Origin of the sequence: Limnohabitans sp. DM1 (assembly GCF_001269385.1) — a bacterium.
Lineage (GTDB): Bacteria > Pseudomonadota > Gammaproteobacteria > Burkholderiales > Burkholderiaceae_C > Limnohabitans_A.
The window spans coordinates 1-51,049 of sequence record NZ_CXOO01000044.1 but is presented as its reverse complement, the minus strand read 5'-3'; the positions used below and the strand labels follow the sequence as shown (position 1 = coordinate 51,049).

Sequence of the window (51,049 nt, the reverse complement as noted above, 5' to 3'; positions counted from 1 at the left end):
CTGTACGCCCAAGACCCTATGGGCTTGGATTTGGATGCCACCGTCTACGCCTTGGACTCCACCGCCATCGACCTGTGTCTGGGTTTGTTCGACTGGGCACCGTTTCGCTCCACCAAGGCCGCTGTGAAGATGCACACCTTGCTGGACTTGCGCGGTTCCATCCCCGCCTTCATCCACATCAGCGACGGCAAGATGCACGATGTGCATGTGCTGGACATACTGCCCATCGAGGCGGGCGCTTTCTACATCATGGACAGGGGCTATCTGGACTTCTCTCGCCTGTACACCATGCACCAGTGCGCCGCCTTCTTCGTGACCCGTGCCAGGAGCAATATGAACGCCCGGCGTGTGTACTCGGCCCCTGTAGACAGAACCACGGGCCTTGTCTGCGATCAGACCATTGCGCTCAATGGGCACTACGCCAGCAAGGACTACCCCGAGCACTTGCGGCGCATCAAGTTCAAGGACCCGCAAACGGGAAAGGTGCTGGTCTTTCTGACCAACAACATGACACTGCCAGCGTTGACCATCACAGCCCTGTACAAGAACCGTTGGCAGGTCGAGTTGTTCTTCAAATGGATCAAGCAGCATCTGCGCATCAAGAAGTTTTTGGGCGCCAGCGAGAACGCGGTCAAGACGCAAATTTGGTGCGCCGTGGCCACTTACGTGCTGATTGCCATTGTCAAGAAGGAGTTGCAATTGAAGGCCTCGCTCTACACTTTTCTACAGATTTTGTCGGTGTCTGTTTTCGAGAAAACACCGATTTCATGCGCCTTGCAGACCGATGCTTACACAACAGCACCACCTGAGTGCGCTAAGCAGTTGAATTTGTTCACTTTTTAACCGGACACTACTGCTCATCCATATGTTTTCACCTGATCAAGTTGAGCCGCGCCTGATGTGTACATTAACCACTGGCCTACAGCTTCGGGTAGCCCTCTGACATGACTGGGCCATGGCCCTTGTGCAAAGCCGACATGCCCGCCTTCTTTCGGTTGCCACAGGGTAACTTCATCAGATACGTCCACTGCTTGCGGCAAGCTGTCAACAGGAACAAAAGGATCATTGAGCGCATTCAGCGCTAAAGCAGGGATGCGTATATCTTTCATCAAGGGTTTTGCAGATGCTCTGCGCCAGTATTCGTCAGTATTCCTGAATCCATGCACAGGTGCTGTAAACACATTATCAAACTCATACAAGTCACGTGCAGACAGTAACTTACAGCGATCGAAAAGGCCTGGATGCTGAGACCATTTCGCCAATGCTTTTGGCTTCATGGTTCGTAAAAACATTCTTGTGTAGACCTGCCGGTTAAATCCCTGACCTATGGCATTGCCGCTCTTTACCAAATCCAATGGTGAGCAGATTGACGCTACAGCATCGGCAGTGATTTTTGCATGGTGGCCATGCTCTGCAGCCCAGCGCATCAATGCGTTGCCACCCAATGAGACCCCGGCAGCGATCAGTGTCCGCCCTCCATGGAGCTGATGCTCCCGTCGTAAACGCCGCAAAACCCAATCAACTTCTTCATGATCACCTGAATGGTAGGCGCGCGGTGCGATGTTGAGTTCGCCGCTGCATCCTCGGAAATGTGGAATGGCTAGATTCACATCAAAGGCAGCAGCCCAATCGGCAAACGACTGGGCGTAATGGCTTTTCGAAGAGCCCTCCAAACCATGAAAAAGCACTAACAAGGGTCGAACTCGATGGCTGGCAACTTGAAAATCAACATCAATAAAATCCTGATCAGGTGTCATCCATCTTTCACGATTCAAGACCTTGGGCGGCTTCAATCGGGTCTTGGCATAAAGCGCTGACCAGATGGTCTGTGCATGTCCTCCAGGTAACCACAATGGTGGGCTGTAATTCATGTTGATCAATGAAGCACTGCGGGTTTGAAGCCTACGTCTGCAGAATCATTGGCCGTACCCGAGCTGGCGTGGTGTGCGACCATGCGCCAACCCTGTGGGGTTTTATGATAAACATTGGTGGCAATCACATAAGCTTGCTTGGGTCCTTGTGGCGTCATGACTTCCACCCTCTCAACGAGGTGATGCACTGAACTGGCCAAGGACTCAACTTTGTGAACGCGCTGAGGATGAGCTTGTACGCTGCCGTTGACGAACATCGCCTCAAAAACAGCTCGAATCGCGCCAGCACCAATGTGACGCGGACCACCGGGATGGACGCAAACAATGTCATCCTCTTCTGCCCAGCAAGTCATGAGTTGTTGAATGTCGGCATGATGCAGCGCCTCATAAAAGGCTTGCTCGATGTCGTCAGGCGTTCCCCCCACGATAGCAGCTTGAATTTTGGCTTTTTTCATGCGTACTCGTTCAGAACTCAAATGTTCGGATATTTTGCCGTGTTTATTGATTCAATGACTGTGAACAGGCTTACGGTGGCTGTGTGCTTCAACGTTCATGGCTCGTACACACCATGCTGACCCAGCACTGCAATCCATGTCATTCATCCACCTTGCTTCTGAACGCGAATCCTATGGAGTTAACGTTCATTGATGTGTAAATCATCTAAACCAACCCATTTAAATAATTACCTGTTTTACCCTTGAGAAGAACAAAATAAAAAACCCGGTCACATGCTGTGCCGGGTTTTCATGATGGTGGACAAACTTCACCAACACCTGTCTTAAAGATGTTATTTTTTGCGGTAGCGACGCAAAGCTGACAACTGAGCCGCCAAGATGAGCAACTCATTTTGCGCAATGCTCATGTCAATTTCGCTCTTGGCTTTGTTCAAAGCCTCCTCAGCAGCGGCTTTGGCAGCGTTGGATTTTTCTTCGTCGAGGTCTTTGCCTCGGATCGCGGTGTCCGACATCACGGTCACGCAGTCGGGCTGCACTTCCAGAATGCCACCGGCCACGAAAACGAATTCCTCGCCGCCGTCAGCCTTTTCGATGCGAACCGACCCGGCCTTGATGCGGGTGATCAGCGGTGTGTGGCGTGGGTAAATGCCCAGTTCGCCAGACTCACCGGGCAAGGCCACGAATCGGGCTTCACCCGACCAGATGGACTCTTCGGCACTGACCACATCAACGTGGATGGTGTTCATGTTTACTCCTTAAAAAGGTGCTTTGAAGCGGGCGTCGGGGAGCAAATGCCACCCCGAGGCACAGCTTTAAGCGGCCTTTTTGGCCTTCTCGAAAGCTTCGTCGATGGTGCCGACCATGTAGAAGGCTTGCTCTGGCAGGTGATCGCACTCGCCAGCCACAATCATCTTGAAACCACGGATGGTTTCGGCCAAGGTGACGTACTTGCCTGGCGAACCGGTGAACACTTCCGCAACGTGGAAAGGCTGCGACAGGAAACGCTGGATCTTGCGGGCACGGGCAACGGCCAACTTGTCTTCAGGCGCCAAGTCGTCCATGCCCATGATGGCGATGATGTCACGCAGTTCGCGGTAACGCTGCAATGTGCCTTGCACAGCGCGGGCTGTTTCGTAGTGGTCTTGACCGACCACCAGAGGATCGAGCTGACGGCTGGTGGAATCCAAAGGATCCACAGCGGGGTAGATACCCAGCGAAGCGATGTCACGGGACAACACCACGGTGGAGTCCAAGTGCGCGAAGGTGGTTGCTGGTGAGGGGTCGGTCAAGTCATCCGCTGGCACGTAAACGGCCTGGATCGATGTGATGGAGCCCACTTTGGTGGAGGTGATACGCTCTTGCAAACGGCCCATTTCTTCGGCCAGTGTAGGCTGGTAACCCACAGCAGAAGGCATACGACCCAACAAGGCGGACACTTCGGTACCGGCCAGTGTGTAGCGGTAGATGTTGTCCACGAAGAACAACACGTCTTTGCCTTCGTCACGGAAGGATTCGGCGATGGTCAGACCGGTCAAGGCGACGCGCAAACGGTTGCCTGGTGGCTCGTTCATCTGACCGTACACCATGGCCACTTTGGACTCGGGCAGGTTCTCGAGGTTCACGACACCGGAGTCGGCCATCTCGTGGTAGAAGTCGTTACCTTCACGGGTACGCTCACCCACACCAGCGAACACGGACAAACCGCTGTGCGCCTTGGCGATGTTGTTGATGAGTTCCATCATGTTCACGGTCTTGCCCACACCGGCACCACCGAACAAGCCCACCTTACCGCCTTTGGCGAAGGGGCACACCAAGTCAATCACCTTGATGCCGGTTTCCAGCAGCTCTTGCGAAGGCGACAGTTCGTCGTACGCAGGGGCTTTGCGGTGAATGGAGGCGGTCAGTTCCTGGCTCACTGGACCGCGTTCGTCGATGGGTGCACCCAACACGTCCATGATGCGGCCCAGAGTGGCCTTGCCCACGGGGACGGTGATGGGGTTGCCGGTGTTGGACACCATCAAGCCACGACGCAAGCCGTCGGAAGAACCGAGCGCAATGGTGCGCACGATGCCGTCGCCGAGTTGCTGCTGCACTTCCAGGGTCAGCGCGGAGCCTTCCATTTTGAGCGCGTCATAAACTTTGGGCATCTGGTTGCGTGGAAATTCCACGTCGACCACAGCGCCAATACACTGAACAATTTTTCCTTGGGCTTGCATTTTTCGCTCCAAATAATTTGAATTTGCAGAACTGGGAATCAACCGCTGATCGCGGCTGCGCCAGAGACGATTTCCGACAGTTCTTTGGTGATGGCGGCTTGACGGGTCTTGTTGTAGACGAGCTTGAGCTCGCCGATCACATTGCCGGCGTTGTCGGTCGCTGCCTTCATGGCCACCATACGGGCGGCATGCTCGGAGGCCATGTTTTCAGCCACGGCCTGATAGGCCAAAGCTTCTGCATAGCGGACCAACAGCTCATCAATGACCGTCTGGGCATCGGGCTCGTAGATGTAATCCCAAGCGTGCGTGTGACCTGCTGCTTTGGTTTCGGCCTGCATGTCGGCCGCAGACAAAGGCAGCAGCATGTCGATGGTGGGCACTTGAGCCATGGTGCTGACAAACTTGTTGTAGCACAGGTACACCGCGCTCACTTCACCCGCAGCGTAAGCATCGAGCAGCACCTTGACGGGGCCAATGAGCTTGTCCAGGTGCGGCTTGTCGCCCAATTGCGTCACATGCGCCACCACCTTGGCATTGACCCGGTTCAGAAAACCGAGGCCTTTGCCGCCGATGGCCACCGCCATGGGCGTTTTGCCTTGGGCTTGTGTTTCACGCAGTTGAGCCGTCAACGCGCGCAACAAGTTGGTGTTCAAGCCACCGCACAAACCCTTGTCCGTGGTCACCACAATGAAGCCCACCGACTTGCCGTCGTTGCGCTGCATGAAGGGGTGCACGTACTCAGGGTTGGCCTGACCGAGATGGGTCGCAATGGTGCGAATCTTCTCGCTGTAAGGCCGGGCCGTGCGCATACGCTCCTGCGCTTTGCGCATTTTGGAGACGGAAATCATCTCCATGGCCTTGGTGATCTTCTTGGTGTTTTCCACCGATTTGATCTTGGTGCGTAGTTCCTTGCCCGATGCCATCAGAGGCTCCTTTTGATCAGGTAGAAATTAAGCAAAGCTTTTCTTGAAAGCGGCCACGGCGGTGTTCAATTCGGCTTCAGCCTCTTTGTCCAGTGCTTTGGAGCTTTCGATCTTGGCCAGCAATGCGGCGCACGAGTCCTTCAGGTAAGCGTGCAAGCCGTGCTCGAAGGCCAGGACTTTCTTGACATCGATGTCGTCCATGTAACCCTTGTTCACCGCAAACAGGCTGGCACCCATCAGGCTGATGGACAGCGGGCTGTACTGGGCTTGCTTGAGCAATTCGGTCACGCGGGCACCACGGTCAAGCTGCTTGCGTGTGGACTCGTCCAGATCGGAAGCGAACTGCGCAAACGCAGCCAATTCACGGTACTGGGCCAAGTCGGTACGGATACCGCCGGACTGGCCTTTGATGATCTTGGTCTGGGCCGAGCTACCCACGCGAGACACCGAAACACCGGCGTTGATCGCAGGGCGGATACCGGCGTTGAACAGGCTGGTTTCCAGGAAGATCTGACCGTCTGTGATCGAAATCACGTTGGTGGGCACGAAAGCAGACACGTCACCGGCTTGGGTTTCGATGATGGGCAGTGCCGTCAAGGAACCTGTTTTGCCTTTGACGGCGCCTTTGGTGAAAGCTTCGACGTAGTCGGCGTTCACGCGGGCTGCGCGCTCGAGCAAACGGCTGTGCAAATAGAACACGTCGCCAGGGTAGGCTTCGCGGCCTGGTGGGCGGCGCAAGAGCAGCGACACTTGACGGTAAGCCACGGCTTGCTTGGACAGATCGTCATACACGATCAAAGCGTCTTCGCCACGGTCACGGAAGTATTCGCCCATGGTGCAGCCGGAGTAGGCAGACACGTATTGCATCGCGGCAGATTCAGAGGCAGAAGCAGCCACCACGATGGTGTATTCCATTGCGCCAGCTTGTTCCAAAGCGCGCACCACGTTCTTGATCGACGAGGCTTTTTGACCAATCGCGACGTAAACGCAGGTCATGTTCTGACCCTTCTGGTTGATGATGGCGTCGATCGCGACGGCAGTCTTGCCGGTCTGACGGTCACCAATGATCAATTCGCGCTGGCCACGGCCCACGGGCACCATGGAGTCGATCGACTTCAGGCCGGTTTGCATGGGTTGGTCAACCGATTTACGAGCGATCACACCAGGAGCGACTTTTTCGATCACATCGGTCATCTTGGCGTTGATCGGGCCTTTGCCGTCGATCGGCTGACCCAAAGCGTTCACCACACGGCCAATCAGTTCGGGGCCGACGGGCACCTCCAGAATACGTCCGGTGCACTTGACCGTGTCGCCTTCGGAGATGTGCTCGTACTCGCCCAAGATCACGGCGCCCACCGAGTCACGCTCGAGGTTCAGGGCCAGACCGTAGGTGGCAGCACCATCAGCAGTGGCTGGGAATTCGAGCATTTCGCCCTGCATCACATCGGACAGGCCGTGCACGCGAACGATACCGTCGGTCACGGACACCACGGTGCCTTGGTTGCGGATATCGGCGCTGGCGGACAGCCCTTCAATGCGGCTCTTGATCAGTTCAGAAATTTCTGCGGGATTGAGTTGCATGACTCTTTCCTTCTTTCTTTAAATATGTCCGGTCTCCATCCGCATCAAGCGGTGAGGGCCGATTTCATTTGTTCCAGTCGGGCCTTGACCGAGGTATCGAGTACCTCGTCGCCCACCACCACACGGATGCCGCCGATCAAGGCAGCATCGAGCTCGACGCTCACATTGAGCTTGCGCGCAAAGCGTTTTTCGAGCGTGGACGACAAGTCGGCCAAAGCCGATGCGTCGATGGGGAATGCGCTGTAGACCACCGCGTCAGCGGTGCCACCTTGTGCATTCATGAGGGCTCGGTACTGCTGTGCAACCACAGGCAGCGCACTGAGACGGCGGTTTTCGATCACCAGGCGCAGGAAGTTCTTGCCAGCCTCGGGCAGTGCTGTGCGCACCACACCGGAGATCAGGTCAAACGCCTGCTCGTCGGACACTTTGGGGCTGTCGATGAACTGCTGCAGTTGCGCATTGTCGGCAACGACAGCGAGTTCATCCAGCCAAGCGGCCGTGCCAGCAAGATCGGATGCCTGCGCCTTGAACAGCGCTTCGGCATAAGGGCGGGCGATGGTAGCAAGTTCTGCCATGGTCTTCTCTGGCTGGAGCTTCTTACAGCTCGGTCTTGAGGCGGCTCAGCAGATCAGCGTGGACACCGGCGTTGACTTCCTTGCGGAGAATCTGCTCGGCGCCTTTGACGGCCAAGGCAGCGACTTGCTCACGCAGAGCTTCGCGGGCCTTGACTGCTTGCTGCTCGGCTTCGGCCTTGGCAGCGGCGATGATCTTGTTGCCTTCTTCGGTGGCACGTGCTTTGGCTTCGTCAACGATGCCATTTGCACGGCGCTCGGCGTCAGCCAGGCGCGAAGCCGTCTCGTTGCGCGACTTGGCCAACTCGGACTCAACACGCGCATTGGCGCTCGAGAGTTCGGCTTTGGCTTTGTCGGCGGCAGCGAGGCCGTCAGCGATTTTCTGTGCCCGTTCGTCGAGCGCTTTTGTGATCGGGGGCCACACGAATTTCATCGTGAACCACACCAGAATCGCAAAAACGATCATCTGAATGAACAGAGTAGCGTTAATGTTCACGGTTGTGTCCTTCTTCTGATGGAAGAGGTACGTGGATTACTTCAGAACGAAGGGGTTGGCGAACGCGAACAGCAAAGCGATGGCCACACCGATCAGGAACGCAGCGTCGATCAGACCCGCCAAGATGAACATCTTGGTTTGCAGTTCGTTCATCAACTCAGGTTGACGAGCCGAAGACTCGAGGAATTTACCGCCCATCAAAGCGATACCGATGGAGGCACCGATAGCGCCCAGACCAACGATCAAACCACATGCCAATGCCACCAGGCCGAGAATGTTTTCCATGAGAAGCTCCTAAAAGTGAAGAGAAAAAGAAACGAGAAACAAGGGAAAAAGAGTCATCAATGTGCGTCGTGCGCTTGACCTGTGTAGATCAGCGTCAACATCATAAAGATGAAGGCTTGCAAGGTGATGACCAGGATGTGGAACAAAGTCCACACTGTGCCAGCAAGGATGTGACCAATGGCCAAACCCACGCCAGTTGCAGACAATGCCCAGCCGCCACCCATCAGGGCAATCAACATGAACACCAACTCACCCGCAAACATGTTGCCAAACAGTCGCATGCCATGCGAAACCGTCTTGGCCAAATATTCAATCATCTGCATCAGGAAGTTGACTGGCCACAGGGCCCAGTGGTCACCGAATGGTGCAGCAATCAGTTCGTGCGCCCAGCCGCCCAAGCCTTTGATCTTGATGTTGTAGACCAAGCAAATGAAAAGCACAGAGCAAGACAGGCCCAATGTGGTGGACAAGTCGGCTGTGGGCACCACGCGCATGTAATCCTTGAAGCCCAAAGCTGGACCCGCTGCATGCCAAGCGGCAGGAATCAGGTCGACAGGCAACATGTCCATCGCGTTCATCAGGAAGATCCAGACGAAGACGGTCAAGGCCAATGGAGAGATGAGTTTGCGGCTTTTGGCGTTGTGGATCACGCCTTTGGCCTGGTTTTCCACCATTTCGGACAGGATCTCAACCGCTGCTTGGAAGCGGCCGGGCACGCCAGAAGTGGCTTTGCGGGCACCGGCCCACAACACGAAACAACCGATCACACCCAGAACGATCGAATAAAAGACCGAGTCAAGGTTGAACAAACTGAAGTCAACGATGCTCGTTTGCTTGACGCCTTCAAATGAAAAGTTCATTTGCAGATGTTGCAAGTGATGCTGGATGTACTCTCCAGCCGTTGGGGCGTGCGCGCCAGCGTTTTCAGCAGCCATAAATCACCAATCAGTTCAAAAAAGGGTCGGTTTCGATTTGCGTTGCATCCAGCCCAGCGCCATGGCCAGCCAGTACACCTTCATCGTCACCACGAAACCGGCCACCAAGGCAAGCCAGCTCAGATCAGAAATCACTTTGGGCGCCACCAAAAGCAACGCCACGGTCAAGACAATCTTGACCAACTCCCACACCATCAAGCCCATCAAAGCAGAGCCCGGCTGGGTGCGCCGCATTTGTCGGCTCAAGGCCCGCACAAACACCACGGCAGGAACCACCACCGCCACCGAACCCCAGGCTGACGACAGGGCAAGCTTCCACTCGCCCGTAAACAGCCCCGTCATGAGCGCCAGCAAAGCACCCACCCCCACCTGCAAGAGCAGCACGCGCCAAGGCGAAGCCTGAGGGTTGTGTTGCCGCCAGGCCTGCGCCTCTTGGGCGCTCAGGGGCTTGAATTCGGGCTCGAGACCTTCATCTGCAGCATCTGGCGTGTCTTGATGCAACCCTAGTTGAGCACCCGTTTTAGGGGTTGAGGCGATTTTGGTCATCTCAAATTACACCGGGGTTACGAACGCGGCAAATCCTGCAAAGCCTACGATTATACGTAGAAACCCGTGCGCCCTGACTTTTTTTGATCACACGTCAATGGACCCACAGTCGGTGCGTCCATGTGCAGCAGCGACAATCGGGTTTCGCCCCATAGGGCAGATCACTGTTTCACCCCTTTTTTATCGGCCCCAATATGTACGAATGGTTTAAATTTTTTCATCTGGCAGCGGGCATCGTCTGGCTGGGCGGCATGGCCCTGGTCATTCTGGCGCTGCGCCCAGTGGCCACTGCCCGGATGGCCCCTCCCGAGCGCCTCGCCCTGATGTCGGGCGTCCTGACCCGATTTTTCGCCATGGTCTGGATCTCGATTGCCCTGATCTTGGCCACAGGTTTCTGGATGCTGTCGATGTCCGACATGAAGCTCGCCCCCAAAGGCTGGCACGCCATGTCGGGCCTGGGGCTGCTGATGTGCCTGATTTTTGCGCACATCTGGTTTGCGCCCTTTCGCCGCCTCAAAGCTGCCGTGGCGAATTCGGATTGGCCTGCAGCGGGCAAGGCTTTGGGGCAAATTCACCCCTTGGTGCTGACCAATTTTGCTTTGGGCTGGCTGGCGGTTTTGGCGGTCATCGTCTGGCGTTAAGCTAGCGGGCCTAAGGGACTATTTCATGAGCGCATCCATCACACCACCGGCAGGCATCGACCCGCGCAAAGACACCCTGATCGAGTACCCCTCGATCTTTCCAATCAAGGTCATGGGTGCCATGGTCGACGGCTTTGCCGAAGCCATGTGCCAAGTGGCCCTGCAGTTCGACCCCGGCTTTGACCCCGCCACCATCGAATTGCGCCCCAGCAAAGGCGGGAACTACCTGGGTGTGACGCTCAGCATCACGGCCACCAGCCGCGAACAACTCGACGACCTTTACCGTGCCCTGACCTCGCACCCCATGGTCAAAATCGTGCTTTGAGCATGGACATCCGGCTTCTTGGGCAAGTGGACTACTTGCCAACCTACGAAGCGATGCAGACCTTCACGGCCAACCGCACCTTGGACACGCCCAACGAGCTGTGGCTGTGCGAACACCCGCCTGTGTTCACCCAAGGGCTGGCGGGCCAGGCCTCGCACCTCTTGACGCCCGGCGACATTCCGGTGGTCCAGACCAACCGGGGCGGACAAGTCACTTTTCACGGTCCCGGCCAAGTCATGGCTTACCCCTTGGTCAACCTGCAGCGCGCCGGGTACTACGTCAAGGAATACGTCTTCAAGCTGGAAGAGTCGGTCATCCGCACCCTGGCGCACTTTGGCGTGACGGGTCACCGGGTGGCGGGCGCCCCGGGTATTTACGTGCGCCTGAACGACCCCTTCAGCCACGCGGCCCTGGTCGGCCCGGCCCCAGCGGGCGATCCGTTCAAGGGCCTGGGCAAGATCAGCGCTTTGGGCATCAAAGTCAGCCGCCACTGCACTTACCACGGCGCGGCCCTGAACGTGGCCATGGACCTTCAACCCTTTGAGCGTATCAACCCCTGTGGTTATGCCGGCCTGAAAACCGTGGACCTTTTTACAATCGGTGTTGAAACCACCTGGGACGATGCTGCCCGTGTGCTGGCAGGCCAACTCGCCGCCCGACTCTGAAACGCCTCCTGACCTGCCGCCGAGCGGCCACCGAAAGAATCCGATGAGCAACATCCCGACCGAACGCCAAGTGGTACGCGAAGCGCAAAGCGTTGAAAACTACGACCCCATGGCCAAGCAAAAGGCCGCCGCCAAACTCTCGCGCCTTCCGGTCAAGGTCGAACAGGCCGAAGTGCTGAAAAAGCCCGAATGGATCCGCGTCAAAGCGGGCTCGCCCACCACCCGTTTTTACGAAATCAAGGACGTGCTGCGGGCCAACAAACTGGTGACCGTGTGCGAAGAGGCCAGTTGCCCCAACATCGGCGAATGCTTTGGCAAGGGCACGGCCACCTTCATGATCATGGGCGACAAGTGCACACGGCGCTGCCCGTTTTGCGACGTGGGCCACGGCCGCCCCGACCCGCTGGATGTGAACGAACCCGACAACCTGGCCAAGACCATTGCCCAGCTCCAACTGAAATATGTGGTCATCACCAGCGTGGACCGCGACGATTTGCGTGACGGCGGCGCCGGACATTTTGTGGAATGCATTCGCAAAACCCGTGAACTCTCGCCCATCACCCAAATCGAAGTGCTGGTGCCCGACTTCCGGGGCCGCGACGACCGCGCCCTGGAGATTTTGAAAGCCGCGCCGCCCGACGTGATGAACCACAACATGGAAACCGTGCCGCGCCTGTACAAAGAAGCGCGCCCTGGTTCGGACTACCAGTTCTCGCTGAACCTGCTGAAAAAATTCAAGGCGCTGTTCCCGAATGTGCCGACCAAGAGCGGCCTGATGGTCGGCCTGGGCGAAACCGACGAAGAAATCCTGGACGTCATGCGTGACATGCGTGCGCACAACATCGAGATGCTCACCATTGGCCAGTACCTCGCCCCCAGCAACAGCCACCTGCCGGTGCGTCGCTACGTGCACCCCGACACCTTCAAGATGTTCGAGGCCAAGGCCTACGAAATGGGGTTCAGCCACGCCGCAGTGGGGGCGATGGTCAGATCCAGCTACCACGCCGACCAGCAGGCACATTTGGCGCACCTGAACACCCCGGCCCGCTGACCCACCAGCGACCAAGCACCTGGGCAGGCCAGCCTACGTGCCCTCGGGTTTCAAGCAGCCCTCTTCTGCAGGCCTTTGAAGTCGCTAAAGGCGGTGCTGCCGAACAAAAGGCGCGGTGACAGGCTCACCGGCCTGCTTTGTCCTTGAATGCCATGGTGTCAGAAAAAAACTGAGCAAGGCCTTGGCACAAGTTTTTCCCGAACTCAGCAAGGTTCTCACAAGCATTCAAACACCCTGGAATAAATTTCCAAAGCATGAAATCACTGCCGACCAATACTGAAAATTCACTCACTTATCGCCTTCTGAAACACCCACTTGTCCGTTTGGTCCTGGGCATGGTCTTCGTATCACTTGGGACGATGGGCGCAAGAATTGTCATGCTCGAATGGATGGGGGCGGCAGAGATAGTTGGTGGCACCGCCGTGTTGTGCTGTGGCATCTTGAGCTACATCCTGTTTGTCCGACTGATCGAAAAACGACCCGTCAACGAATTGGCCTTGAACCAGGCCGTTCCCCACACACTCTATGGCCTGCTGATCGGCTGGTTGCTGATGAGCAGCGCCGTCGCCGTGCTCTACTGGCAAGGTTTTTACCAAATCACGGCCTACAACGGCCTGCACGCCATGGCCGGTTCACTGATGGTCGGCCTCGTGCCGGCCTTCTTGGAAGAAATCATGTTCCGCGCACTCATCTTCAGACTGCTCCAAGAATGGCTGGGCAGCTGGGTCGCGCTGTTGGCATCCGGCGTCCTTTTTGGTCTGGTGCACATCGTCAATCCTGGCGCCACGCTCTGGTCCAGTCTGGCCATTGGGCTCGAAGCCGGCGTGCTCCTTGGAGCTGCCTACCTTCTCACGCGCACACTCTGGCTGGCCATCGGCATCCACTTCGCCTGGAATTTCAGTCAAAGCGGACTTTATGGGTTGCCCACCTCTGGCATCCAGACCACCGGTCTCGTCAAAGCCCAAATGTCGGGGCCAGAAATCCTGACGGGCGGCAGCTTCGGGATCGAAAGCTCGATCCTGGCCGTTGTGTTCTGCCTCGGCGCTGCAGTCATCATGCTTTGGCGTGCCCCAAAACACCCATCTGCTCATTCGGCCCCATGAGCCTCACCGAAAAAGTCGAAGTGGGCAGGGCGGGCATGCGCACTGTGGGCCAACTGGTCTGAGAAGTACAGGACGACCTCACCCCCATTGGAGTCCCTCGTGACCTCGATGGGAACTGGCCGATTGGTTTCTGCTTCAATGAAAAAAAGGGCGATGTGCAGGCCAGATGGCGCCAACAAGGCATCGGTGCGGCTTTCGGCCTGTGCCCATTCGTCTTGTGGGTCGGCGCTAACCGCCTCTTGCTGCAAGGCTTGACAGGTCAGCCTTTGGCGGATGGTTTTGTCATGAGGGCAAAGGCGACTTGCTCGTCAATAGTCTTTTAAAAAATGAGTTTCAGTGATCACAAGGCCCGCACCATCACGCATGGAATCGGTCAACGCCTGGGCCGGGTGCCAGCGCTGCGAGGAACGGGCTTTTCCCCTAAACTTGCCCCACCCAAGGCGCTCACGCCCTCTACCTCAAAGCCCCCATGACCGACACCCCCCCTGACGCCACCGCCTACACCCCCCCCAAAGTCTGGACCTGGAACAAGGCCAACGGTGGGCGATTTGCCAACATCAACCGCCCCATTGCCGGCCCCACACACGAGCAGGAACTGCCACGCGGCAAACACCCGCTGCAGCTGTATTCGCTGGGAACCCCCAACGGCGTCAAGGTCACCGTCATGCTCGAAGAGTTGTTGGCCCTGGGGCATTCGGGTGCCGAATACGATGCCTGGTTGATCCGCATCCAGGAGGGCCAGCAATTCAGCAGCGGCTTTGTGAATGTCAACCCGAACTCCAAAATCCCGGCTCTGCTCGATTACAGCGGCGAAAAACCGGTGCGGGTGTTCGAGTCGGGGTCCATCTTGTTGTACTTGGCCGAAAAGTTTGGTGCCTTGGTGCCCACCGATCCAGCCCAACGTGCCGAATGCCTGTCATGGCTGTTCTGGCAAATGGGCAGCGCCCCTTATCTGGGCGGTGGCTTTGGGCATTTTTATGCCTATGCGCCGTTCAAGATCGAATACGCCATCGACCGATTTGCCATGGAAGTCAAGCGCGAGATGGATGTGCTGAACCGGCGTTTGGCCGAGAGCCGCTTCATTGCCGGCGACGACTACACCATCGCAGACATTGCCATCTGGCCTTGGTACGGCGGCATGGCCAAGGGCACCATGTACGAAGCAGGAGAATTTTTGCAGGTGCACGAGTACGAACACGTCAACCGCTGGGCTGATGAGTTGGCACAACGCCCTGCCGTGCAACGCGGACGTATGGTCAACCGGGTCATCGGGGCACCCGAGAGCCAGTTGCACGAACGCCATGACGCGAGCGATTTCGACACCCTCACGCAAGACAAAATCGCCAAGACCTGACGCTCAAGTGGTCATGCAGCTGGCGGGATCTTCCGAGTCCAGCACCTGGCCCGCCCATAGCGCCAGCTTGGCGGTGTCTGACCTCAGCACCTGGTGTTTGACCGACAGAATCTGAGACGGGTGCATAGAAAAACTGCGCAAACCCAAACCCAGCAGCAAACGGGTCATGGTCACATCACCCGCCATTTCTCCGCAGACCGACACGCCCTTGCCCTGTCTTTGACACTCGACAATGGTGTCGGCAATCAGGCGCAAGACAGCAGGGTGAAGTGGGTCGTACAAGTGCGCCACCGATTCATCGGCCCGGTCAATGGCCAAGGTGTACTGGATCAAGTCGTTGGTCCCGATGGAGAGGAAATCAAAGTACTTGAGAAAGAGCCGCAAGGACAAAGCGGCCGCCGGGATCTCGATCATGGCCCCCAGATGCACAGGTCCATAGGCCACGCCTCGTCGATCCAATTCGTGGCGGGCCTGGTCGATCAAGCCCATGGTTTGGCGAATTTCGCTGCCATGCGCCAACATGGGAATGAGCAAATTGACTTTACCGTGGGCAGCGGCACGCAAGATGGCCCGCAACTGCGTCAAGAACATGGCGGGGTCCGCCAGACTCCAACGGATAGCCCGCAAGCCCAAAGCAGGGTTCAGGTGCGCGGCATCGCGGCGCACCTCATCAATGGGTTTGTCCGCCCCCACGTCGACCGTACGGATGGTGACCGGTAAGCCATTCATGCCGTCTACGGCACGGCGGTAAGCCTGGTATTGCTCATCCTCGCCAGGCAAATCACCCTTGCGGCCCATGAAAAGGAATTCGCTGCGGAACAAGCCCACGCCCACAGCCCCCGCGGTGATCGCGGCAGCGGTGTCTTCAGGCATCTCGATGTTGGCCAGCAATTCGATTTTTTGGCCATCGAGCGTGACCGCCGGGGTGTGGCGCAATCGGGCCAGCCGCTCACGCTCCAGGTCGCCCTGTCGTTGCTTGAAACCATAGTCGGCCAAGATGATCGGTGACGGATCGACGATGACTACGCCCGCATCGCCGTCGATGATGACCCAGTCGTCTTGCTTGATCAGCTGACTGGCGGTGCGGGCACCCACAACAGCAGGAATGTCCAGACTGCGCGCGACGATGGCCGTATGGGAGGTTTTGCCGCCCACATCGGTCACAAACCCGGTGAACACACTTTGCTTGAACTGCAGCATGTCGGCGGGCGACAAATCGTGGGCAATCAAGACCAAGGGCACGTCGGTGTCACCCAGCTGCAACTCTTGTTGGGGCCGCGTGGGGCGGGTGACCTTGGTCACCAGCGAGCCCGTACCCTTGAGGCTGTGCAGCACACGCTCTGCGACCTGCTCCACATCGGCTTTTCTCTCGCGAAGATACGGATCGTCCATCTCGTCAAACTGACGCGCAATGATTTCGAGCTGGCTGCTCAACGCCCATTCGGCGTTGTACAAACGCTCCTTGATCCAATGCACCACACTGGTGTTGAGTTCTTCGTCCATCAGCAACATCAGGTGCACATCCAGCAACGCAGCCAACTCGTGTGGCGCATCTTTGGGCATGTCGAGTTGCAAGCGTTGTAGTTCGTCGATCACGGCATCGCGGGCTGAACGCATGCGGTCGATCTCGGTCGGCACTTGCTCTGGCTTGATGAAATAGTGCGCCACATCGACGCGGCTGGAAGCCATCAGTACAGCACGGCCAATCGCAATGCCCCGAGCTACTGCCAAACCATGAACGCTGAAGGTCATCGCAGTGACTCCATGGGTCGTCTTTTAGCGAGTAACACCTTCACTCGCCTTCACCAAACTTGTCGGCAATCAATGCCAGCAGCGCATCAAGTGCCTCGTGCTCACGCTCGCCTGCGGTTTCGAGTACAACCTCGCTGCCGATACCGGCAGCCAGCATCATCACCCCCATGATGCTTTTGGCATTAATGCGGCGTTCACCCTTGCTCAGCCAGACCTCACAGGGGAAACTGCCCGCCAGCTTGGTCAGCTTGGCCGAGGCCCGGGCATGCAACCCCAGTTTATTGCTGATGGTCGTGGTGGCTTGGGGCATGTCTCTTTCCTGTTTGGTTTTGGGGGGCCGTGCTGCCCACGGGCATCACGCCTTGTGTACCGCCAGCGTGCGCGCGGTTGGCCAAGGCCTCTAAGCTTTCATGGCGGTAGCAAACACTGCGCAACAACATGGGTAAATTGGCACCCGCCACCAGCCGCGTGTGCTGGTCGTCGTTGAGTTGCTGAGCCACGTTGCAAGGTGTCGCGCCAAAGACGTCGCTGAGCAGCAAGACTTCGGGCGTATCCAAAGCAGCAATGGCTTCACGCGCCCTGGTCAGACTGGTTTCTGGCGAGTCGTTGGGCAGCACGTCGATCGCCAGAACCCCGGCAGCGCAATCCGGAAACACGTGCAAAGCACAGTCGCGCAAAGCGCTGGCCAATGGGGCGTGAGCAATGATGAGGATGCCGATCATGAGGTTGGCATTATCAGGGCTGAACTGGCTTTTTCAGCATGAAGTAAAGCCAGGAGAGTACGGAACAAACGCCAAAACTGGCCAGTGCAGCTTGGTAAGCAGCCGGCTTGGTCAGCCCCATGCCAAGACCGGCATCGACCAGCAAGCCGATACCCCACTGCACCACAAAAATGCCTGCAAACACCACCAGGTTGTAGGCCGAAAGAGCGCGTCCGGCCAGATGTGAGGGAAAAGCCATGCCCACGGCAGGTTGAGCCAAAGCCACAAAGGTGCTGGTCACGCAGAACAAGGCCACTCCTATTGCGGCGCCAGAACCAACTGCCGGCCCCATCCAGACCAATGCGCCGATCATCAAAAAACTCAAGGGCACGCCCCAGGCAATCAGGCGCTCGACCGGGATGCCCCGGCGGGCCAAGCCCGGCGTGATCAAACCCCACAACCAAAAACTCACGAGCATGGCCAGATTGATGAGAAACAAGCCTTGGGCCGCTTCGCCCGCTGTCCAGCCCGCCACTTGGGTCATCCACGGACCTGCCCACAGGGTCTGAATGGCCACCATGCCGCCGTAGGTGAAAAAGCCGATGGGCGTCATCCGCCAAAAATAAGCGCTGCGCCAGATTTCGCGGTAACTGCCATTGTCGTCGGGCGGCGTCTGCGCGGCAGCTGCCGTCTGCGTGCCTGTTTTCCACACCGGCACCAACAGGGCGATCAAGAGCATGGCGATGGCGATCATCACGCCCAGCATCACAAACAGGGCACGCCAGCCCCAGATGGGCATGAGCCACTGCACCGGCAAGGTGGCCGCCAGCATGCCCAAAGAGCCGGTCATCAGCATCCAGGAGTTGGTGCGCAGTTGGGTGCTGGCATCAAACCAGCGCCGGTAGCCCGTCAGCGGTGCCATGAGGCAGGCGCTCACGCCCATGCCGCACAGCACGCGTGCGGCCAGCAGGCCATGAAAACTGTCGGCCCAGGAAAAGGCCAGGCAACCGAGCACCGCAAAACTCAAAAAAGCCAGGATTACTTTTTTCGGGCCGTGCTGATCCAGCCAGCGCCCCAAGGGCAGCTGAGTCAGCGAAAAGCCCAGGAAGTATCCCCCTGCCAGCAGCCCGAGGTCTTGCGCGCTCAGGCTGAATTCGGTGGTCAAGGTGGGCGACAAGGTGGCGGTAATCGCCCGCACCAAAGCCGAGAAAAAGTAGGCCAGCGCGAAGGCCAAAAACACCACCACCGCCATGCGGCGCGGCAAGTGGTCAGGATGCGCCAAAGTGTTGTCGCTCATGGCTGGATGCTTTCAAACAAAGTGTTGGCCAATTCCGCCGGGATTTTGCGGTCGTAGACCACGGCATGGACCAGCCTCACCCGCTCACCTTCGGCCACCGCCCCCCACACGGCGTCCATGTTCACCGGCTCGCCATTGGCCCGCTGGCCCTGGGCTTGCACCCGCACAGACGTCGCCAAGGGCAACTGGCCCGGCCGCTGCCAAGCCTGCTGCTGCCCGGCGGCCAAGGGCTGGGTCACGCGGGCATTGTCCAGGGTGGCTTTTTGCCAGGCGACCATCACCACGCTGGTATCAGCGCCGGCAGGCAAGGGCGCACTCATCACCGCCACCATGGCCGTGCCGCTTTCGCAGCCCACCACTTGCAAATCCACAGGCACGCCGCCCAAAGGCACGCTGCGGGCGGTTCGGTCGGGTTTGCAGGGCAGTTGAACTTTGAGCGCACTGCCCTCAAAAGCCACGTCGCGCCAGTTCTGGGCGGGGCTGCAAGCGCTCAAAGTCAGGGCCCCGAAGAGGCTGGCCACAAGGGCCGAGGAATAGATTCGCATGGGGTGATTATCCTGATCAGCGGCCGCATTGGGTTTTGGCGACAATGTGCCCCATGAACTCACTCGACGGCATCCGCGTTCTCGACCTCTCCCGCGTTCTGGCGGGCCCCTGGTGTACCCAGACCTTGGCCGATCTGGGGGCTGATGTCATCAAGATCGAACGCCCCGGCACGGGCGACGACACCCGCACCTGGGGGCCACCCTTCTTGAAGGACGCGCAAGGCCAGGACACCGCCGAGGCCGCCTACTATTTGGGCGCCAACCGCAACAAGCGATCGGTGACCTGCGACATCGCCCAGCCCGAGGGCCAAGCGCTGATCCGCGAACTGGTTCTGCACTGCGATGTGTTTGTGGAGAACTTCAAGGTCGGCGACATGGCCCGTTATGGCTTGGACTACGCCAGCCTGAGTGCCTTGAACCCCAAGTTGGTCTATTGCAGCGTGACCGGCTTTGGCCAAACCGGCCCTTACCGTGAGCGGGCGGGCTACGACTATGCGGTGCAAGGCATCGGCGGCCTGATGAGTGTGACCGGTGAACGCGATGACTTGGGCGGCGGCCCGCAAAAAGTGGGCGTCGCCGTGGCCGACCTGTTCACCGGCATGTACGCCACGGTGGCGATTTTGGCGGCCCTTCGCCACGCCGAGCGCACGGGCGAGGGCCAGATGGTTGACATGGCCTTGCTCGACACGCAAGTCGCCATGCTCGCCAATTTGGGCTCCAATTACCTGGTCAGCGGCAAAACGCCGGGCCGCGCAGGCAACGCACACCAAAACATCGTGCCCTACCAAGTGTTCGAGGTCATGGCCCCACCGGGCGCTGCGCCTGGCAGCCGCGACCACTTGATCTTGGCGGTGGGCAACGATGGGCAATTTGCCAAGTTCTGCGCCGTGGCCAACTGCCCCGAGCTGGCGCAGGACCCGCGCTACGCCCAAAACACCCAACGCGTGCGTCACCGCGACACCCTGGTGCCCCTGCTGGAGGGCATCCTGAAAACCCGCACCAAGGCCGACTGGCTGGCGGCCCTTGAAGCGGCCAAGGTGCCCTGCGGAGCCATCAACACCCTGAGCGAGGTCTTTGTGGACCCGCAAATCCAGGCCCGTGGCATGGTGCAAGATTGGCAACACCCGATCAAGCCCGATCTGAAACTGGTGGCCAGCCCGATCAAGATGAGCCGCACCCCCGTGCGCCAGGACTTGCCGCCGCCCATGCTGGGCCAACACACCGCCGAAGTCTTGGCCGAAGTGCTGGGCTGGAACGCCGAAAAACTCGGACCCCTGCGCGGTAAAGGGGTGATCTGATGGCCAACTTTTTACTGGTGCATGGCGCGTGGCACGGGGCTTGGTGTTGGCAGCGTGTGGTGCCGGGCCTGATGGGTGCTGGGCACCGCGTCCATGCCGTCACCCTAACTGGAGTCGGTGAGCGCGCTCACTTGCTCAGCCCAGGCATCCATCTGGAAACCCACATCACGGACGTGATGGCCGCCATGGACGCCGAAGAGATGGACGACGTGGTGCTGGTGGTGCACTCCTATGCCGGCATGCTGGGCACGGCTGTGGCCGACCGCAGGCCCGAGCGCCTGCGCCACTTGGTCTATCTGGACGCGGTGCTGCCCAAACCCGGCGAAAGCTGGAGCAGCACCCACGCCAGCGCCACCCGCAATGCCCGCATCGCTGCGGCGCAAGCCGATCCCCTGCATGCTTTCCCTGCGCCAGACCCGTCGGTTTTTGGCTTGAGTGATGCCGACCACGCCTGGGTGCAAAGACGCCAAACCCCACACCCGGGCGGCCCCTACTCCCAAGTGCTCGACTTTGACCCCCAACGCGTGGCCAGCGTGCCGCGCACCTTCATCAACTGCACCACCCCGCCCTTGGGCACCATCGATGTCAGCCGCCTGCGCATGGTGGACCCCAAATTCTGGGACGGCGCTTGGCTGCCGGGCTCACAAGTGCTGGAGATGCACACCGGTCATGACCCCATGGTCAGTGACCCGGATGGCTTGGTCCAGCGCTTGTTGTCCTTGCTTTAAAGCCTTTTTCGTTTGACGCCTGAGTGGGCACACTCAGCGCAATGCGCCAAACACCTTGCTGAGCAAGGCACTGCCCGCCTGAGCCGGGTTTTGGCGGATCTTTTTTTCCTCTTCGCCAATCATGTAATACAGCCCATCCAGGGTTTTACCGGTGACGTGGTTTTCCAACAATGCTTTGTCTTTGGGCACCAGACCCATGCTGGACAACTTGCCCGCCACCGCATTGAATTGCTCCACCACGCCCAATTGGCCCAACACCTGTGTGACCTGGGGCAAGAATTGCGCACTCAAGGGCGCACGCGTCTTGTCCACAAAGAATTGGGTGACCGCTGTGTCGCCCCCCTTCAAAATGCCCTTGGCGTCTTGCACCGACATGGTCTGTATCGACTGCATCAAGGCCTTTTGGGCCAAGGGCACAGCCTGTTCGGCGGCGCGGTTCATTTGCAAGGTCAAAGCATCGAGTTGCTGGCCCATGCCCAGCGTCTTGAGCATTCTCGCGCCCTTGTTCAAGGCATCCGGCAAGCCAATTCGCACTTTGTCATTGCCCATGAAGCCATCTTGAACCCCGAGCAAACCAATCGCCGCACTGGCGCCTTTTTCCAAGGCCAGCTTCATGCCTTGTGAGGCATCCCCGGCGCTCAAGTCCGCCAAACTGAAGGCATGCGCGGGCACAATGGCCAAAATGCCCGAGGACATGGCGAACGTATTAAACTTTCTGCGATGAAGAACCACCTGAATACTCCCTGGAATCTGCAGCCTGTGGGCCGTCGTGTGTTGAATGGGGCTTGCACGCTCGGCTTGCTGCTGGCCCTGTGGGGGTGTGCGGGTGAGCGTGCGCCCGAATCTTCCTTCGTTTTGCTCGACGGCAGCACCGTGAGCACGCAGCAATTGCAAGGAAAAGTATCTTTGGTCAATTTCTGGGCCACCAGCTGCACCTCGTGTGTGGCCGAAATGCCCGAGCTGATCGCCACCCACAACAAGTTCAAGGACCGGGGCTATGAAACCGTGGCCGTGGCCATGAGCTACGACCCGCCCAGCTACGTGGTCAACTTTGCGCAATCACGTCAGTTGCCCTTCAAAGTGGCCATTGACAACACCGGGGTTGTTGCGCGCGCTTGGGGCGATGTCAAACTCACGCCTACCACCTTTTTGGTGAACAAGCAAGGGCAAATCGTCAAACGCTTTGTGGGTACGCCTGACTTTGTCGAACTGCACCAGTTGATCGACAAGCTGCTGGCCGAATCCTGATTCGCATGTCCGTCACACCAGCAACCGGGCCGCGCTGACCCGGTTGTGCTGTCGATGCAGCTTTTAGTCCTTGCGGAAATTGTCGTGGCACGCCTTGCACGAGGCGGCTGCCGGACCAAATGCCACCTTCAGGGCATCAATGTTGCCCGCTTTGGCTGCGGTATTCAGCTTCACGATTTCGGCTTGCATTTTGTCAGCCGCTTCTTTGTACTTGGCAGCTTCTTTCCAGACCTCTGGCTTGGCACGGGTGTCACCTTTGTCGGTGCCTTCCCCAAACGCCGCCCAAGGCAACTTGGACAGGGTGACCACCACATCGGCGTTGTCAGCTGCCGCCTTGGCATCGTAGGGCGTGCGGCCATTGGCCATGGCACCGAGTCGGCCGAAATGCGCCGCCATCACCGTGAAACTGGCCTTGCGGTATTTGATGGCATCTTCGGGTTTGGCAAATTGCGCCTGGGCGGGCAGGCCCATCGCCACCAGCAACAAAGCACCAGCGCAGCGCGTTGTGTATTTCATGTTTGACTCCCATCATGGTCTAAGGGTTGAAAAGATTTATCCTTGAACCAGTCTCGCATAATTTTCCCTTTTTCGCATCCATGAAAGTGCCCATGTTCACAGTTCGCATTTGGGATCTGCCCACCCGCTTGTTCCATTGGGCATTGGCCGCTTGTGTGATTGGCTTGGTCATCACGGGCAATGTGGGGGGTAACGCCATGGTGTGGCATTTCCGCTTGGGCTATGCTGTACTCACTTTGGTGCTTTTCAGGCTAGCTTGGGGGTTTGCGGGTGGTCATTGGTCTCGCTGGTCCAGTTTGCCCTTGCACCCACGACATGCTTTGGCCTACTTGCAAACACCTTCTGCCGAACGGACCGAAGCCGGGCACAACCCCCTTGGCTCCTGGTCCATTCTCGCCATGCTGTTTTTTCTGTTGTTTCAGGTGTCAACCGGTTTGATCAGTGACGACGAAATCGCCAACGCCGGACCTTTGACGGCACTGGTCTCCGGCAGCTGGGTGTCATGGGCTTCGGCCTGGCACAAGAATTGGGGCAAGCTGATCATCATTTTGTTGGTGGTCTTGCACTTGCTGGCTTTGCTTTGGCACCGTTTCAGGAAACATCCGCCCTTGGTGCCCGCCATGATCCACGGTGACAAAAGCTTGCCTGAGCCGGTTCCTACCTCGCAGGATCAACTGCGCCACCGCCTTGGGGCCTTGCTGCTCTTGGGTCTGTCGGCATTGGCCGTTTATGGATTGCTGTCCCTTGCGGGCTGATCATGCCCTTACACTGCCCGCCTGAGGAGGTTCCCCCCTTGAATCCATCGTCTGAAACACCCGTCATTGCGCTGCGAAACCCCATGCATGCGACCGATTGGCTGGCCACGCGCACCATTTTCATGGAGTACGCGGCCAGCCTGAATGTGGATTTGTGTTTTCAGGGTTTTGAGCAGGAGCTCAATACCCTGCCTGGCGAGTACAGCGAACCCCGTGGTGCCTTGCTTTTGGCTTGGGTGGACGGTGAAGTGGCCGGGTGCTGCGCCTTGCGGCCATTCGATGCCAGCGACTATGCCAATGCCGCCGAGATGAAGCGCCTGTATGTGCGCCCTGCCTACCGGGGTCTGGGACTGGGCCGCTTGCTGACTGAAGGCATTCTGGATGCAGCCCGCGCTGCGGCCTATCACTGCGTCTTGCTCGACACCCTGGACGACATGGAGGCCGCTCGCGCCTTGTACGAGGATTTGGGTTTTGTCGAAATTCCACCCTACTACCATAACCCGCACGCTGGGGCACATTACCTCAAAGTGGACATTGCCTGACTGGTGTGTCGGCCAGCTTGACACCTTGACCAGCATGCGTAAAAAAAAAGGGACCTAAGGTCTAATGCCAGTCAGTTAAGAGCTGACCGGTTTTAATTTAAAAAGGGAACCCTGTTCAAACACGGTTCCCTTTTTCATGAGCTGGCTGCAAAACGATCTTTCCCAAACACTTCAACGCACCCCCCAGCGGCTGGATCAACTCAGCAGCCTTATCGACCCTCAGTGGATTACCCAAGTCCTGAGCGCCACAGGCAAAGCCTCCATACGACGACGCAAGCTGCCTGCCGAACACGTTATTTGGCTGGTCATCGGATTGGCTCTTTTTCGCAATCAGCCCATCTGGGACGTGGCCAGGCAGCTGCAATTGACGTTGCACAATCAACCCTTAAGCGTGCCCAGCGCTGCCGTTGCCGGGCGCCAACGTTTGGGCGAAGAGCCTTTGGCACATTTGTTTCGCCTGCTTTGTCAGGGGTGGACAGCCTGCGAGTGCGTCTGTCAGCGCGTGCTGGGCCTGTGCCTTCTGGCCGTTGATGGCGTTGTCTGGGCGACACCCGATTCCCCAGACAACCGCTTGGCCTTGGGCAGCAGCAGCAATCAACATGGCTCGGGTGGGTGGCCTCAAATTCGAGCAGTCTGCCTGATGGATACGTACAGTCATGAGTTGCTCGATGCACGCATGGGCGCCATGAGTCAGGGCGAGCTGACGCTGGCAGCAGTTTTACAAAACATCGATCAGTCCCTGACCGTGTTTGATCGGGCCTACTTCTCGGCAGCCTTTTTGCTCAACTGGCAGTCGCGGGGACAAGACAGGCACTGGCTGATGCGAGCCAAAGACAACTTGCGCCACGAAGTGATCGTCCAACACGATGAGCATGACAGTTTGGTCAGCATGCCAGTGTCGCCGACGGCCAGAAAGATCGATCCGAAATTGCCAAGCCATTGGCAAGCCCGTTTGATCGAGGTGCAGCTGGGTGGGCGCAAGCGCCGGTTCATCACATCGCTGACGGATGCGAGTCGCTATCCGGCCAAAGAACTGGCCAAGCTGTACATGCAGCGCTGGGAGATTGAGTTGGGATTTCGGGAGATCAAGCACTCATTGCAAAGTTCGCAATGGACGCTGCGCAGCAAACAGCCGCAGCTGGTGCGACAGGAGCTGTGGGGCGTGCTGATTGCATATACGTTGTTGCGCAGACTGATGCGCCAGATGGCTGCACACGTGAAGGTGGAGCCATTGCGTATGGGCTTTCACGTTGCGAGTATGGCCATCATTGATCTGTTGCGTTTTGCGCCCCTGGAGTCGGCTGGGACGTTGCCCAAACGGTTGCAGCTGTTGTTTGACCAGGCACATTTATTTGTTTTGCCGCCAAGGCGTAAACGTTCATCCTATTTCCGGCAGTTGACAGTGCGTAAACCGGCTAAAAGCTAGACTGGGAGCTAGTTTCAACGGATTTATCGAGGTCACCAAATGGGTGAAGCAAAAAGGCGTCAGCTGGCGGTTCAAGCGCAGGTCCCGGATGCGATGGCGGTGGACACCCCAGGGGGGCGAATTCACGTGCAGTGGGACCATGGTGCCAGCGCCACGCCCAATGCACAACTGGCGTTCTTCGCCGAGTTTTTGACCACCACGGGCGTGTACGACTCCTGGCTCGATAGCTGCCCATTAAGTTACACCAGCCCCAACGCCCCAAGTAAACGGGATGTGCTGGGTACATGGCTACTGGCGTTACTGGCAGGCCACAACCGCTACGCCCACATTACCGCTTTGCGAGGCGATGCCATGAGTGCGCAGATTCTGGGGATGAAGAAAATCATCAGTGAAGACGCGCTGCGCCGCTCGCTCTCGCGCATAAGCGCCCAGCAAAGCCAAGAGTGTCTTGGGCCCCAACTCATGGGCAGCGTGCAAGCTGCATTGAGCACCCCGTGGATACTGGACATCGACACCACCATCAAACCGCTGTATGGGAAACAAAGCGGCGCACAGGTCAGCTACAACCCCCATAAACCCGGGCGCCCCAGCCACGCGCTGCACACGTACTGGGTTGGCAGCCTGCGCTTGGTGCTGGACGTTGTGGTCTCACCCGGCAAGGAGCACAGCGCGGCCAAAGCGCGACCGGGTCTCATCGGCGTGCTGGACAAACTCACGCCCGAGCAGCGCCCTGCCCTGGTCCGAGGAGACTGCGGCTTTGGCAACGAGCCTTTCATCGCAGAGTTGGAGGATCGCGCCCAACCCTACCTGTTCAAGCTGCGCCAGACAGTAGGGGTTAAGAAGTTGTTGACACGCCAGTTCGCGCGTGACGACTGGAGTACGCCCGGCCCCAGCGACCAAGGTTGGAGCGCGGTCGAAGACACTCTCAAACTCTCGGGCTGGGACAAATCGCGTCGGGTCGTTGTCTTGCGTCGCGCCGTCAAAACGGATTTGGCACTGAGTCGCAAGGCCAAGAATGAGCCAGGCGAGCAGATCGAGTTGCTGATGCCAGACAAGGACGTGCAGGCTTGGGAGTACGCGGTGCTGGTGACCAACAGCGCCTACGCGCTGGACGCCTTTGGTCAACTCTACCGTGACCGTGCCGACTGCGAGAACGGGTTTGACGAGCTGAAGAATCAGTGGGGATGGGGGGGCTTCACGACCCAGGACATTGAGCGCTGCCAGAGCAGTGCGCGCGCTGTTGCATTGGTCTACAACTGGTGGAGCTGGTACTGCAGGGCGGCCAAGCCGGGCGCACGAATGGAGGCCATCACTAGCAGAGCGTTATTGCTGGCCGGTGTGGGCCGGGCTGTCAAACATGCCGGACAGACCATGCTGTATCTGACACCCATGCATGCGGCCAAGGGCAAGCTGCTGGCGTTGATCGGCAACATCCGAGCGGCGTTGGGTCATGTCAGGGCTGTTGCGGAGCAGTTGCCTCAGGCAGATCGCTGGAAGACGTTCCTGAACTATGTGGTGGCGAACATCACCTGGCCGCTACCGCCATGGCTCCCCGCAGAACGTCTCAAATCTGCGTGATAACTGCCGGATTTAGGTTCATACCCTCGGGTTGTAAAAACAAAGGCAGCCAAATACCCAGCAAAAATGCCAGTCAGCTCTTAACTGACTGGCATTAGACCTAAGGTCCCTTTTTTGTCTGGTTGACCCAGCTCAGCCCTTGGCTTGGGCCAGCAGCGTTCCCGCATCGCTGACTTCAAATTTGCCAGGACCTTCCACGTTCAAGGTGGCCACCTTGCCGTCTTTGACCAGCATGGAATAGCGATTGCTTCGCAAACCCATGCCACGCGATGTCAGGTCCAGCGTCAAGCCTGTGGCTTTGCTGAAATCGCCACTGCCGTCGCCCAACATGCGCACTTTGGCACCGGTTTTCTGGTCACGTGCCCAGGCACCCATCACGAAAGCGTCGTTCACGCTCACGCACCAGATTTCGTCCACGCCGGCTGCCTTCAAGGCATCGTAATTTTCCACATAGCCGGGTACGTGTTTGGCCGAGCAGGTGGGGGTGAAGGCGCCTGGCAAGGCAAACAGGGCGATGGTCTTGCCCGCTGTGGCTTTGGCCACGTCCACTGGGTTGGGGCCAATGCTGCAACCGTTGCCTTCCACTTCGACGTATTCCATCAATGTGGCTGCGGGCAATGTGTCTCCGACTTTGATCATGTTGTGCTCCTTGTTGTGGTTTGGCGATATTGCCAGGGTAAAAAAAAACGACCCACCATTGTGGGTCGTTTTCAGAAAGTTTGCAGCAGTTGGCCTGAAGGGCTTAAACGGCAGCAGCTTTCTGAACCAGGCGCGTAGCGACCCAGTTTTTGGTCTTCGAAATCGGACGGCTTTCCGTGATTTCGATGGTGTCGCCCAGGTGGTACTCACCTGTTTCGTCGTGCGCGTGGTACTTGCTCGACTTGGCCACGATCTTGCCGTAGAGGGCGTGTTTCACACGACGCTCGACCAGCACGGTCACGGTCTTGGCGCGCTTGTCGCTGACAACCTTGCCAATCAAGGTGCGCTTGAGGGATGTTTTAGCTTCCGTCATGGTCACTCCTTACTTGGCGGCTTGCTTTTGGGCAAGGATGGTTTTGGCTCGGGCGATGGCACGGCGAGTCTGGCTCAGCGTACCGGTGTTGCCAAGTTGTTGTGTGGCTTTTTGCATACGAAGGCCAAAGTGGGCTTTTTGCAGCGCTTTGATTTCGTCTTTCACACCAGCAACGTCTTTTTGGCGCAATTCAGCAGCGTTCATTTCTTGTTTCTCCTGAATTATTGGCCAATCATGCGCGCCACAAAAGTGGTACGCAGGGGCAACTTGGCAGCGGCCAATTTGAAGGCTTCACGGGCCAACTCTTCAGGCACGCCCACGATTTCGTAGAGCACCTTACCGGGCTGGATCTCGGCCACGTAGTATTCGGGGTTACCTTTACCGTTACCCATACGCACTTCAGCAGGCTTGGTGGAAATCGGCTTGTCAGGGAACACACGAATCCAGATGCGGCCGCCACGTTTGACGTGACGGGAAATCGCACGGCGTGCGGATTCGATCTGGCGGGCCGTCAAACGGCCACGGTCTGTGGACTTTAGGCCGAAGTCACCGAACGCCACCGTGTTGCCACGGGTAGCGACGCCGGTGTTGCGGCCTTTCTGTTCCTTGCGGAACTTTCTGCGAGCAGGTTGCAGCATGTTGTTACTCCTTATTGACCGTCAGCTGCTGCAGCTGGCGCGGCGACTGTACGTACGCGCTTAACGGCGGGTTTGGCATCACCACCCGCGCCGGCAGGTTTGTCGCTGCCGTCGGTGGGTGCTGTGTTGGTGCCAGCGGGCCGACGTGGGCCGCCACGGCGATCGCCTGCGGGGCGCTCACCAGGACGGGCATCACGGCGTGGACCACGCGGACGGCGCTCTTCTTCGGCACGAGGCTCAGCCAGAGCTGGCGCATCGTTGCGACCCAAAGTGTCACCCTTGTAGACCCAGACCTTGACGCCGATGACGCCGTAAGTGGTCTTGGCTTCAGAAGTGGCGTAGTCGATGTCCGCACGCAGGGTGTGCAATGGCACGCGGCCTTCGCGGTACCACTCGGTACGGGCAATTTCAATGCCGTTCAGACGACCAGCCGACATGATCTTAATGCCTTGGGCACCCAGACGCATGGCGTTTTGCATGGCACGCTTCATGGCGCGGCGGAACATGATCCGCTTTTCGAGCTGCTGGGTGATGCTGTCAGCGATCAGCTGGGCATCGATTTCAGGCTTGCGCACTTCTTCGATGTTGACTGCGACAGGCACGCCCAGACGAGCAGCGAGTTCTTTTTTGAGCAACTCGATGTCTTCGCCTTTTTTGCCGATCACCACACCTGGACGAGCCGAGAAGATGGTGATGCGGGCGCTCTTGGCTGGACGCTCGATCAGCACGCGGGAAACCGCGGCGTTCTTGAGCTTGGCCTTGAGGTACTCACGCACCTTGATGTCTTCAGCCAGCATGCCGGCGAAGTCTTTGTTGCTGGCGTACCAACGGCTGGACCAGTTACGGCTGACGGCCAAACGGAAGCCGGTAGGATGGATTTTTTGTCCCATGTTTCTTCCCTGGCTTAGTTGCCGACCGTCACATACACATGGCATGTGGGTTTGCTGATGCGGTTGCCACGGCCTTTGGCGCGGGCGGTGAAACGCTTGAGCGTGGTGCCTTGCTCGACGTAGATGGTTTTCACCTTCAACTCGTCGATGTCGGCGCCGTCGTTGTGTTCAGCGTTGGCGATGGCGGATTCGAGAACCTTCTTGACGATGCCCGCAGCTTTTTTCTGCGTGAAGGTCAGGATGTTCAGAGCTTGATCCACTTTTTTACCGCGAATCAAATCGGCGACCAGGCGGCCTTTATCGACCGACAAACGGACGCCCCGGAGGACTGCACGTGTTTCCATGGTCTTTCCTTATTTCTTCTGGACTTTTTTATCCGCAGGGTGACCCTTGAATGTCCGGGTCAATGCGAATTCGCCCAATTTGTGACCCACCATCTGGTCAGTCACATACACAGGAACATGTTGCTTGCCGTTGTGAACGGCAATGGTCAGCCCGATGAACTCGGGCAGAACCATGGAGCGACGCGACCATGTCTTGACGGGCTTTTTATCTTTGGTGGCAACGGCTTTTTCAACCTTGGCCAACAAGTGGTGGTCAACAAATGGACCCTTTTTGAGAGAGCGTGTCATTGTCTAACCCTTACTTCTTGCGACGCGACACGATCATGACCTGTGTGCGCTTGTTGTTACGGGTACGGTAGCCCTTTGTGAGGTTGCCCCACGGGTCTACTGCATGACGGCCTTCGCCGGTACGGCCTTCGCCACCACCGTGCGGGTGATCCACAGGGTTCATGGCTACGCCACGAACCGTTGGGCGGATACCCATCCAGCGCTTGACACCGGCCTTGCCCAATTGGCGCAGGCTGTGCTCTTCGTTGGCGACTTCACCAATGGTTGCGCGGCATTCGATGTGGATCTTGCGAACTTCACCGGAGCGCATACGCACCTGAGCATAGATGCCTTCACGTGCCAGCAAAGTGGCCGAAGCACCTGCCGAGCGGGCGATCTGTGCACCGGCACCGGGCTTGAGCTCGATGCAGTGGATGGTCGAACCCACGGGGATGTTACGGATCGGCAGCGTGTTACCAGCGCGGATGGGGGCTTCAGCGCCCGACATCAGGGTGGCACCGGCTTCAATGCCACGGGGGGCAATGATGTAACGGCGCTCGCCATCGGCGTAGCACAGCAAAGCAATGTGCGCAGTACGGTTAGGGTCGTACTCGATGCGCTCGACTTTCGCCGGGATCGCGTCTTTGTTGCGCTTGAAGTCAACCACGCGGTAGTGGTGCTTATGACCACCGCCTTTGTGGCGAGTTGTGATGTGACCGTTGTTGTTACGGCCCGACTTCTGGTGCTGGGGTTCCAGCAACGGAGCGTAGCCTTCACCTTTGTGCAGGTGGTCACGGGTGACCTTCACCACGCCACGACGGCCTGGGGATGTCGGTTTGATCTTGATGACAGCCATGATTACGCGGCCTCCCCGGACAGGTTCAGCTCTTGACCTGGTTGCAGCGTGACATAAGCCTTGCGAACGTTGTCGCGGCGGCCAATGGTCTTGCCAAAACGCTTGGTCTTGCCCTTGGTATTCATCACAGACACGCCTTTGACCTCGACCTTGAACATCAATTCCACAGCGGCTTTGATTTCAGGCTTGGTGGCGTCCTGCAGCACTTTGAATGTCACAGCGTTGGATTTTTCTGCAACCATGGTGGCCTTTTCGGACACGATGGGCGCAACCAGCACGGACATCAGACGACCTTCGTCAAACTTCACGGCGCTCATGCAAACATCTCCTTGAGTTTGTCCATGGCACCTTTGGTCACGAGGACTTTCTTGAAGTTCACCAAAGACACGGGATCAGCGTAACGTGGCTCAACAATCAGGATGTTGATCAGGTTGCGCGATGCCAAGTACAGGTTTTCGTCGACTTCGTCAGCGATCACCAGCACGTTGTCGAGGCTCATGGCCTTGAACTTCGCAGCCAGCTGCTTGGTTTTGGGCGTCTCGACCTTGAAGGAATCCACCACAGCCAAACGGCCTTCGCGGGCCAACTGCGAAAAGATCGAAGCCATTCCAGCGCGGTACATCTTCTTGTTGATCTTCTGGGTGAAGTTTTCGTCGGGCATGTTCGGGAAAATCCGACCACCGCCACGCCACAAAGGCGAGGAAGTCATACCAGCACGAGCGCGACCCGTACCTTTTTGTTTAAAAGGCTTCTTGGTGGAGTGGTGAACTTGTTCACGGTCCTTTTGGGCGCGGGTGCCTTGACGGGCATTGGCCTGATAAGCCACCACGATCTGGTGAATCAGGGCTTCGTTGTATTCACGACCGAACACAGTCTCGGGCGCGTCCACTTTGGAGGCGGCTTGACCTTGGTCGTTCAGGAGTTCGAGCTGCATCAGTTCGCTCCTTTAACTTTAACGGCGGGACGCACGGTGACGAAACCACCTTTGGAACCGGGAATGGCACCCTTGATCATCAACAGACCACGGGCTTCGTCAACGCGGACCACAGCCAAATTCTGGGTAGTGCAAGTGACGTCGCCCAGGTGACCCGACATTTTCTTGCCAGGGAACACGCGACCAGGATCTTGCGCCATCGAAATTGAACCAGGCACATTGTGCGAACGGCTGTTACCGTGCGATGCGCGCTGCGATTTGAAGTTGTGACGCTTGATCGTGCCGGTGAAGCCTTTACCGATGGAAGTGCCTTGCACATCCACTTTCTGGCCCACAGAAAACACGGCAGCCACGGGCACAGTCGCGCCTGCGGCGTACTGTGCGGCCGTGTCGGCGGTCACGCGGAATTCTTGAATAATTTCACCGGCTTCCACGCCGGCTTTGGCCAGGTGACCAGCAATAGGCTTAGTCACGCGTGATGCCTTGCGGGCACCAAATGTCACTTGCAAAGCGACATAGCCATCGTTCTCTTGGGTTTTGACCTGGGATACACGGTTATTGGACACATCCACCACTGTGACAGGAACTGCATCCCCATCATCAGTGAACAGACGCATCATGCCCACCTTGCGACCCAGCAACCCGAGGGAGTTGCTCAGACTCATTGTTTTCTCCAAAACTTTCACCGTGTCCACTTCAATTGGCAGCCACGTTTGGTGTGTGAAAGACTGTTAATAAATCTCACCCCAAAAGAGGTGAGCCTGAAATTATAGCCCGACTCGCCATTTCTGGCAAATCGGGCCTTGTTTCAAGTTTTTGGATGGTCTTTTGTCCACCCCAAACCGCATTACTGCAGCTTGATTTCGACGTCCACGCCAGCGGGCAGATCGAGTTTCATCAGGGCGTCCACAGTTTTGTCTGTGGGGTCCACGATGTCCATCAAACGCTGGTGCGTACGGATTTCCAACTGGTCACGGCTGGTCTTGTTGACGTGCGGCGAGCGCAGGATGTCAAAACGCTTCATGCGTGTTGGCAAAGGCACTGGGCCCTTGACAATCGCGCCGGTGCGCTTGGCAGTGTCAACGATCTCGGCAGCGGACTGGTCGATCAGTTTGTAGTCAAACGCCTTCAGGCGGATGCGGATTTTTTGCTTGGATGACATGTCAATTCCTTGTGGTGTTTTTCTGCTTGCTGCAGCGCAATGGCCAGGCCTTTGCACTGCAGCGCCACAAAAGAATTAAGCGATGATCTTGGCAACCACGCCAGCGCCAACGGTACGGCCGCCTTCGCGGATGGCAAAGCGCAAGCCTTCTTCCATCGCAATGGGGTTGATCAACTTCACAGTGATCGACACGTTGTCACCAGGCATCACCATCTCTTTGCCTTCTGGCAATTCGATCGCGCCGGTCACGTCCGTCGTACGGAAGTAGAACTGAGGACGGTAGTTGTTGAAGAAAGGCGTGTGACGGCCACCTTCGTCTTTGGACAAGACATAGATCTCGCCCGTGAAGTGGGTGTGGGGCTTGATCGAGCCGGGCTTGCACAGCACTTGGCCGCGCTCGACGTCTTCGCGCTTGGTGCCGCGCAGCAAGATGCCGACGTTGTCGCCCGCTTGACCTTGGTCCAGCAGCTTGCGGAACATCTCAACGCCTGTGCAAGTGGTCTTGACAGTGTCTTTGATACCCACGATTTCGATTTCTTCGCCGACTTTGACGATGCCGCGCTCGATACGGCCAGTCACCACAGTGCCGCGGCCGGAGATGGAGAACACGTCTTCCACAGGCATCAGGAATGCGCCGTCCACTGCGCGGTCAGGCGTAGGGATGTAGGTGTCCAGAGCTTCGGCCAGCTTCATGATGGCTTGCTCGCCCAAAGGACCCTTGTCGCCTTCCAGCGCCAGCTTGGCAGAACCTTGAACGATCGGTGTGTCGTCGCCTGGGAAGTCGTACTTGGACAACAACTCGCGAACTTCCATCTCGACCAGTTCCAACAACTCAGCGTCGTCAACCATGTCGCACTTGTTCAGGAACACGATGATGTAAGGCACGCCAACTTGACGGGCCAACAAGATGTGCTCGCGGGTCTGAGGCATGGGGCCGTCAGCAGCGGAGCAAACCAAAATAGCGCCGTCCATCTGGGCGGCACCGGTGATCATGTTCTTCACATAGTCAGCGTGGCCAGGGCAGTCCACGTGGGCGTAGTGACGGTTTTCTGTTTCGTACTCAACGTGAGCGGTGTTGATCGTGATACCACGGGCCTTCTCTTCGGGAGCTGCGTCGATCTGGTCGTACGCTTTGGCAGCACCGCCGAACTTGGCAGCCAACACGGTGGTGATGGCAGCAGTCAGGGTGGTTTTGCCGTGGTCAACGTGACCGATGGTGCCCACGTTCACGTGGGGTTTGGTCCGTTCGAATTTTTCCTTAGCCATTTTTCAATCCTTAAAAAGAGCAATGCCCGTGTGTTGGTTTAATGTTTGCATCAGGTTGCTTGATCACTCCGCACGGGCACAGAGTGGCACTTGATCGCAGACAGTTTTTTTCAGTTCGGCGTTGACCGTCCAGAGTTCAGCGACGAGTTCACGCTGAACGCAGAACGCCTAACGCACAACGTCACTTGGCGCGCGCAGCCACAATGGCTTCAGCGACGTTACGCGGAGCTTCCGAATAGTGCTTGAATTCCATCGTGTAGGTGGCACGGCCTTGCGACATCGAGCGCAATGTGGTCGAGTAACCGAACATTTCGGACAGTGGAACTTCGGCCTTGATGGCCTTGCCGCCACCGACCATGTCGTCCATGCCCTGGACCATGCCACGGCGTGAGGACAAGTCACCCATCACGTTACCGGCGTAGTCTTCTGGTGTCTCGACTTCCACAGCCATCATGGGCTCCAGAATCACAGGCTGGGCTTTGCGGCAACCTTCTTTGAAACCAAAGATGGCGGCCATCTTGAAGGCCATTTCGTTCGAGTCCACATCGTGGTACGAACCGAAGTGCAGGGTGACCTTGACGTCCACCACGGGGTAACCCGCCAACACGCCTTGGCCCAAAGCTTCGATCACGCCTTTTTCTACCGCAGGGATGTATTCGCGAGGAACCACACCGCCCTTGATGGCGTCAACGAATTCAAAGCCTTTGCCTGGCTCTTGCGGCTCAACCTTCAGAACCACGTGGCCGTATTGACCCTTACCACCGGACTGACGCACGAACTTGCCTTCGGCTTCTTCGACGGTCTTGCGGATGGTTTCGCGGTAAGCCACTTGCGGCTTGCCCACGTTGGCTTCCACACCGAATTCGCGCTTCATGCGGTCCACAATGATTTCTAGGTGCAGTTCGCCCTGGCCACCAATGATGGTCTGGCCGGATTCTTCATCGGTCTGCACGCGGAAAGATGGATCTTCAGCGGCCAGACGAGACAAGGCGATGCCCATTTTTTCCTGGTCGGCTTTGGATTTCGGTTCTACGGCCTGACGAATCACGGAATCGGGGAACACCATGCGCTCAAGCGTGATCACGGAGTTTGGATCGCACAGGGTTTCACCGGTGGTCACGTCTTTCAAGCCCACGCAAGCGGCGATGTCGCCGGCGCGGATTTCGTCGACTTCTTCACGGTTGTTGGCGTGCATCTGCACGATACGTCCGATACGCTCTTTCTTGCCGCGTACAGCGTTATAAACGGTGTCGCCCTTTTTCAGGACGCCGGAATACACGCGCACGAAAGTCAGCTGACCCACAAACGGGTCAGTCATCAACTTGAATGCCAGCGCAGAGAACTTCTCTTCGTCGTCGGCCTTGCGGGTGACTTCTTTTTCGTCTTCGTCAAATCCTTTGATGGCTTTCACGTCCAGAGGTGAAGGCAGGAAGTCGATCACGCCATCGAGCATGCGCTGCACGCCTTTGTTCTTGAAGGCAGTGCCGCAGAACATGGGCTGGATTTCGGAAGCCAAAGTACGGATACGGATACCGTTCTTGATTTCCGCCTCAGACAAGTCACCTTCTTCCAGGTACTTGTTCATCATGTCTTCAGAGGCTTCGGCTGCAGCTTCGACCATCTTCTCGCGCCACTCTTTGGCTGTCTCGAGCAAGTTGGCAGGGATGTCTTCGAAAGTGAATTTCATGCCCTGTGAGGCTTCGTCCCAGATGATGGCCTTCATCTTGATCAAGTCAACCACGCCGGTGAAGTTTTCTTCGGCGCCAATCGGGATCACGATCGGCACAGGGCTGGCTTTCAGGCGCAACTTCATCTGCTCGACGACTTTGAAGAAGTTCGCACCGGTGCGGTCCATCTTGTTCACAAAGGCCAGACGTGGCACCTTGTACTTGTTGGCCTGACGCCAGACGGTTTCGGACTGAGGCTGCACGCCGCCGACTGCGCAATACACCATGCAAGCGCCATCCAGCACGCGCATGGAACGCTCGACTTCAATGGTGAAGTCCACGTGGCCGGGGGTGTCGATGATGTTGAAACGGTGCTCGTCGAAAGAGCTGTCCATGCCTTTCCAGAAGCAGGTGGTGGCTGCAGAGGTGATCGTGATGCCGCGCTCTTGCTCTTGCTCCATCCAGTCCATGGTGGCAGCGCCGTCGTGCACTTCACCAATTTTGTGGTTCACGCCGGTGTAAAACAAGATACGTTCTGTGGTGGTGGTCTTACCGGCGTCGATGTGGGCCGAAATACCGATATTGCGATAACGCTCGATGGGGGTGGTGCGAGCCATAAATTTCTCCAATGATTAAGTACCAAAGCCCGCCACCCCTTTTGGGGCCAGCGGGCTGGCTTCTGACAGTGTCGGGCTTCTGCCTGAAGCCCTCATGCATCAGAAGCGGAAGTGCGAGAACGCCTTGTTGGCTTCGGCCATGCGGTGAACTTCGTCACGCTTTTTCATGGCGCCGCCACGGCCTTCATTGGCCTCGAGCAGTTCGTTAGCCAAACGCAGGGCCATGGACTTTTCACCGCGCTTGCGGGCGGCTTCTTTGATCCAGCGCATCGACAGGGCCAGGCGACGAACAGGGCGCACTTCAACAGGCACCTGGTAGTTCGCACCACCCACGCGGCGGGATTTGACTTCCACCATGGGCTTGACGTTGTTGATGGCAATCGAGAACAGCTCGACAGGGTCTTTGCCTGTTTTCTTTTCCATGGTTTCCAAGGCACCGTAAATGATGCGCTCAGCAACCGCTTTTTTGCCGCCTTCCATGATCACGTTCATGAACTTGGACAACTCGACATTGCCGAACTTGGGATCCGGCAGGATTTCACGTTTAGGGACTTCGCGACGACGTGGCATATTTCACCTCATATTGCTTCAGTTGGCGTCTTTTCAGACACCGCGAGCGTTATTCAAAACGACTCACTTACTCGACCCACCTGGACAATTCCGGGCTTCGGGTCACTTCGCTGCATCACCGCGCCACGCGGGAAACAGCACCGAAAAATTTCAACCCAACAGGGTTTACTTGGCCTTTGGCTTCTTCGCGCCGTACTTGGAGCGCGACTGCTTGCGGTCTTTCACGCCTTGCAAGTCGAGCGAACCGCGCACGATGTGGTAACGCACACCGGGCAAGTCTTTGACACGACCACCGCGCACCAGAACCACAGAGTGTTCTTGCAGGTTGTGGCCTTCACCGCCGATGTAGGAGATGACCTCAAAACCGTTGGTCAAGCGCACTTTGGCAACTTTACGCAGAGCGGAGTTAGGCTTTTTAGGCGTTGTGGTGTACACACGGGTGCAGACACCACGACGCTGTGGAGAGTTTTGCATCGCAGGGCTTTTGGACTTGATCGTTTCGACCTCGCGCCCCTGACGCACCAATTGATTGATGGTTGGCATTGTTTGTAACGTCCCTAAACGTTGAATTTAGACAAAAGAAACTTCCCCGCCCCAAAAGCGGAAAAGCCCGCCAGTATAACCGCCCGGCAGACTTGTGACAAGTTATCCAAAATTTAAGAAATTGAACCCCAGTCGCTCATTTGATCCACAAGCGAACAGTATCCCAAGCACGGCCCAAAATCCCCGCCTGCTCGACGGATTCAAGCACCAGCAAAGGGACTTCAAACAGGGCTTGCTCGCCTTGCGAAATTTTCAGGGCCCCCACCAGCTGGCCCTTGGTAAAAGGCGCCACCAGCGGTTCAGGCCGTACCACCTGGGTCTTGATTTGCGCGGCGCTGCCTGCAGGGATGGCCACCACCAAGGGGCCAAATGCACCCAGCTTCAAAACAGGTGCCTGGCCTTTCCATACAGCAGGTGTCGCCACAGCCTGGCCCGGGTCAAAGAGCTTGACGGCATCAAACGCTGTGTAACCCCAGTTCAGCAGTTTTTGGCTTTCATTGGCCCTGGCATTTTCGCTGCTGGTGCCCAGCACGATGCTCAGCAGTCGACGTGGTCCCACATGGGGGAAATCCCGCTTGGCCGTAGCCACCAAGCAATAACCGGCTGCGTCGGTATGGCCAGTTTTGAGCCCATCCACCGTCGGGTCACGGAACAACAGCAAGTTGCGGTTACTGTCGTTGGCCGCAGGCGTGCCGGCATAGCGGAATTTTTTGATGGCGTAGTACGGCACGTACTCCGGAAAATCACGTATCAAACGGGTCGCCAGTGTGGCCAGATCACGCGCCGTGGTGGTATGGCCCGCAGCGGTGAGTCCTTCTGGATTCTTGTAACCGGTGCTTTTCATGCCCAAGGCTTTGGCCTGGTCATTCATCATCTGCACAAAACGCTCGACGCTGCCGCCTACGCCTTCGGCCAACGCCACTGTCGCGTCATTGCCCGACTGGACAATCATTCCCTTGATCAGGTCTTCCACGGGCACCATCATCTTGGGATCAATGAACATGCGCGAGCCCGGCATTTTCCAGGCCCGCTCAGACACGGGAAGGGTCTGTGTCAAATTGATCTTTCGGGATTTGAGGGCGTCAAACACCAGGTAAGCCGTCATCAGCTTGGTCAGCGAGGCAGGCTCCACCGACATGTCCGGGTCCTTGGCCGCCAGCACCTGGTTGGCCGTCACATCCATCAGCAAATACGCCTTGGCGGCCATTTCTGGAGCCTGCGGCATCTGCGCCTGAACGTGCAAGGAAATGACCACCAGCAGTGATGCCGCCAGGGTTTGAAAAATACGTTTCATGAATGACATTCGTGACAGGACCAGCCCTTGGGGGCAAACAGCCAAAGGATTCAGGCACTCAAGTGACGCATCACCAAGGCTTTGAGGAGCGGCAATTGTCCGTGAAAGAAGTGTTCCACACCGGGAATCACCGTGATCGGCAAGGTCTGGGGCCTTGCCCAGTCCATCACGCTGGACAACGGCACCGTGTCGTCCAGTTCACCATGCAGCACCAGAGTACGCTCATGCAAATCACTGGAGATGGGCGCCACCGCAAAACGCGAAGCCGCCGTGCCCACCAACACCAGTTTTTCAGGCCTTCGCGCATCACCCAAAGTCTGGACCACATGGCTGGTGACAAAGGCACCAAATGAAAAGCCCGCAAGCGCCAGCGGCCCCTGTGGCGCCACCTGCTCGATCAGGGCCAGCATGTCGGCCACCTCTCCACGACCTTCGTCATAACTGCCTGCACTGGCGCCCACGCCCCGGAAATTGAATCGGATCGCCTGCCAGCCGCACTGCACAAAGGCCCGCGCCAAGGTCTGCACCACCTTGTTTTGCATGCTGCCGCCAAACAGGGGATGCGGGTGAGCGATGACTGCGGTGCCACGCACCTGACCCTCTGCAGGCGCATCGCGCAAAGCCTCAATGCTCCCCGATGCACCCTGCAGCATGAAAGATTGGGTCGCAGAATTCATCACCGCCCCAGATGTTCTGGCGTCACCAGTCGCTCCACCACCTGACCGTTTTTCAGGTGCGACTCGACAATTTCATCAATATCTGCCTGATCCACATAGGTGTACCAAACGCCTTCGGGGTACACCACCGCCACCGGGCCACCCGAACAGCGGTCCAGACAGCCAGCCTTGTTGACCCGCACCTGCCCCGGGCCTGCCAGACCGAGTTCCTTGACGCGGTTTTTGCACCGGTCAAAGGCCGCTTGTGCGTTGTTCTGGGCGCAACAGGCTTCGTTGTTTTTGCGCTGGTTCAGGCAAAAAAAGATGTGGCGCTTGAAATAGGAAGTGGAATTTTCAGAGGTCATGGCCAGATTTTAGGCCTGCCCCTTTTCAGACGTTCTGGCTCTGCCCCGATGCCGACAAATGCCGGACCAAATAGACCAACAAGGCATAGGGCCACAGCCAGCCCAACCACTGGATCAGTCCATGAAAACGAATGAACTGCCCCTGCTCCCAGGTTTGTAGCGTCAGGGAAAAATAAGCATCGGCCGAAGCGTTGTTGAGCAGCGCCAGCTGCCAGACCAGGGCCGCCAAGGCCAGCACCCAGCACACCCGTGCGGCGCAAAAGGACAGCAGCAACATGCCCACAGCCGCCACACCCAAGCCCACCAGCACCTCTTGCCCCACCCAGCCCCAGGCATGCGCCGGTCCATAGGTCAATGCCGCCGACAGCGCGCTGAAGCCAAAGCCCGACACCAGCACCCACAAGGCCGCAATGAGGCGCTGACGCCACTGGCGCACCACACCAAAGGCCAGCAAACACGGCAGCAGCAAGCCAATGGCTGCGCACAACATTTCACTGACCGGCAAGAGCGGCTGCAACTCCACCTCGCGCAGTGGCAACCACTCAATCCAGAGGCTGCCCTCCAGGCCATGGGCCAAGGCCGCCTCCAGGCGCTCGAGCACTTGCCCTAGGCCAAAACTTACCGGCGCAGGAAACAGCAAGGCCAAAGGCCAGACTGCCAGCAGGACCAGGGCATCACTGGCGTCCGGCACAAACCAGCGGTCACGAAAACGGCTCCAGCGGTCAATCAAGCCGACCCATTCCAGGCTCCGGGCCAACACCGCGCCCCCCCAAGCCCCGGCAATGTTCAGCGCCGCATCCACATTGGAGGGCACACGCACCGGTAAAAACATTTGCAGCGACTCCATCAACAGCGACAACACGGCCGCCGCCAAGGTCGCCAGGGCAATGGCCGAGCTGCGCCGTTGCGTGCGGTGCACGGCCAGCGCCAGCAAAAAACCAAAGGGGGCATAGCCAAGGACATTGGACAGGACATCAAAACCAGTCCAATAACGGGGCAAAGGCGCGGTTAAAAACGCCCAAGGGGCAATGCCCTGAACACGCCAGTTGTCAAATGGGTACAGGCTGGCGTAGACGATCAACACCCCGTAAATCCAGGTCAAGGGCCAGGCGGCCGTTTTACGCTGGGTTGACATGCTCGCAGCGCCCTCAGAAAGGCTTGACCACCACCAAGATCACTGCCGCCAGCATCATCAACACGGGCGCCTCGTTGAACCACCGGAACCAAACATGGCTGCGATGCATCTGTCCGCCACTGAACTTGCGCAAGATCACGCCACAGCTGTGGTGGTAAGCCAGCAAAGCCACCACAATGGCCAGCTTGGCATGCATCCAGCCCTGGCCGGGGCCACGGCCTATGCCATAGACCAGCCACAACCACAGGCCCAGCACCAAAGCGGGCACGGCCAGGATCGTCATGAAGCGATACAGCTTGCCCGCCATGAGCAAGAGGCGGTCCCGTTCAGCCTGCGAATCGGGCGCCACCATGGCCAGATTCACAAAAATGCGCGGCAAATAAAACAAGCCCGCAAACCAGCTGGCGATGAAAACGATGTGAAGGGCTTTGATCCAGAGCATGCTGCAAGTGTAGTCATGGATGGCCTGCAACACAGTCGTCACGGCGAAGGGCAAAAAAAAACCCCCAGCCAGAGGCCGGGGGCAGGAAGCCTTTTTGCTGTCACACATCAAGGCGCCCGCTCAGGGAGGAAAAGCGGGAGGCAGCAAGCTGCCCGGACGTAATTTATCAAATATCAAAACCAATAACAAGGCTACTTTCATTTTTTTAAAGTCTTTTAGCAGGTTCAATCAGCAACAACGTAGAGTTATGGCTGTAAGCGACAGTCTTGGCAACTGTCGCGATTTCATTTTTTTGAAGTTCAGGCACAATTTATTCATGAACCCTGTCGCCCCCTTCCCCGCCAACCGCCCACGCCGCTTGCGCCGTGACGAATTCACCCGCAACCTGGTGCGCGAGCACCGGGTCACAGCGCATGACTTGATCTACCCGGTCTTTGTGCTGGACGGGCAAAACCAGCGCCAGGCCGTGGGCTCCATGCCCGGTGTCGAGCGCCTGAGTCTGGACCTGCTGCTGCCGGTTGCCGAAGACTGCGTGAAACTCGGCATCCCGGTCATGGCCCTGTTCCCGGTGATCGACGCCAGCCTGAAGGACCCGACAGGCAGTGAAGCCATGAACCCCAACGGCCTGGTGCCGCGCGTGGTGCGTGAGCTGAAAAAACGCTTTCCTGAGTTGGGCGTGATGACCGATGTGGCGCTCGACCCCTTCACCAGCCACGGCCAGGACGGCCTGCTCGATGAGACCGGCTACATCCTGAACGACGAAACCACGGCCGTGCTGGTGCAGCAAGCCCTGACGCAAGCCGAAGCGGGCGTGGACATGGTCGCGCCCAGCGACATGATGGACGGGCGCATCGGCGCGATCCGCCAGGCGCTCGAGGCGCGCGGCCTGATCCACACCCGCATCATGGCCTACAGCGCCAAATACGCCAGCGCCTTCTATGGCCCCTTCCGCGACGCGGTGGGCTCGGCCGGCAACCTGGGCAAGAGCAACAAAAAGGTCTACCAGATGGACCCCGGCAACACCGACGAAGCCCTGCGCGAAGTGGCCATGGACCTGGCTGAAGGCGCCGACATGGTCATGGTCAAGCCCGGCATGCCGTACCTGGACATCGTGCGCCGCGTCAAAGACGAGTTCAAGGTGCCCACCTTCGCCTACCAGGTCTCGGGCGAATACGCCATGCTCAAGGCCGCCGCACAAAACGGCTGGCTGGACCACGACCTGGTGATGATGGAAAGCCTGCTGGCCTTCAAGCGGGCGGGCGCCGACGGTGTGCTGACATACTTTGCCCGCGACGCCGCACGCTGGATCGCCGCCCATTGAAAGACGCCCACAGCCCTGCCGAAGTGCCCGGTGTGCGGGTGTTCGGCATCCAGGGCAGCCAGGTGCAGGCTTGGCCTTCACAAGGCTCTGAGACCGCCCTGCCAGAGGCCATGCCTGAGCAAGGCTTTCTCTGGCTGGCTTTTTCCCGCTCGCATTTTGAGCAGCACTTGCCCGCCATCCAGGCCAGCCTGCAGCAGCTGACAGGCCAAAGCCTGGTGGACCTGCATGTCTCGGACTTGCTCAACGGCCAACTGCCTTCGCGCTACGACTTCACCTCGCACTATGACCTGCTGGTGTTTCGCCGATTGGCGCAGCACACGGGCACCGCACCCCGTCACAGCGAAACAAAGACCCCACACGCCCCGGGCAAACGGCCTGGCCCCCCCATCTTGCAGCGCATCGACACCAGCCCTGTGGGTTTTGCGGTGTTTGAGCGGGTGCTGCTGAGCGTGCACCCCGACGACTGCGCCGTGCGGGAAGCCTACGCCAGCCGCCTGTTGAACGCGACGGGCGACAAGGCACTGAACGTCGACCCCCGCTCGGCCGGGGCTCGGGGCATTCCCTTGAGCCCGGCCGACATGATGCTGCGCATCGTGAGCCAGATGGTGGATGCCTACCTGGACCTGCGCCGCGAACTGAGCCGCCAACTCGACCACTGGCAGGCCGAGCTGCTGCATCCCCGCGCACGTTTTCGCCGCTGGGACGCCCTGCTTCAAGCGCGATTGGCCCTGCACCAACTTGAAGACCTGTGCGACGACCAGCACACGGCCATGCTTAACTGGAACGAAACCCTGGACGACTGGGTGGTCAGCGAAGACCCGGCCGCGCTGCGCGAACACGAGCTGCTGCGGGTGCGCTGCCGCGATGTGCTGGAGCACATTGACCGTGTCGTCCACCATGTACGGCGCCTGGAGCACAACACCGAAACGGCGGTGCAAATGCACTTCAACGCCCAAGGCAACCGCACCAACGACATCATGCGCACCCTGACGGCGCTGACCGCCATCTTTTTGCCGCTGAACCTGATCGCGGCCGTGTTCGGCATGAACTTCGAATTCATGCCCTGGCTGCACACCGCCAGCGCGTTTTGGTGGACGCTGGGCGGCATGGGAACCATTGCCACGACCATGGGCCTGGTCTTCTGGCGCAAACGTTATCTGGCGCGGTCGGGTGGGTGAAATCGCCCCAAGGGCGTCGTTACCACATCAGGCGATCAGCCCAGATGCTGGGCAAAAAACGCCAGTGTGCGCTCCCGTGCCAACTGTGCTGAAGGCGCATGCCAGGCGCTGCGCTGGTCACAGTTGAAGCCGTGGTGCGCGGCATAGATGAACACCTGGACCGAAGGATGGGCCGTTTTGAAAGTCTCGACCGTGTCCAAAGGAATCCACTTGTCCTCGTCGGCAAAGTGCGCCATGACAGGCACGCGAGGCTGACGAGCGGTTTCGGCTTCGGTGGTGACACCGCCACCGTAATAAGGCACCGCCGCGCTCAGGCCGGACAAAGTGCAGGCCGGACAAAGTGCAGGCCGCACGCCAGGTCAGCAAACCGCCCCAGCAATAACCCACGATGCCCACCTTGCCGCCTGAGGATTGGGCCGCATGGTCAATCGCCGCCTGAATGTCCTGCATCACGCCGGGCGCAGGCAATGCCTCCGCCGCGGTTTTGTAGCCAAAGCCTTCGCCCATGTCGGCATCGGCATAACCCAACTCCACCCCGGGTTTGACGCGGTGAAAAGCCGCAGGCGCGACGGCCAGGTAACCCTCGGCCGCATAGCCATCAGCCACGGCGCGGATGTGGCTGTTGACGCCAAAAATCTCCTGAATCACCACCACAGCCCCTTTGGGCGTGCCAACAGGCCGGGCCTCGTAGGCGGGTACCACAGTGCCGTCTGCGCTTTGCAGTTCAATCATCGTTCCCATGAATTTTCCTTGGTGAGTATTGCAAGTGGAATCGTTCAATGCTCAAGCGCTCTGAACGGCTTGTGTGATGGGCCTTTGGCGGTCAGCGCCTTGCGCCTTCTCAACGGCTCAACAGCCGCTCGACAAAGTCGAGACGGTCCTGGCCCCAAAAAATCTCGCCACTGATCACGTAACTTGGCGCACCGAATACACCCGCATCAATGGCCGCCTGGGTATATGTCTCGTAACGCTCTTGCACGGCTTGGCTGTGCGATTGCTCCAGCAATGTGGCGGGCAAGCCCTGCTCGCTCAACAACTGGGCCAAAACTTTATCGTCGGCAATGTTGCGCTCTTGCGCCCAGCAAGCCGCCAAAATGGCCCCCGCCACCTTCATGGCCGATGGGGCACCTTGCGCCAGATCCGCTGCAATGATGAGGCGGGCCGCATCATCGCCCCCCACGGGAAAATACTTGGGCTTAAGGTTCAGCGGTGCATTCAGGTGGGCACTGAAGCGCTGCAACTCCACCAAACGGTAGGCTTGCCGCTGCGGCGCACGCTGCCCCAAAGGCAAGCCGCCTGAAATCGGAAACACCTTGCCGCCCAAGTCAATGGGCATCACCCGCACGGTCGCTCCTGTGCGCTGCACGATGTCGGCCAGGCGTTGGTGGCCCAAATATGCCCAGGGGCTTTGCGGGGCGAAGTAATAGTCCACTGTGCGACCCATGCGGTCTCCTTGTGTGTTGTGTAATGGTTGCAAGAGCAGCGGTTGTAACCGCAGTCTGGAATTTTTGCAGGAGCTACGCGATGAACAAGGTCTTGTTGGTGACCGGTGGCAGCCGGGGCATCGGGGCGGCAACCGCCCTGTTGGCGGCCCAAAACGGCTGGTCGGTGGCGGTGAACTACACCGCCAACTCGCTGGCCGCCGACGAAGTAGTGCGCCAGATCCGGGCCATGGGAGGGCAAGCCATGTCGGTGCAGGCCGATGTGGCCGAGGAAGCCCAGGTGCTGCGCATGTTCGAGCACATCGACGCCAAGTTCGGCCGCCTGACCGGTCTGGTCAACAACGCAGGTGTGGTCGACGTCAAAGCCCGCGTCGACGAAATGAGCGTGGCCCGGTGGAAGCGCATGTTCGACATCAACGTGATCGGCAGCCTGATTTGCGCCCGAGAAGCCGTGCGGCGCATGAGCACGCAACACGGCGGCGAAGGCGGCAGCATCGTCAACGTGTCCAGCGCGGCATCCCGTTTGGGCGCGCCTGGGCAATATGTGGACTACGCCGCCGCCAAGGGTGCGATTGACGCCTTCACCATCGGTCTGGCCAAAGAAGTCGCTGCGGAAGGCATCCGTGTGAACGCCGTGCGCCCGGGCCTGATCGAGACCGAAATCCACGCCTCGGGCGGCTTGCCCAACCGGGTCAAAGAGCTGCAGCACCTGGTGCCCGCCCAGCGCGGCGGCACGGCCGACGAAGTGGCCCAGGGCATCGTCTGGCTGCTGTCGGACAGCGCCAGCTACACCACCATGAGTTTTCTGGACATTTCGGGAGGCCGTTGATGGCCGAAATCAAATACTTTTGGGAAGACATGGCCGTGGGCCAAGTGCGCGATTTGGGCAGCATCACCCCCACCCGCGAAGAGATCATCGCTTTTGCCACCCAGTTTGACCCCCAGCCGTTCCACTTGGACGATGAAGCGGCCAAAGCCTCGGTCTTTGGCGCCCTGTCCGCCAGCGGCTGGCACACCTGCGCCATGGCCATGCGGCTGATGGTGACGAACTTCCTGAACAACACCTCCAGCCTGGGCTCGCCGGGTCTGGAAGGTATCAAATGGCTCAAGCCCGTGTTTCCGGGCGACGTCCTGCACCTGCAAAGCACGGTACTCGAGACCAAACCCATGAGCAAACGCCCCGATGTGGGCATGACACGCAACCTGTGGGAAATGTCCAAGCAAAACGGTGACAAGGTGCTGCAAATGGAAGGCTGGGGCATGTTCAGACGGCGCACGCCTGCCGACACGTAAATCGCGACCCTGCCTTTTCAGTCACTCCCCCACCAACGCCAAAGCGCCCAAGCCACAAGAGCCCAAACCACCAACACCAAGAACAGGCCCATACGGCTGACGGGTTTGGTCTGGTGCAGGGCTATCCATGCATCGGCTTGGACGCGCCCGTCCCGGGCAATGGGTTCAGGCAGATAGCGCACGATGAGCCAGATCAGCACGGGCAACAAAATCACATCATCCAAAAAGCCCAACACCGGAATAAAGTCCGGCACAAGATCAATCGGACTGAGCGCGTACGCCACCACAAAAATGGCCAACGCCTTGAGCCAGAGTGGTGTGCGAGGGTCACGACAAGCAAACCACAGCATCACCCCATCACTCCTGATGCGTCGGGCCCAGTTTTTAAGCATCAAAAACATGCCTAATGGTACATGCGAACTCAAACGCCCTTACCGCGCACACCCTTTGCTTCACAATGCGGCCATGGATTTCAAACCGCTCATCACCTTGCTGGCCATCGTCAACCCTTTGGCCATTGTTCCTTTCTTTATTCACTACACCCAGGGCTTCAGCCGAGCCCAGCGCAAGAGAACGATATGGGTGTCGTCCTTTTCCGCCTTTGTGGTGATCGCCGCCAGCGCCTTGCTGGGCCTGCAAATTCTGGAATTTTTTGGCATCTCGCTGGCCAGCTTTCAGGTGGGTGGTGGCATGTTGCTGCTGACAGCTGCCTTGTCGATGCTCAACGCCCAACCCGCTGAATCCCGCGCCAATGCCGACGAAGTGCACGACGCCGAAGCCAAAGCGGCCGTCGGCGCCAGCATTGCCGTGGTGCCGCTGACCATCCCTTTGCTGACCGGCCCGGCCACCATGTCCACCGTGGTGATTTACGCCGAAAAAGCCAAGAACTTCGCCCAACTGGGCACCCTGGTCGGCTACGGCGTGGTGATTGCGTTGGCGACCGCCCTGTGTTTTTCACTGGCCACCCCGATTGCCCGCATTCTGGGTAAAACCGGCATCAACGTGATGACGCGATTGATGGGCCTGATCCTGGCCGCACTGGCCGTTGAGGTGATGGCAGATGGGCTACACAAGCTGTTTCCGGTGCTGGCGCGAGGGGTTTGAGAGCCCGCCTGGAGCGTCTTGCCAAACGCCTTGATAGTACCTATTGATCCGGCCCCGTGAAGATTGCAGGGTGACTTCAACCTTGCACCTTGTGGGCGCTAGCCCTGCTGGCGATCAGACGCGTGTGGACCACTGGCTTTTCGCTTGGCTGGCAAGCTCCCACAAAATCCTCCCAACTGACAACACACGGCTCAGACTTCATAGGGCCGAATCTATAAGCAGTGACGGCGCAAAAAATTCAAACTTCAGCGTGCCGAATCAATAGGTGGCCAATCACGCACCATGTTTCGACGGGCATTGAGCAGGCAATTTCAGCCACTTTTTGGCAATGCACTCTGGACGAAGTACCAAGAATTGCTGGCCCGACCGGTGTGGGGCAAGAGCACCACCGCAGTCGAGCGACTGCAAGTTCTGGGCGCTTTGGCTCGGCAAGGCCGTTGGGTCACGGTGAACTACGGGCTGGCGTCCCAATTTGCCTGATGAGGGCGACAAGCACTTGATCGAATTGGCCCTAGCGGGGGCGCAAAAGCCATCGTGACTCACAATTTGCGCGACTTGCGTCAAGGCGAGTTGCCTTGAGGAAACCTGCGGGTATTGACACCCGCGCAATGTCTGGAGGAGTGGACATGAGCACTTTGACCATCCGATTTCCCGACGACACGGCGCAGCGACTCAAATCACTCGCCCAAAGCCGTGGGTTGAGCATGAACAAACTGGTAGAACAACTGAGCGCCCATGCGCTTTCTGCATGGGACACAGAAAATCATTTCCGGGCCATGGCCGCTACAAGGGATATTCAGGCGGCACTGCCGTGTTGAACCGGCTCGATGCGCAGGACACTGGCGCGTCCAAGCCTTGAGCCCATGCTCACCCAGCAAAGGCTTCTTCCGCATTGATGTTGAAGAACTCGACCGCCTGCTCCCACACTTTTCTCTTCTGAGCGACGAATGGCGAGAAATCCCGCTCCGACAGATTCAACGCTGCCAAACCACGGTCCCCTCTGAATGCGCGGTATTCCGGCATGGCCATGATTTTTTGAAAGTCCAATGCCAAGGACTCAATCAGTGGCTTCGACACATGGCTTGGGGCCAAAACGGCATCCCAGGAGTAATAAAAAAATGAGCCCTTCAGTCGGTGCCCCAGCAACTGCGAGAGCGTGACGACCGCTTGGTTTCTGTGGTTCATCACCGGCCCATCGCCAATGTTGACCAGAAAACTCAGGCCTCGGTCCAGATAGCGATGACACGAGCCTTTGTCCACCATCGCTGTCGTCAGTTCGCCACTCAACACACGCTCAATCGCATTGGCATCGCCCTGCGTGACCATGTAGGCACCCAATGGCTGCGCCAATCGGGAAATCATTTCCGAAAACAAATGCCCTGCAGCGCCCACCCCCGAGATACCGCACTTTCGACTGGCCAATGACACACGCTTCAAATCATCCAGCGTTGCGACTGTTTCTTGACGCGCAATCAAGACAGGATCATCACGGTAAAGAGACGCCACATAGCGGAACTGATCGACCGCTCTCACGTTGTGCATCGGGCTGGCCACCACCCCCGCCGTACAGACAACCGCTCCTGCAATCAAAAGACTGGGGCGCTTCGAACGGCTGTGACGTTCGGCATACTCCACCGCCTTCATGCCGGTATATCCATGCTGGTGCGCCACTTGGACTGGCAAACCGGTCATGTTGGACAGCGCCGCTTGGAAGTACCGGGCCACCTGACTGGTGATGCCATTCGCACCAAAAGGCACGACCAGTTCAATCCCCTCCAGGTCATGGGTTGGACTGTTTGCCCCCTTGGTCAAGGCAGGTGCACCCAGGCTGCAGCCCAGGCCCAAGGCTGCCAGTTTTTGAACAAAATCACGCGCCGCATTCCGTCTCTCCCGATTGAGCCTTGCAGCGTGCGTATGACCGTCGGCCTTTGAAGCCTGATCCATGCTGCTTTGATGTTCTTTGATTCATTAATTAAGGCTCTGATGAATTTCAAGTGGGTTGCCCAGCATGAGGATTGATAGCGTGGAAGTCGAGTCTCCCGGCGATCAAGAAGATGACAGTCTTGATCGTTGTGATTCGCGTAAACCCACGCGCACGACGCTTGGATGCCTGGAACAAACCGTTGATGGCTTCGAGGAATCCGTTGGTCTGGCGTGTCTGCGCCCAGGCCACGATGCCTTCCATATGAGCGCGGATCATCTTGGCAACGTCCTTCATCGGTTCGACCTTGGAGCGCATCACGCATGTGCACCAGTGATCCAGCATGGTTCGCACAACGTTGATCTGCTTTCGATCAAGGATCTCACGCAACTGCTCTTTGTAGGACCACGCCCTGGCCGTGCGTTTGACGGTCATCTTGGCCATCAACGCATCCAGTTCAGCTGCCGCCTCCGGTTTGAGCTTGGCTGTGTCTTTGAGCAAAGTCCAGCGCATGCCCTTGAGAGACTTGTCGGTCTTCTGCTCGATCCGGCGCATCTTGTCCACTGCAGTGCTTGCGTGACCGATGATGTGAAACTTGTCAAACGTGATCCGGGCGTTGGGCAAATGCTGGGTAACCCCCGAGATGAAGGCGGGCGACATGTCGATGCTGGTCTGGATGATGTTTTCGCACGGGCAGCCATGGTCTTCCAGGTAGGACGCCAGTTCG

Annotated in this window: 64 protein-coding genes and 1 pseudogene; 21 read left to right on the top strand and 44 right to left on the bottom strand. The window is 58.2% G+C overall.

All coding sequences use genetic code 11. The annotated features are described in order from the left end of the window. Positions 1-843: IS4 family transposase (locus AMM33_RS16730; protein ID WP_228768198.1), on the top strand; the 843-nt coding region annotated here is incomplete at its 5' end. Positions 844-857: 14 nt separating this feature from the next. Here AMM33_RS16730 and AMM33_RS16725 read toward each other — a convergent pair. The 11 genes from AMM33_RS16725 to AMM33_RS16675 form a co-directional block, all read right to left on the bottom strand. Further along, positions 858-1,871, bottom strand: a complete 1,014-nt coding sequence (locus AMM33_RS16725; protein WP_090142417.1) for a YheT family hydrolase — start codon at positions 1,869-1,871, stop codon at positions 858-860. A 5-nt stretch (positions 1,872-1,876) separates the two neighbouring features. Then, complete coding sequence (locus AMM33_RS16720; RefSeq protein ID WP_090142416.1) at positions 1,877-2,326, bottom strand: YybH family protein; 450 nt, start codon at positions 2,324-2,326, stop codon at positions 1,877-1,879. Positions 2,327-2,658: 332 nt separating this feature from the next. Continuing rightward, a complete protein-coding gene (locus tag AMM33_RS16715; protein WP_090142415.1) occupies positions 2,659-3,072 on the bottom strand; it encodes a F0F1 ATP synthase subunit epsilon in 414 nt (137 codons plus the stop codon). A gap of 66 nt (positions 3,073-3,138) precedes the next feature. After that, a complete protein-coding gene (gene atpD, locus AMM33_RS16710; RefSeq protein WP_090142414.1) occupies positions 3,139-4,542 on the bottom strand; it encodes a F0F1 ATP synthase subunit beta in 1,404 nt (467 codons plus the stop codon). 38 nt (positions 4,543-4,580) lie between these two features. Continuing rightward, on the bottom strand, positions 4,581-5,465 hold the full coding sequence (gene atpG / locus AMM33_RS16705) for a F0F1 ATP synthase subunit gamma (protein ID WP_090142413.1): 885 nt from the start codon (positions 5,463-5,465) through the stop codon (positions 4,581-4,583). Positions 5,466-5,492: 27 nt separating this feature from the next. Continuing rightward, complete coding sequence (gene atpA, locus AMM33_RS16700) at positions 5,493-7,046, bottom strand: F0F1 ATP synthase subunit alpha (RefSeq protein ID WP_090142412.1); 1,554 nt, start codon at positions 7,044-7,046, stop codon at positions 5,493-5,495. A gap of 44 nt (positions 7,047-7,090) precedes the next feature. Continuing rightward, positions 7,091-7,621, bottom strand: coding sequence for a F0F1 ATP synthase subunit delta (locus AMM33_RS16695; RefSeq protein ID WP_090142411.1), 531 nt, complete (start codon positions 7,619-7,621; stop codon positions 7,091-7,093). A 22-nt stretch (positions 7,622-7,643) separates the two neighbouring features. Continuing rightward, positions 7,644-8,114 (bottom strand): F0F1 ATP synthase subunit B, encoded by a 471-nt coding sequence (locus AMM33_RS16690; protein ID WP_090142410.1) that lies wholly within the window; start codon positions 8,112-8,114, stop codon positions 7,644-7,646. 36 nt (positions 8,115-8,150) lie between these two features. After that, positions 8,151-8,399: a F0F1 ATP synthase subunit C gene (atpE, locus tag AMM33_RS16685; RefSeq protein ID WP_019429175.1), complete on the bottom strand. Its 249-nt coding sequence runs from the start codon at positions 8,397-8,399 to the stop codon at positions 8,151-8,153. Between the two features lie 56 nt (positions 8,400-8,455). After that, positions 8,456-9,334 carry a F0F1 ATP synthase subunit A gene (atpB, locus tag AMM33_RS16680; RefSeq protein ID WP_090142409.1) on the bottom strand — a complete coding sequence of 293 codons (879 nt, stop codon included), beginning with the start codon at positions 9,332-9,334 and terminating at the stop codon, positions 8,456-8,458. A gap of 15 nt (positions 9,335-9,349) precedes the next feature. Then, positions 9,350-9,880, bottom strand: a complete 531-nt coding sequence (locus AMM33_RS16675; protein WP_090142408.1) for an ATP synthase subunit I — start codon at positions 9,878-9,880, stop codon at positions 9,350-9,352. Between the two features lie 194 nt (positions 9,881-10,074). Between AMM33_RS16675 and AMM33_RS16670 the strand changes: the two genes are divergently transcribed. The 6 genes from AMM33_RS16670 to yghU all read left to right on the top strand — a co-directional run bounded on the left by AMM33_RS16670 (position 10,075) and on the right by yghU (position 15,019). Then, a complete protein-coding gene (locus tag AMM33_RS16670; protein WP_090142407.1) occupies positions 10,075-10,521 on the top strand; it encodes a CopD family protein in 447 nt (148 codons plus the stop codon). A gap of 25 nt (positions 10,522-10,546) precedes the next feature. Beyond that, the gene (locus tag AMM33_RS16665; protein ID WP_090142406.1) at positions 10,547-10,846 is read left to right on the top strand and encodes a DUF493 family protein; all 300 of its coding nucleotides are present in this window, start codon (positions 10,547-10,549) and stop codon (positions 10,844-10,846) included. 2 nt (positions 10,847-10,848) lie between these two features. Beyond that, the gene (gene lipB, locus AMM33_RS16660) at positions 10,849-11,511 is read left to right on the top strand and encodes a lipoyl(octanoyl) transferase LipB (RefSeq protein WP_090142405.1); all 663 of its coding nucleotides are present in this window, start codon (positions 10,849-10,851) and stop codon (positions 11,509-11,511) included. A gap of 43 nt (positions 11,512-11,554) precedes the next feature. Next, positions 11,555-12,562, top strand: a complete 1,008-nt coding sequence (gene lipA, locus AMM33_RS16655) for a lipoyl synthase (protein ID WP_090142423.1) — start codon at positions 11,555-11,557, stop codon at positions 12,560-12,562. 254 nt (positions 12,563-12,816) lie between these two features. Then, positions 12,817-13,665: a CPBP family intramembrane glutamic endopeptidase gene (locus tag AMM33_RS16650; protein ID WP_090142404.1), complete on the top strand. Its 849-nt coding sequence runs from the start codon at positions 12,817-12,819 to the stop codon at positions 13,663-13,665. Positions 13,666-14,134: 469 nt separating this feature from the next. After that, the gene (yghU, locus tag AMM33_RS16640; protein ID WP_090142402.1) at positions 14,135-15,019 is read left to right on the top strand and encodes a glutathione-dependent disulfide-bond oxidoreductase; all 885 of its coding nucleotides are present in this window, start codon (positions 14,135-14,137) and stop codon (positions 15,017-15,019) included. Between the two features lie 3 nt (positions 15,020-15,022). Here the strand turns inward: yghU and ptsP are convergent, their stop codons facing one another. Genes ptsP through AMM33_RS16615 form a run of 5 tightly spaced genes read right to left on the bottom strand, consistent with a single transcriptional unit; the run spans position 15,023 to position 19,314 of the window. After that, on the bottom strand, positions 15,023-16,771 hold the full coding sequence (ptsP, locus tag AMM33_RS16635) for a phosphoenolpyruvate--protein phosphotransferase (RefSeq protein WP_090142401.1): 1,749 nt from the start codon (positions 16,769-16,771) through the stop codon (positions 15,023-15,025). A gap of 40 nt (positions 16,772-16,811) precedes the next feature. Further along, the gene (locus tag AMM33_RS16630; RefSeq protein ID WP_090142400.1) at positions 16,812-17,081 is read right to left on the bottom strand and encodes an HPr family phosphocarrier protein; all 270 of its coding nucleotides are present in this window, start codon (positions 17,079-17,081) and stop codon (positions 16,812-16,814) included. Further along, a complete protein-coding gene (locus AMM33_RS16625; protein ID WP_090142399.1) occupies positions 17,050-17,493 on the bottom strand; it encodes a PTS sugar transporter subunit IIA in 444 nt (147 codons plus the stop codon). Before AMM33_RS16625 ends, AMM33_RS16630 begins: the two co-directional genes overlap by 32 nt. A 13-nt stretch (positions 17,494-17,506) precedes the next feature. After that, a complete protein-coding gene (locus AMM33_RS16620; protein ID WP_090142398.1) occupies positions 17,507-18,769 on the bottom strand; it encodes an MFS transporter in 1,263 nt (420 codons plus the stop codon). Continuing rightward, positions 18,766-19,314, bottom strand: a complete 549-nt coding sequence (locus AMM33_RS16615) for a hypothetical protein (protein WP_090142397.1) — start codon at positions 19,312-19,314, stop codon at positions 18,766-18,768. The genes AMM33_RS16620 and AMM33_RS16615 overlap by 4 nt, the downstream gene beginning before the upstream one ends. Positions 19,315-19,367: 53 nt before the next feature. On the opposite strand from AMM33_RS16615, the gene AMM33_RS16610 reads away from it, so the two are divergent. Further along, on the top strand, positions 19,368-20,612 hold the full coding sequence (locus AMM33_RS16610; protein ID WP_090142396.1) for a CaiB/BaiF CoA transferase family protein: 1,245 nt from the start codon (positions 19,368-19,370) through the stop codon (positions 20,610-20,612). Next, complete coding sequence (locus AMM33_RS16605; protein WP_090142395.1) at positions 20,612-21,340, top strand: alpha/beta fold hydrolase; 729 nt, start codon at positions 20,612-20,614, stop codon at positions 21,338-21,340. Before AMM33_RS16610 ends, AMM33_RS16605 begins: the two co-directional genes overlap by 1 nt. A gap of 33 nt (positions 21,341-21,373) precedes the next feature. On the opposite strand, the gene AMM33_RS16600 is transcribed toward AMM33_RS16605, so the two are convergent. Continuing rightward, positions 21,374-22,036 (bottom strand): DUF4197 domain-containing protein, encoded by a 663-nt coding sequence (locus tag AMM33_RS16600; protein ID WP_090142394.1) that lies wholly within the window; start codon positions 22,034-22,036, stop codon positions 21,374-21,376. 24 nt (positions 22,037-22,060) lie between these two features. On the opposite strand from AMM33_RS16600, the gene AMM33_RS16595 reads away from it, so the two are divergent. After that, positions 22,061-22,588: a peroxiredoxin family protein gene (locus tag AMM33_RS16595; RefSeq protein WP_090142393.1), complete on the top strand. Its 528-nt coding sequence runs from the start codon at positions 22,061-22,063 to the stop codon at positions 22,586-22,588. A 63-nt stretch (positions 22,589-22,651) separates the two neighbouring features. Here the strand turns inward: AMM33_RS16595 and AMM33_RS16590 are convergent, their stop codons facing one another. Next, positions 22,652-23,104, bottom strand: coding sequence for a c-type cytochrome (locus AMM33_RS16590; protein ID WP_090142392.1), 453 nt, complete (start codon positions 23,102-23,104; stop codon positions 22,652-22,654). Positions 23,105-23,196: 92 nt separating this feature from the next. Between AMM33_RS16590 and AMM33_RS16585 the strand changes: the two genes are divergently transcribed. From AMM33_RS16585 to AMM33_RS16570, 4 genes are all read left to right on the top strand, one after another. Continuing rightward, complete coding sequence (locus AMM33_RS16585) at positions 23,197-23,859, top strand: cytochrome b/b6 domain-containing protein (RefSeq protein WP_228768197.1); 663 nt, start codon at positions 23,197-23,199, stop codon at positions 23,857-23,859. Positions 23,860-23,942: 83 nt separating this feature from the next. Next, entirely contained in the window at positions 23,943-24,401 is a 459-nt protein-coding gene (locus AMM33_RS16580) for a GNAT family N-acetyltransferase (RefSeq protein WP_090142391.1), read from the top strand. Between the two features lie 136 nt (positions 24,402-24,537). Continuing rightward, on the top strand, positions 24,538-25,827 hold the full coding sequence (locus AMM33_RS16575; RefSeq protein ID WP_090142390.1) for an IS4 family transposase: 1,290 nt from the start codon (positions 24,538-24,540) through the stop codon (positions 25,825-25,827). Between the two features lie 39 nt (positions 25,828-25,866). Next, positions 25,867-27,405 carry a transposase gene (locus AMM33_RS16570; protein ID WP_090142389.1) on the top strand — a complete coding sequence of 513 codons (1,539 nt, stop codon included), beginning with the start codon at positions 25,867-25,869 and terminating at the stop codon, positions 27,403-27,405. A 132-nt stretch (positions 27,406-27,537) separates the two neighbouring features. Here the strand turns inward: AMM33_RS16570 and AMM33_RS16565 are convergent, their stop codons facing one another. From AMM33_RS16565 to AMM33_RS16465, 21 genes are all read right to left on the bottom strand, one after another. Continuing rightward, positions 27,538-28,044: a peroxiredoxin gene (locus AMM33_RS16565; protein ID WP_090142388.1), complete on the bottom strand. Its 507-nt coding sequence runs from the start codon at positions 28,042-28,044 to the stop codon at positions 27,538-27,540. A 103-nt stretch (positions 28,045-28,147) separates the two neighbouring features. Continuing rightward, the gene (rpsQ, locus tag AMM33_RS16560; protein WP_090044304.1) at positions 28,148-28,417 is read right to left on the bottom strand and encodes a 30S ribosomal protein S17; all 270 of its coding nucleotides are present in this window, start codon (positions 28,415-28,417) and stop codon (positions 28,148-28,150) included. Between the two features lie 9 nt (positions 28,418-28,426). Continuing rightward, the gene (gene rpmC, locus AMM33_RS16555) at positions 28,427-28,621 is read right to left on the bottom strand and encodes a 50S ribosomal protein L29 (RefSeq protein WP_053172813.1); all 195 of its coding nucleotides are present in this window, start codon (positions 28,619-28,621) and stop codon (positions 28,427-28,429) included. A 17-nt stretch (positions 28,622-28,638) separates the two neighbouring features. Next, positions 28,639-29,055: a 50S ribosomal protein L16 gene (gene rplP, locus AMM33_RS16550; protein WP_053172815.1), complete on the bottom strand. Its 417-nt coding sequence runs from the start codon at positions 29,053-29,055 to the stop codon at positions 28,639-28,641. Between the two features lie 11 nt (positions 29,056-29,066). Continuing rightward, positions 29,067-29,945, bottom strand: coding sequence for a 30S ribosomal protein S3 (gene rpsC, locus AMM33_RS16545; protein ID WP_090142387.1), 879 nt, complete (start codon positions 29,943-29,945; stop codon positions 29,067-29,069). 14 nt (positions 29,946-29,959) lie between these two features. Further along, complete coding sequence (gene rplV / locus AMM33_RS16540) at positions 29,960-30,289, bottom strand: 50S ribosomal protein L22 (protein ID WP_019426902.1); 330 nt, start codon at positions 30,287-30,289, stop codon at positions 29,960-29,962. Between the two features lie 9 nt (positions 30,290-30,298). After that, positions 30,299-30,577, bottom strand: coding sequence for a 30S ribosomal protein S19 (gene rpsS / locus AMM33_RS16535; RefSeq protein WP_005796963.1), 279 nt, complete (start codon positions 30,575-30,577; stop codon positions 30,299-30,301). Between the two features lie 10 nt (positions 30,578-30,587). After that, complete coding sequence (gene rplB / locus AMM33_RS16530) at positions 30,588-31,412, bottom strand: 50S ribosomal protein L2 (protein WP_019426904.1); 825 nt, start codon at positions 31,410-31,412, stop codon at positions 30,588-30,590. A gap of 2 nt (positions 31,413-31,414) precedes the next feature. After that, a complete protein-coding gene (rplW, locus tag AMM33_RS16525; RefSeq protein ID WP_090142386.1) occupies positions 31,415-31,729 on the bottom strand; it encodes a 50S ribosomal protein L23 in 315 nt (104 codons plus the stop codon). Then, positions 31,726-32,346, bottom strand: a complete 621-nt coding sequence (gene rplD / locus AMM33_RS16520) for a 50S ribosomal protein L4 (RefSeq protein ID WP_019426906.1) — start codon at positions 32,344-32,346, stop codon at positions 31,726-31,728. The genes rplW and rplD overlap by 4 nt, the downstream gene beginning before the upstream one ends. Next, the gene (rplC, locus tag AMM33_RS16515) at positions 32,346-33,011 is read right to left on the bottom strand and encodes a 50S ribosomal protein L3 (RefSeq protein WP_090142421.1); all 666 of its coding nucleotides are present in this window, start codon (positions 33,009-33,011) and stop codon (positions 32,346-32,348) included. The genes rplD and rplC overlap by 1 nt, the downstream gene beginning before the upstream one ends. 182 nt (positions 33,012-33,193) lie before the next feature. Further along, positions 33,194-33,508, bottom strand: coding sequence for a 30S ribosomal protein S10 (gene rpsJ / locus AMM33_RS16510; protein WP_019426908.1), 315 nt, complete (start codon positions 33,506-33,508; stop codon positions 33,194-33,196). A 75-nt stretch (positions 33,509-33,583) separates the two neighbouring features. Beyond that, entirely contained in the window at positions 33,584-34,774 is a 1,191-nt protein-coding gene (gene tuf, locus AMM33_RS16505) for an elongation factor Tu (RefSeq protein WP_053172486.1), read from the bottom strand. Between the two features lie 181 nt (positions 34,775-34,955). Further along, positions 34,956-37,058 (bottom strand): elongation factor G, encoded by a 2,103-nt coding sequence (gene fusA / locus AMM33_RS16500; RefSeq protein ID WP_090142385.1) that lies wholly within the window; start codon positions 37,056-37,058, stop codon positions 34,956-34,958. A gap of 99 nt (positions 37,059-37,157) precedes the next feature. Next, positions 37,158-37,628: a 30S ribosomal protein S7 gene (rpsG, locus tag AMM33_RS16495; protein ID WP_062406807.1), complete on the bottom strand. Its 471-nt coding sequence runs from the start codon at positions 37,626-37,628 to the stop codon at positions 37,158-37,160. A gap of 165 nt (positions 37,629-37,793) precedes the next feature. Then, positions 37,794-38,171, bottom strand: coding sequence for a 30S ribosomal protein S12 (rpsL, locus tag AMM33_RS16490; protein WP_011466063.1), 378 nt, complete (start codon positions 38,169-38,171; stop codon positions 37,794-37,796). Between the two features lie 136 nt (positions 38,172-38,307). Beyond that, the gene (locus tag AMM33_RS16485; protein WP_194945515.1) at positions 38,308-39,465 is read right to left on the bottom strand and encodes a D-alanyl-D-alanine carboxypeptidase family protein; all 1,158 of its coding nucleotides are present in this window, start codon (positions 39,463-39,465) and stop codon (positions 38,308-38,310) included. A 50-nt stretch (positions 39,466-39,515) separates the two neighbouring features. Beyond that, positions 39,516-40,142: an alpha/beta hydrolase gene (locus AMM33_RS16480; RefSeq protein WP_090142383.1), complete on the bottom strand. Its 627-nt coding sequence runs from the start codon at positions 40,140-40,142 to the stop codon at positions 39,516-39,518. Then, positions 40,142-40,486 (bottom strand): (2Fe-2S) ferredoxin domain-containing protein, encoded by a 345-nt coding sequence (locus AMM33_RS16475; protein WP_090142382.1) that lies wholly within the window; start codon positions 40,484-40,486, stop codon positions 40,142-40,144. The genes AMM33_RS16480 and AMM33_RS16475 overlap by 1 nt, the downstream gene beginning before the upstream one ends. 25 nt (positions 40,487-40,511) lie before the next feature. Beyond that, complete coding sequence (locus AMM33_RS16470; RefSeq protein WP_090142381.1) at positions 40,512-41,621, bottom strand: VanZ family protein; 1,110 nt, start codon at positions 41,619-41,621, stop codon at positions 40,512-40,514. Positions 41,622-41,634: 13 nt separating this feature from the next. After that, positions 41,635-42,063 (bottom strand): CopD family protein, encoded by a 429-nt coding sequence (locus tag AMM33_RS16465; RefSeq protein WP_090142420.1) that lies wholly within the window; start codon positions 42,061-42,063, stop codon positions 41,635-41,637. A 316-nt stretch (positions 42,064-42,379) separates the two neighbouring features. On the opposite strand from AMM33_RS16465, the gene hemB reads away from it, so the two are divergent. Continuing rightward, positions 42,380-43,384, top strand: a complete 1,005-nt coding sequence (hemB, locus tag AMM33_RS16460) for a porphobilinogen synthase (RefSeq protein ID WP_090142380.1) — start codon at positions 42,380-42,382, stop codon at positions 43,382-43,384. A 32-nt stretch (positions 43,385-43,416) separates the two neighbouring features. Then, the gene (locus AMM33_RS16455) at positions 43,417-44,562 is read left to right on the top strand and encodes a magnesium transporter CorA family protein (protein ID WP_369802467.1); all 1,146 of its coding nucleotides are present in this window, start codon (positions 43,417-43,419) and stop codon (positions 44,560-44,562) included. A 35-nt stretch (positions 44,563-44,597) separates the two neighbouring features. Here the strand turns inward: AMM33_RS16455 and AMM33_RS16450 are convergent. Then, positions 44,598-45,303: pseudogene (locus tag AMM33_RS16450) on the bottom strand (dienelactone hydrolase family protein). Positions 45,304-45,403: 100 nt separating this feature from the next. After that, a complete protein-coding gene (locus AMM33_RS16445) occupies positions 45,404-46,006 on the bottom strand; it encodes a 2-hydroxychromene-2-carboxylate isomerase (protein WP_090142379.1) in 603 nt (200 codons plus the stop codon). Between the two features lie 80 nt (positions 46,007-46,086). Here AMM33_RS16445 and AMM33_RS16440 point away from each other — a divergent pair, with 80 nt between their 5' ends. Together AMM33_RS16440 and AMM33_RS16435 are read left to right on the top strand one after the other, a co-directional pair. Next, positions 46,087-46,833, top strand: a complete 747-nt coding sequence (locus tag AMM33_RS16440; RefSeq protein ID WP_090142378.1) for an SDR family oxidoreductase — start codon at positions 46,087-46,089, stop codon at positions 46,831-46,833. Beyond that, on the top strand, positions 46,833-47,297 hold the full coding sequence (locus AMM33_RS16435; RefSeq protein WP_090142377.1) for a MaoC family dehydratase: 465 nt from the start codon (positions 46,833-46,835) through the stop codon (positions 47,295-47,297). The genes AMM33_RS16440 and AMM33_RS16435 overlap by 1 nt, the downstream gene beginning before the upstream one ends. A 17-nt stretch (positions 47,298-47,314) precedes the next feature. On the opposite strand, the gene AMM33_RS16430 is transcribed toward AMM33_RS16435, so the two are convergent. Next, positions 47,315-47,647, bottom strand: a complete 333-nt coding sequence (locus tag AMM33_RS16430) for a YkvA family protein (RefSeq protein ID WP_228768196.1) — start codon at positions 47,645-47,647, stop codon at positions 47,315-47,317. A 115-nt stretch (positions 47,648-47,762) separates the two neighbouring features. Here AMM33_RS16430 and AMM33_RS16425 point away from each other — a divergent pair, with 115 nt between their 5' ends. From AMM33_RS16425 to AMM33_RS16415, 3 genes are all read left to right on the top strand, one after another. Beyond that, positions 47,763-48,401: a MarC family protein gene (locus AMM33_RS16425; RefSeq protein WP_090142418.1), complete on the top strand. Its 639-nt coding sequence runs from the start codon at positions 47,763-47,765 to the stop codon at positions 48,399-48,401. 282 nt (positions 48,402-48,683) lie between these two features. Then, positions 48,684-48,881 (top strand): hypothetical protein, encoded by a 198-nt coding sequence (locus AMM33_RS22525; protein ID WP_228768195.1) that lies wholly within the window; start codon positions 48,684-48,686, stop codon positions 48,879-48,881. 146 nt (positions 48,882-49,027) lie between these two features. Continuing rightward, entirely contained in the window at positions 49,028-49,219 is a 192-nt protein-coding gene (locus tag AMM33_RS16415) for a ribbon-helix-helix domain-containing protein (RefSeq protein ID WP_228768194.1), read from the top strand. Between the two features lie 49 nt (positions 49,220-49,268). Here AMM33_RS16415 and AMM33_RS16410 read toward each other — a convergent pair whose 3' ends face one another. Beyond that, a complete protein-coding gene (locus AMM33_RS16410) occupies positions 49,269-50,345 on the bottom strand; it encodes a tripartite tricarboxylate transporter substrate-binding protein (RefSeq protein ID WP_194945514.1) in 1,077 nt (358 codons plus the stop codon). 46 nt (positions 50,346-50,391) lie between these two features. After that, the coding region (locus AMM33_RS16405; protein ID WP_194945513.1) for a transposase at positions 50,392-51,049 on the bottom strand (658 nt) is incomplete at its 5' end.

Coding starts and splice junctions, on each gene's coding strand:
- AMM33_RS16725 (WP_090142417.1), bottom strand. CDS start 1,871: ATGAATTACAGCCCACCATTGTGGTTACCTGGAGGACATGCACAGACC.
- AMM33_RS16720 (WP_090142416.1), bottom strand. CDS start 2,326: ATGAAAAAAGCCAAAATTCAAGCTGCTATCGTGGGGGGAACGCCTGAC.
- AMM33_RS16715 (WP_090142415.1), bottom strand. CDS start 3,072: ATGAACACCATCCACGTTGATGTGGTCAGTGCCGAAGAGTCCATCTGG.
- atpD (WP_090142414.1), bottom strand. CDS start 4,542: ATGCAAGCCCAAGGAAAAATTGTTCAGTGTATTGGCGCTGTGGTCGAC.
- atpG (WP_090142413.1), bottom strand. CDS start 5,465: ATGGCATCGGGCAAGGAACTACGCACCAAGATCAAATCGGTGGAAAAC.
- atpA (WP_090142412.1), bottom strand. CDS start 7,046: ATGCAACTCAATCCCGCAGAAATTTCTGAACTGATCAAGAGCCGCATT.
- AMM33_RS16695 (WP_090142411.1), bottom strand. CDS start 7,621: ATGGCAGAACTTGCTACCATCGCCCGCCCTTATGCCGAAGCGCTGTTC.
- atpE (WP_019429175.1), bottom strand. CDS start 8,399: ATGGAAAACATTCTCGGCCTGGTGGCATTGGCATGTGGTTTGATCGTT.
- atpB (WP_090142409.1), bottom strand. CDS start 9,334: ATGGCTGCTGAAAACGCTGGCGCGCACGCCCCAACGGCTGGAGAGTAC.
- AMM33_RS16675 (WP_090142408.1), bottom strand. CDS start 9,880: ATGACCAAAATCGCCTCAACCCCTAAAACGGGTGCTCAACTAGGGTTG.
- AMM33_RS16670 (WP_090142407.1), top strand. CDS start 10,075: ATGTACGAATGGTTTAAATTTTTTCATCTGGCAGCGGGCATCGTCTGG.
- AMM33_RS16665 (WP_090142406.1), top strand. CDS start 10,547: ATGAGCGCATCCATCACACCACCGGCAGGCATCGACCCGCGCAAAGAC.
- lipB (WP_090142405.1), top strand. CDS start 10,849: ATGGACATCCGGCTTCTTGGGCAAGTGGACTACTTGCCAACCTACGAA.
- lipA (WP_090142423.1), top strand. CDS start 11,555: ATGAGCAACATCCCGACCGAACGCCAAGTGGTACGCGAAGCGCAAAGC.
- AMM33_RS16650 (WP_090142404.1), top strand. CDS start 12,817: ATGAAATCACTGCCGACCAATACTGAAAATTCACTCACTTATCGCCTT.
- yghU (WP_090142402.1), top strand. CDS start 14,135: ATGACCGACACCCCCCCTGACGCCACCGCCTACACCCCCCCCAAAGTC.
- ptsP (WP_090142401.1), bottom strand. CDS start 16,771: ATGACCTTCAGCGTTCATGGTTTGGCAGTAGCTCGGGGCATTGCGATT.
- AMM33_RS16630 (WP_090142400.1), bottom strand. CDS start 17,081: ATGCCCCAAGCCACCACGACCATCAGCAATAAACTGGGGTTGCATGCC.
- AMM33_RS16625 (WP_090142399.1), bottom strand. CDS start 17,493: ATGATCGGCATCCTCATCATTGCTCACGCCCCATTGGCCAGCGCTTTG.
- AMM33_RS16620 (WP_090142398.1), bottom strand. CDS start 18,769: ATGAGCGACAACACTTTGGCGCATCCTGACCACTTGCCGCGCCGCATG.
- AMM33_RS16615 (WP_090142397.1), bottom strand. CDS start 19,314: ATGCGAATCTATTCCTCGGCCCTTGTGGCCAGCCTCTTCGGGGCCCTG.
- AMM33_RS16610 (WP_090142396.1), top strand. CDS start 19,368: ATGAACTCACTCGACGGCATCCGCGTTCTCGACCTCTCCCGCGTTCTG.
- AMM33_RS16605 (WP_090142395.1), top strand. CDS start 20,612: ATGGCCAACTTTTTACTGGTGCATGGCGCGTGGCACGGGGCTTGGTGT.
- AMM33_RS16600 (WP_090142394.1), bottom strand. CDS start 22,036: ATGTCCTCGGGCATTTTGGCCATTGTGCCCGCGCATGCCTTCAGTTTG.
- AMM33_RS16595 (WP_090142393.1), top strand. CDS start 22,061: ATGAAGAACCACCTGAATACTCCCTGGAATCTGCAGCCTGTGGGCCGT.
- AMM33_RS16590 (WP_090142392.1), bottom strand. CDS start 23,104: ATGAAATACACAACGCGCTGCGCTGGTGCTTTGTTGCTGGTGGCGATG.
- AMM33_RS16585 (WP_228768197.1), top strand. CDS start 23,197: ATGTTCACAGTTCGCATTTGGGATCTGCCCACCCGCTTGTTCCATTGG.
- AMM33_RS16580 (WP_090142391.1), top strand. CDS start 23,943: ATGCATGCGACCGATTGGCTGGCCACGCGCACCATTTTCATGGAGTAC.
- AMM33_RS16575 (WP_090142390.1), top strand. CDS start 24,538: ATGAGCTGGCTGCAAAACGATCTTTCCCAAACACTTCAACGCACCCCC.
- AMM33_RS16570 (WP_090142389.1), top strand. CDS start 25,867: ATGGGTGAAGCAAAAAGGCGTCAGCTGGCGGTTCAAGCGCAGGTCCCG.
- AMM33_RS16565 (WP_090142388.1), bottom strand. CDS start 28,044: ATGATCAAAGTCGGAGACACATTGCCCGCAGCCACATTGATGGAATAC.
- rpsQ (WP_090044304.1), bottom strand. CDS start 28,417: ATGACGGAAGCTAAAACATCCCTCAAGCGCACCTTGATTGGCAAGGTT.
- rpmC (WP_053172813.1), bottom strand. CDS start 28,621: ATGAACGCTGCTGAATTGCGCCAAAAAGACGTTGCTGGTGTGAAAGAC.
- rplP (WP_053172815.1), bottom strand. CDS start 29,055: ATGCTGCAACCTGCTCGCAGAAAGTTCCGCAAGGAACAGAAAGGCCGC.
- rpsC (WP_090142387.1), bottom strand. CDS start 29,945: ATGGGACAAAAAATCCATCCTACCGGCTTCCGTTTGGCCGTCAGCCGT.
- rplV (WP_019426902.1), bottom strand. CDS start 30,289: ATGGAAACACGTGCAGTCCTCCGGGGCGTCCGTTTGTCGGTCGATAAA.
- rpsS (WP_005796963.1), bottom strand. CDS start 30,577: ATGACACGCTCTCTCAAAAAGGGTCCATTTGTTGACCACCACTTGTTG.
- rplB (WP_019426904.1), bottom strand. CDS start 31,412: ATGGCTGTCATCAAGATCAAACCGACATCCCCAGGCCGTCGTGGCGTG.
- rplW (WP_090142386.1), bottom strand. CDS start 31,729: ATGAGCGCCGTGAAGTTTGACGAAGGTCGTCTGATGTCCGTGCTGGTT.
- rplD (WP_019426906.1), bottom strand. CDS start 32,346: ATGCAGCTCGAACTCCTGAACGACCAAGGTCAAGCCGCCTCCAAAGTG.
- rplC (WP_090142421.1), bottom strand. CDS start 33,011: ATGAGTCTGAGCAACTCCCTCGGGTTGCTGGGTCGCAAGGTGGGCATG.
- rpsJ (WP_019426908.1), bottom strand. CDS start 33,508: ATGTCATCCAAGCAAAAAATCCGCATCCGCCTGAAGGCGTTTGACTAC.
- tuf (WP_053172486.1), bottom strand. CDS start 34,774: ATGGCTAAGGAAAAATTCGAACGGACCAAACCCCACGTGAACGTGGGC.
- fusA (WP_090142385.1), bottom strand. CDS start 37,058: ATGGCTCGCACCACCCCCATCGAGCGTTATCGCAATATCGGTATTTCG.
- rpsG (WP_062406807.1), bottom strand. CDS start 37,628: ATGCCACGTCGTCGCGAAGTCCCTAAACGTGAAATCCTGCCGGATCCC.
- rpsL (WP_011466063.1), bottom strand. CDS start 38,171: ATGCCAACCATCAATCAATTGGTGCGTCAGGGGCGCGAGGTCGAAACG.
- AMM33_RS16485 (WP_194945515.1), bottom strand. CDS start 39,465: ATGAAACGTATTTTTCAAACCCTGGCGGCATCACTGCTGGTGGTCATT.
- AMM33_RS16480 (WP_090142383.1), bottom strand. CDS start 40,142: ATGAATTCTGCGACCCAATCTTTCATGCTGCAGGGTGCATCGGGGAGC.
- AMM33_RS16475 (WP_090142382.1), bottom strand. CDS start 40,486: ATGACCTCTGAAAATTCCACTTCCTATTTCAAGCGCCACATCTTTTTT.
- AMM33_RS16470 (WP_090142381.1), bottom strand. CDS start 41,621: ATGTCAACCCAGCGTAAAACGGCCGCCTGGCCCTTGACCTGGATTTAC.
- AMM33_RS16465 (WP_090142420.1), bottom strand. CDS start 42,063: ATGCTCTGGATCAAAGCCCTTCACATCGTTTTCATCGCCAGCTGGTTT.
- hemB (WP_090142380.1), top strand. CDS start 42,380: ATGAACCCTGTCGCCCCCTTCCCCGCCAACCGCCCACGCCGCTTGCGC.
- AMM33_RS16445 (WP_090142379.1), bottom strand. CDS start 46,006: ATGGGTCGCACAGTGGACTATTACTTCGCCCCGCAAAGCCCCTGGGCA.
- AMM33_RS16440 (WP_090142378.1), top strand. CDS start 46,087: ATGAACAAGGTCTTGTTGGTGACCGGTGGCAGCCGGGGCATCGGGGCG.
- AMM33_RS16435 (WP_090142377.1), top strand. CDS start 46,833: ATGGCCGAAATCAAATACTTTTGGGAAGACATGGCCGTGGGCCAAGTG.
- AMM33_RS16430 (WP_228768196.1), bottom strand. CDS start 47,647: ATGCTGTGGTTTGCTTGTCGTGACCCTCGCACACCACTCTGGCTCAAG.
- AMM33_RS16425 (WP_090142418.1), top strand. CDS start 47,763: ATGGATTTCAAACCGCTCATCACCTTGCTGGCCATCGTCAACCCTTTG.
- AMM33_RS22525 (WP_228768195.1), top strand. CDS start 48,684: ATGTTTCGACGGGCATTGAGCAGGCAATTTCAGCCACTTTTTGGCAAT.
- AMM33_RS16415 (WP_228768194.1), top strand. CDS start 49,028: ATGAGCACTTTGACCATCCGATTTCCCGACGACACGGCGCAGCGACTC.
- AMM33_RS16410 (WP_194945514.1), bottom strand. CDS start 50,345: ATGGATCAGGCTTCAAAGGCCGACGGTCATACGCACGCTGCAAGGCTC.